This window comes from Candidatus Dadabacteria bacterium (genome assembly GCA_026706695.1).
In the GTDB taxonomy this organism is placed as follows: domain Bacteria; phylum Desulfobacterota_D; class UBA1144; order Nemesobacterales; family Nemesobacteraceae; genus Nemesobacter.
Genome location: JAPOYE010000089.1, coordinates 1 through 47,500 on the forward strand (window position 1 = coordinate 1; position 47,500 = coordinate 47,500).

Annotated in this window: 40 protein-coding genes, 4 tRNA genes, 2 rRNA genes and 1 other RNA gene (1 of these 47 cut by a window edge); 24 read left to right on the top strand and 23 right to left on the bottom strand. The window is 50.6% G+C overall.

Annotation, left to right across the window (positions count from 1 at the left end):
• Nucleotides 1-38: 38 nt before the first annotated feature.
• Nucleotides 39-1,070, bottom strand: coding sequence for an aspartate-semialdehyde dehydrogenase (locus OXG10_06680; protein ID MCY3827048.1), 1,032 nt, complete (start codon nucleotides 1,068-1,070; stop codon nucleotides 39-41).
• Nucleotides 1,071-1,077: 7 nt separating this feature from the next.
• A complete protein-coding gene (locus tag OXG10_06685) occupies nucleotides 1,078-1,530 on the bottom strand; it encodes an RpiB/LacA/LacB family sugar-phosphate isomerase (protein MCY3827049.1) in 453 nt (150 codons plus the stop codon).
• Nucleotides 1,531-1,811: 281 nt separating this feature from the next.
• Here OXG10_06685 and OXG10_06690 point away from each other — a divergent pair, with 281 nt between their 5' ends.
• The 3 genes from OXG10_06690 to OXG10_06700 all read left to right on the top strand — a co-directional run bounded on the left by OXG10_06690 (nucleotide 1,812) and on the right by OXG10_06700 (nucleotide 5,825).
• Nucleotides 1,812-3,716: an ABC transporter substrate-binding protein gene (locus OXG10_06690; GenBank protein ID MCY3827050.1), complete on the top strand. Its 1,905-nt coding sequence runs from the start codon at nucleotides 1,812-1,814 to the stop codon at nucleotides 3,714-3,716.
• A gap of 227 nt (nucleotides 3,717-3,943) precedes the next feature.
• Complete coding sequence (locus OXG10_06695) at nucleotides 3,944-4,786, top strand: electron transfer flavoprotein subunit beta/FixA family protein (GenBank protein MCY3827051.1); 843 nt, start codon at nucleotides 3,944-3,946, stop codon at nucleotides 4,784-4,786.
• Between the two features lie 55 nt (nucleotides 4,787-4,841).
• Entirely contained in the window at nucleotides 4,842-5,825 is a 984-nt protein-coding gene (locus OXG10_06700; GenBank protein ID MCY3827052.1) for an electron transfer flavoprotein subunit alpha/FixB family protein, read from the top strand.
• 9 nt (nucleotides 5,826-5,834) lie between these two features.
• Here the strand turns inward: OXG10_06700 and murI are convergent, their stop codons facing one another.
• The 5 genes from murI to OXG10_06725 all read right to left on the bottom strand — a co-directional run bounded on the left by murI (nucleotide 5,835) and on the right by OXG10_06725 (nucleotide 11,677).
• Nucleotides 5,835-6,647 (bottom strand): glutamate racemase, encoded by an 813-nt coding sequence (murI, locus tag OXG10_06705; protein ID MCY3827053.1) that lies wholly within the window; start codon nucleotides 6,645-6,647, stop codon nucleotides 5,835-5,837.
• A gap of 74 nt (nucleotides 6,648-6,721) precedes the next feature.
• Complete coding sequence (locus OXG10_06710) at nucleotides 6,722-7,714, bottom strand: acyl-CoA thioesterase (GenBank protein ID MCY3827054.1); 993 nt, start codon at nucleotides 7,712-7,714, stop codon at nucleotides 6,722-6,724.
• 76 nt (nucleotides 7,715-7,790) lie between these two features.
• Nucleotides 7,791-10,046 (bottom strand): ATP-dependent Clp protease ATP-binding subunit ClpA, encoded by a 2,256-nt coding sequence (gene clpA / locus OXG10_06715; protein MCY3827055.1) that lies wholly within the window; start codon nucleotides 10,044-10,046, stop codon nucleotides 7,791-7,793.
• A 1-nt stretch (nucleotide 10,047) separates the two neighbouring features.
• Nucleotides 10,048-10,383 carry an ATP-dependent Clp protease adaptor ClpS gene (locus tag OXG10_06720; GenBank protein MCY3827056.1) on the bottom strand — a complete coding sequence of 112 codons (336 nt, stop codon included), beginning with the start codon at nucleotides 10,381-10,383 and terminating at the stop codon, nucleotides 10,048-10,050.
• 10 nt (nucleotides 10,384-10,393) lie between these two features.
• Nucleotides 10,394-11,677, bottom strand: a complete 1,284-nt coding sequence (locus OXG10_06725) for a GNAT family N-acetyltransferase (GenBank protein MCY3827057.1) — start codon at nucleotides 11,675-11,677, stop codon at nucleotides 10,394-10,396.
• Here OXG10_06725 and OXG10_06730 point away from each other — a divergent pair.
• Nucleotides 11,667-13,544: an ABC-F family ATP-binding cassette domain-containing protein gene (locus OXG10_06730; GenBank protein ID MCY3827058.1), complete on the top strand. Its 1,878-nt coding sequence runs from the start codon at nucleotides 11,667-11,669 to the stop codon at nucleotides 13,542-13,544. The genes OXG10_06725 and OXG10_06730 overlap by 11 nt on opposite strands.
• Before the next feature lie 78 nt (nucleotides 13,545-13,622).
• Entirely contained in the window at nucleotides 13,623-15,278 is a 1,656-nt protein-coding gene (locus tag OXG10_06735) for a carbon starvation protein A (GenBank protein MCY3827059.1), read from the top strand.
• A gap of 9 nt (nucleotides 15,279-15,287) precedes the next feature.
• On the opposite strand, the gene recR is transcribed toward OXG10_06735, so the two are convergent.
• The 4 genes from recR to ffs all read right to left on the bottom strand — a co-directional run bounded on the left by recR (nucleotide 15,288) and on the right by ffs (nucleotide 18,029).
• Nucleotides 15,288-15,893 (bottom strand): recombination mediator RecR, encoded by a 606-nt coding sequence (gene recR / locus OXG10_06740; GenBank protein ID MCY3827060.1) that lies wholly within the window; start codon nucleotides 15,891-15,893, stop codon nucleotides 15,288-15,290.
• 1 nt (nucleotide 15,894) lies between these two features.
• Nucleotides 15,895-16,218 carry a YbaB/EbfC family nucleoid-associated protein gene (locus OXG10_06745; GenBank protein MCY3827061.1) on the bottom strand — a complete coding sequence of 108 codons (324 nt, stop codon included), beginning with the start codon at nucleotides 16,216-16,218 and terminating at the stop codon, nucleotides 15,895-15,897.
• Between the two features lie 4 nt (nucleotides 16,219-16,222).
• A complete protein-coding gene (gene dnaX, locus OXG10_06750) occupies nucleotides 16,223-17,920 on the bottom strand; it encodes a DNA polymerase III subunit gamma/tau (protein MCY3827062.1) in 1,698 nt (565 codons plus the stop codon).
• Nucleotides 17,921-17,931: 11 nt separating this feature from the next.
• An RNA gene (gene ffs / locus OXG10_06755) (signal recognition particle sRNA small type) lies at nucleotides 17,932-18,029 on the bottom strand.
• Nucleotides 18,030-18,324: 295 nt separating this feature from the next.
• Between ffs and OXG10_06760 the strand changes: the two genes are divergently transcribed.
• Together OXG10_06760 and OXG10_06765 are read left to right on the top strand one after the other, a co-directional pair.
• Nucleotides 18,325-18,678: a cupin domain-containing protein gene (locus tag OXG10_06760; GenBank protein MCY3827063.1), complete on the top strand. Its 354-nt coding sequence runs from the start codon at nucleotides 18,325-18,327 to the stop codon at nucleotides 18,676-18,678.
• Nucleotides 18,679-18,795: 117 nt separating this feature from the next.
• Nucleotides 18,796-19,149 (top strand): cupin domain-containing protein, encoded by a 354-nt coding sequence (locus tag OXG10_06765; protein MCY3827064.1) that lies wholly within the window; start codon nucleotides 18,796-18,798, stop codon nucleotides 19,147-19,149.
• Between the two features lie 100 nt (nucleotides 19,150-19,249).
• Here OXG10_06765 and OXG10_06770 read toward each other — a convergent pair whose 3' ends face one another.
• Together OXG10_06770 and OXG10_06775 are read right to left on the bottom strand one after the other, a co-directional pair.
• Nucleotides 19,250-19,996 (bottom strand): methyltransferase domain-containing protein, encoded by a 747-nt coding sequence (locus OXG10_06770; protein MCY3827065.1) that lies wholly within the window; start codon nucleotides 19,994-19,996, stop codon nucleotides 19,250-19,252.
• Nucleotides 19,997-20,098: 102 nt separating this feature from the next.
• Nucleotides 20,099-20,190 (bottom strand) — tRNA-Ser (locus OXG10_06775).
• A gap of 129 nt (nucleotides 20,191-20,319) precedes the next feature.
• Here OXG10_06775 and OXG10_06780 point away from each other — a divergent pair.
• Nucleotides 20,320-20,856, top strand: coding sequence for an NUDIX hydrolase (locus OXG10_06780; GenBank protein ID MCY3827066.1), 537 nt, complete (start codon nucleotides 20,320-20,322; stop codon nucleotides 20,854-20,856).
• 49 nt (nucleotides 20,857-20,905) lie between these two features.
• Nucleotides 20,906-20,989: transfer RNA gene (locus tag OXG10_06785), tRNA-Leu, on the top strand.
• Between the two features lie 40 nt (nucleotides 20,990-21,029).
• Here OXG10_06785 and moeB read toward each other — a convergent pair.
• The 3 genes from moeB to OXG10_06800 all read right to left on the bottom strand — a co-directional run bounded on the left by moeB (nucleotide 21,030) and on the right by OXG10_06800 (nucleotide 22,910).
• Nucleotides 21,030-22,178, bottom strand: a complete 1,149-nt coding sequence (gene moeB, locus OXG10_06790) for a molybdopterin-synthase adenylyltransferase MoeB (GenBank protein MCY3827067.1) — start codon at nucleotides 22,176-22,178, stop codon at nucleotides 21,030-21,032.
• 147 nt (nucleotides 22,179-22,325) lie between these two features.
• Nucleotides 22,326-22,532 carry a cold-shock protein gene (locus OXG10_06795; protein MCY3827068.1) on the bottom strand — a complete coding sequence of 69 codons (207 nt, stop codon included), beginning with the start codon at nucleotides 22,530-22,532 and terminating at the stop codon, nucleotides 22,326-22,328.
• A gap of 174 nt (nucleotides 22,533-22,706) precedes the next feature.
• Complete coding sequence (locus tag OXG10_06800; protein MCY3827069.1) at nucleotides 22,707-22,910, bottom strand: cold-shock protein; 204 nt, start codon at nucleotides 22,908-22,910, stop codon at nucleotides 22,707-22,709.
• 196 nt (nucleotides 22,911-23,106) lie between these two features.
• Between OXG10_06800 and OXG10_06805 the strand changes: the two genes are divergently transcribed.
• Genes OXG10_06805 through OXG10_06815 form a run of 3 tightly spaced genes read left to right on the top strand, consistent with a single transcriptional unit; the run spans nucleotide 23,107 to nucleotide 25,489 of the window.
• On the top strand, nucleotides 23,107-23,661 hold the full coding sequence (locus tag OXG10_06805) for a hypothetical protein (protein ID MCY3827070.1): 555 nt from the start codon (nucleotides 23,107-23,109) through the stop codon (nucleotides 23,659-23,661).
• A 9-nt stretch (nucleotides 23,662-23,670) separates the two neighbouring features.
• A complete protein-coding gene (locus tag OXG10_06810) occupies nucleotides 23,671-24,534 on the top strand; it encodes a hypothetical protein (protein MCY3827071.1) in 864 nt (287 codons plus the stop codon).
• Entirely contained in the window at nucleotides 24,527-25,489 is a 963-nt protein-coding gene (locus OXG10_06815) for a rhodanese-related sulfurtransferase (protein ID MCY3827072.1), read from the top strand. The genes OXG10_06810 and OXG10_06815 overlap by 8 nt, the downstream gene beginning before the upstream one ends.
• Here OXG10_06815 and cimA read toward each other — a convergent pair.
• From cimA to OXG10_06840, 5 genes are read right to left on the bottom strand one after another with little or no spacing between them, the layout of a single operon-like run.
• Nucleotides 25,486-27,078 carry a citramalate synthase gene (gene cimA, locus OXG10_06820; protein ID MCY3827073.1) on the bottom strand — a complete coding sequence of 531 codons (1,593 nt, stop codon included), beginning with the start codon at nucleotides 27,076-27,078 and terminating at the stop codon, nucleotides 25,486-25,488. The genes OXG10_06815 and cimA overlap by 4 nt on opposite strands.
• Nucleotides 27,071-28,309, bottom strand: coding sequence for an aspartate kinase (locus tag OXG10_06825; protein MCY3827074.1), 1,239 nt, complete (start codon nucleotides 28,307-28,309; stop codon nucleotides 27,071-27,073). Before OXG10_06825 ends, cimA begins: the two co-directional genes overlap by 8 nt.
• A complete protein-coding gene (gene tsaE, locus OXG10_06830; protein ID MCY3827075.1) occupies nucleotides 28,252-28,746 on the bottom strand; it encodes a tRNA (adenosine(37)-N6)-threonylcarbamoyltransferase complex ATPase subunit type 1 TsaE in 495 nt (164 codons plus the stop codon). Before tsaE ends, OXG10_06825 begins: the two co-directional genes overlap by 58 nt.
• Before the next feature lie 5 nt (nucleotides 28,747-28,751).
• A complete protein-coding gene (locus OXG10_06835; protein ID MCY3827076.1) occupies nucleotides 28,752-30,308 on the bottom strand; it encodes an NAD(P)H-hydrate dehydratase in 1,557 nt (518 codons plus the stop codon).
• 30 nt (nucleotides 30,309-30,338) lie between these two features.
• Nucleotides 30,339-30,620, bottom strand: a complete 282-nt coding sequence (locus OXG10_06840) for a hypothetical protein (protein MCY3827077.1) — start codon at nucleotides 30,618-30,620, stop codon at nucleotides 30,339-30,341.
• 101 nt (nucleotides 30,621-30,721) lie between these two features.
• Here OXG10_06840 and OXG10_06845 point away from each other — a divergent pair, with 101 nt between their 5' ends.
• The 8 genes from OXG10_06845 (at nucleotide 30,722) to OXG10_06880 (ending at nucleotide 41,688) form a co-directional block, all read left to right on the top strand.
• Nucleotides 30,722-31,690: a radical SAM protein gene (locus OXG10_06845; protein ID MCY3827078.1), complete on the top strand. Its 969-nt coding sequence runs from the start codon at nucleotides 30,722-30,724 to the stop codon at nucleotides 31,688-31,690.
• 156 nt (nucleotides 31,691-31,846) lie between these two features.
• Nucleotides 31,847-32,866, top strand: coding sequence for a hypothetical protein (locus OXG10_06850; protein ID MCY3827079.1), 1,020 nt, complete (start codon nucleotides 31,847-31,849; stop codon nucleotides 32,864-32,866).
• 414 nt (nucleotides 32,867-33,280) lie between these two features.
• Complete coding sequence (locus tag OXG10_06855) at nucleotides 33,281-34,747, top strand: DEAD/DEAH box helicase (GenBank protein MCY3827080.1); 1,467 nt, start codon at nucleotides 33,281-33,283, stop codon at nucleotides 34,745-34,747.
• Nucleotides 34,748-34,771: 24 nt separating this feature from the next.
• Nucleotides 34,772-35,773 carry a hypothetical protein gene (locus tag OXG10_06860; protein MCY3827081.1) on the top strand — a complete coding sequence of 334 codons (1,002 nt, stop codon included), beginning with the start codon at nucleotides 34,772-34,774 and terminating at the stop codon, nucleotides 35,771-35,773.
• Complete coding sequence (locus OXG10_06865; protein ID MCY3827082.1) at nucleotides 35,774-37,438, top strand: radical SAM protein; 1,665 nt, start codon at nucleotides 35,774-35,776, stop codon at nucleotides 37,436-37,438. It begins immediately after the preceding gene.
• 4 nt (nucleotides 37,439-37,442) lie between these two features.
• On the top strand, nucleotides 37,443-38,954 hold the full coding sequence (locus tag OXG10_06870) for an ATP-binding protein (protein ID MCY3827083.1): 1,512 nt from the start codon (nucleotides 37,443-37,445) through the stop codon (nucleotides 38,952-38,954).
• Between the two features lie 78 nt (nucleotides 38,955-39,032).
• Nucleotides 39,033-41,345, top strand: a complete 2,313-nt coding sequence (locus tag OXG10_06875) for a DGQHR domain-containing protein (protein ID MCY3827084.1) — start codon at nucleotides 39,033-39,035, stop codon at nucleotides 41,343-41,345.
• Nucleotides 41,346-41,541: 196 nt separating this feature from the next.
• Nucleotides 41,542-41,688: a hypothetical protein gene (locus OXG10_06880; protein ID MCY3827085.1), complete on the top strand. Its 147-nt coding sequence runs from the start codon at nucleotides 41,542-41,544 to the stop codon at nucleotides 41,686-41,688.
• A gap of 240 nt (nucleotides 41,689-41,928) precedes the next feature.
• Here OXG10_06880 and OXG10_06885 read toward each other — a convergent pair whose 3' ends face one another.
• Together OXG10_06885 and cysS are read right to left on the bottom strand one after the other, a co-directional pair.
• A complete protein-coding gene (locus tag OXG10_06885; GenBank protein MCY3827086.1) occupies nucleotides 41,929-42,714 on the bottom strand; it encodes an ADP-ribosylglycohydrolase family protein in 786 nt (261 codons plus the stop codon).
• Nucleotides 42,715-42,814: 100 nt separating this feature from the next.
• On the bottom strand, nucleotides 42,815-44,260 hold the full coding sequence (gene cysS / locus OXG10_06890; protein MCY3827087.1) for a cysteine--tRNA ligase: 1,446 nt from the start codon (nucleotides 44,258-44,260) through the stop codon (nucleotides 42,815-42,817).
• Nucleotides 44,261-44,662: 402 nt separating this feature from the next.
• Here cysS and OXG10_06895 point away from each other — a divergent pair.
• The 4 genes from OXG10_06895 to OXG10_06910 form a co-directional block, all read left to right on the top strand.
• Nucleotides 44,663-46,201 (top strand): 16S ribosomal RNA (locus tag OXG10_06895).
• A 79-nt stretch (nucleotides 46,202-46,280) separates the two neighbouring features.
• A tRNA-Ile gene (locus OXG10_06900) sits at nucleotides 46,281-46,357 on the top strand.
• 3 nt (nucleotides 46,358-46,360) lie between these two features.
• A tRNA-Ala gene (locus tag OXG10_06905) sits at nucleotides 46,361-46,433 on the top strand.
• 106 nt (nucleotides 46,434-46,539) lie between these two features.
• A 23S ribosomal RNA gene (locus OXG10_06910) occupies nucleotides 46,540-47,500 on the top strand; its annotated part runs 1,025 nt beyond the window's last position; the annotation flags it as partial.

Consider the following 47,500-nt stretch of genomic DNA (forward strand, 5'->3'; position numbering starts at 1 on the left):
AAATTCCTGAACCCCTTTGTTTTAAGGGGCTTTAGGACTTAGTGGGAATTGCTGACCAGAAGCTCAGCTATCTGCACTGCGTTAAGAGCCGCGCCCTTCCTTAACTGGTCTCCGCTTACCCAGAGAGAAAGACCGTTCTTGACCGTGTAGTCCTCCCTGATTCTTCCGACAAAGCAGTCATCTTTCCCGGAACTTTCAACCGGCATCGGGTAGTCGGAATTCTCCGGGTCGTCAACGAGCGAGACCCCAGGGAAATTCCTGATCGCCTCCCTTGCCTCCTCGACAGTCACTTTTCTTTCCGTTTCCAGATTAAGTGAAACCGAGTGGGACCGGAAAACCGGGACCCTCACGGTCGTCGCCGTGAGGACTATGGAATCATCCCCCAGTATCTTGCGCGTTTCGTTATGAAGCTTCATTTCTTCCTTCGTGTAGCCGCTCTCCGTAAAGGAGTCTATGTGCGGGATCACGTTAAAGGCTATCTGGTGGGGAAACGTGTTTGTTTCGCGCGGGGGCTCTTCGCTCTCAGACCAGTTTCGCACCTGGCTTTCAAGCTCCGCTATTCCACCGGCTCCCGCTCCCGAGACCGCCTGAAAGCTCGTTGCGACCACCCTTTTTATTCTTGATACGTCATGGATGGGCTTAAGCGCCATAATGGCTACCGCAGTTGTGCAGTTGGGATTGGCAACTATCCCTTTTTTTTCGTGAAGCGCGGCCGCCTGGGCGTTTATCTCGGGTACTACCAAGGGAATTTCGGGGTCCATGCGAAACGCCGAACTGTTGTCGATAACCACCGCTCCGCTTGCAACGGCGCAGTCCGCGTATTTTCTGCTTCTTTCGGAGCCGGCGGAGAAAATAGCTATGTCTATGCCACGAAAGGAGTCCTCACCCAGCACCGAGACGGTTATCTCCCTTCCGCAGAAACTGTATTTTCTCCCTCGGGAGCGCTCGGAAGCGAGAAGGCGCAGTTCTCCCACGGGAAAATTTCTTTCCTCGAGTATCTGCATCATCTCCTGTCCCACGGCGCCCGTGGCTCCCGCTATCGCCACGTTGTATTTTTCTTTTCTTTCCATTTTTCGATCAGTCCGTACGGCTGCGATGCTTTGATTCGATTCCGGCTACTTTCTCTATGTTTTCCTTCTCAGAGGGGTCCGGTTCACTCTGGAACCAAGCGTCAAGGATTTCCTTCGCTACGTCAGGGGATACTAGACGCAGGCTCATGGCAAGTATGTTCGCGTCGTTCCACATACGCGCCCCCGCGGCCGTCTTTGAGTCCGTGCACAGGGCGGCCCGTATTCCAGGAACCTTGTTCGCGGCAATGCTTACCCCCGTTCCCGTCGAGCAGAACAGTATTCCCTGATCGCACTCTTTCTGAGAAACCTTCTCGGCCACCTGCTCTGCGACTTCGGCCCATTCCACGTTTTCATCCGCAAGAGGTCCGAAGAGCTCAACGTCCAGGTCTCTTTTACGAAGCTCCTCTATTACCTCGTCGGTAAGAGCGTTTTTTTCATCACTTCCAACAGCGATCTTCATCTTCGGGATCTCCTTTCTCAGATCGAAAAACATACCGATTCATTTTTATATAAGTCTATACCATAATATGGCGGCTACATCACGGGTAAAACAACCTGCCGGGGTTATCGTCTTAAAGAAGTGTTTTCCGTCTGCAGAATGTTTGATAGGATTAATATAACGCTTAGTTTCTGGTTGGTACCGACAGTGAAGCTCAATTTCGAAATACTCTAAAACTTGTGATATTGTAAAATGATCTGTCCTTAGGACAAGATAAGCAACTTGAACATGGAGTGAAAGATATGTCTCAACAACGAAAGTTAAAAACTTACATTTTTCCCGGCAGTTCTTGGCGTAGCAAGCTTGCTGGAGGCCGTGTACTCCACAGAGGAAGACGATTACTGCGGTCATGCGCTCAGACCGGTGTTCTTTTTGCCGCTTTAGCCGTTTTCGCAACGCTGGCCTTGCTTGCCTGCTTGCACGACAGCGACCGCCCAGGCAGCATTGCCGATCAGCTAAGAAAGAATGCCGAGGGGTTTGAGTACACGATTGGCAAGACCGGCGGGGTGCTGACGGTCGCGACCACCTCCAAGCCACTTACCCTGAACTTGGCTATTGCGAACGATACCGGGTCGACAGGAGTTCTGGGGTATCTCTTCGAGGGCCTGACCGAGACCTCGTGGCTCACTGACGAAGTCAAACCGTTGCTGGCCGAGTCTTGGACCCATTCGGATGACGGCCTGACCTGGACTTTTTCCCTGCGCAAGGACGTGACTTGGCACGACGGAACGCCTTTTACGGCGCATGACGTGGAGTTCACCTTCAACCGCATCGTATACAACGAGGACATAAAATCCAGCGCCGGGGCAACGTTCAACTTCCGGTTTCTGGACGAGGCTACAGGAACTTGGACGCAGGAGAGGATGACCGTCACGGCGCTTGACGACTATACGGTACGGTGCGTCTTGCCGGTGCCGTTTGCACCGTTCCTGCGCTCCATGGGTACCGCTATCTATCCCAAGCATATTCTGGAGCCGTACGTGGACGACGGCACTTTCAACGAGGTATGGGGCATAGACACGGAGCCGGCCGAAGTCATCGGCACCGGTCCCTTTACCATTGAGCGTTATGTCCCCGACGATCGCGTGGTCTTCAGTCGCAACCCGAATTACTGGCTCAAGGATGAAACGGGCAACAGTCTGCCGTACTTGGACAAAATCGTTCACCTTATCGTCCCGTCCCTAGAGACCGAACTCGCCATGTTCAAGGAAGGGGACTCAGACATTCATGGTGTGCTCGGCGAGGAATTCGCGGAACTCGAACCGCTGCAGGCGGAGGGGAATTTCACTATCCACAGGAGAGGTCCCAACTTCGGGTCGACATTTCTGGCTTTTAACATGAACCCCGACCAAAACCCGGATACAATGGAACCCTATGTAGCGGCCACCAAGCTTAAGTGGTTCCGGAATACGCAGTTCCGCCAGGCTGTCGCACACATCGTTGACAAAGACGCGATCATACGCGACGTACAGCATGGACTCGGCTACCCGCAGTGGTCCTCCATCAGTCCGGCCGCAGGTGACTTTCACAATCCCGACGTGCGGCGGTACGAGTACGACATCGCCGAAGCCAACCGCATCCTAGATAATCTCGGCTGGGTCGATACCGACGGGGACGGGATTCGTGAAGACGAAGCAGGCAATACGATTGCGTTCTCTCTGGTAACCCAAACCCAGGCCAACGTACGTGAAAGAATTGGAAAGATCATCCAACAGGATCTCGAGGAGATCGGCATCAAGGCGGATTTCAGGCTGGTCGAGTTCGGCGAACTCGTCTCCCAGCTGACACGCTCTTATGACTGGGAAGCTATAGTCATTGGCTTAAGCGGGGGGCCAGACCCTCATGGCGGCATTAATGTCTGGCATAGCAGTGAGAATCTGCACCTTTGGTATCCGAATCAGACGCAGCCGGCAACGGACTGGGAAGCCGAAATAGATAGTCTTTACATAAGGGCGAGCCAGGAACTGAATCGTGGCCAACGCATAGCGCTATACCACCGCGCCCAGGAAATCGTTGCCGAGAACGTGCCGCTCATCTACACAACGCATTCGGAACGGCTGACCGCAGTCCGAAACGTCTTCGGCAACACGACGCCCACGTTGTACGGGCTTTGGGATATCCGCTACCTCTATCGAACTGATCTATAGCAGTGCTCCTGAGCCTCGGAACAACGATCGACGATTCCGTGCGCACGCAGTGCAGGTGGAAATCGGGTTTTTCTCCGAGGATAACTCTCTGCAGGGGGCTTTCTGTTCTTGACAGCAATTCCCTAGTATTTATAATGATACGCTTAGCAAGGAGTGAGCTTTTCCGCTCCTTTTTTTTTGAATTTTCATCTCTAGATTAAATCAGTCCAGCATGGAGGTAGTATCAGGTGAAGATAGTGGTTTTTATAACACAGACGCAGGACACCGAAGCGAGGATAAAGGTCGATTCCTCCGGCGATTCCATAGATACAGAAGGCATGAAATGGATCATGAATCCTTACGATGAATTCGCCGTTGAGGAGGCCATCAGGACCAAGGAAGCATACGGGGGCGAAGTTGTTCTGATCACAGCGGGCCCGCAGCGCGCTTCACAGGCGTTGCTTCAGGGGCTTGCAATGGGCGCCGATTCCGCAGTGCATATCTCGGATGAAGCTCTCGGGGAGACCGTTGATTCCCTTGTCATTTCAAAACTAGTCGCGTCGGAACTCGGAAATATCGAGGGGGTGGACCTGATTTTCACGGGGATGAAGATCATTGACGAGGAATCCGTTCAGGTGGGCATACAGATAGCCGAAGAACTTGGAATTGCACACCTTGCGCTTGTAAGCAAAGTGATTGACGTAAAACCGGATGAGAAAAAGCTTGTCTGCCAGAAAGAGATCGATGGCGGAAGCGTTTCCGTCGAGGTTTCTCTCCCGGCCCTTATAACCTGTCCCGACGCTATGAACGAGCCCCGCTACGCGTCCGTTCCCAACATAATGAAAGCAAAGAGAAAACCGATGAAAACAGTCTCCCTAGACGATGTGGATTTCGGTTCTCTCGGTATTGACAGGGATGCCGTGGGCAAGTCTGGGGCGAAGATAAAAACAGTGAGTCTTGAAGTTCCCGAGGTGGAGAGAAAACTGAGAATTATAAAAGGAAGCGACGAGACCACGGTCAAGGGAGATGAGATTGCCGAGTCCGCAAGGGAACTCGTTAAGCTTTTGAGAGATGACGCGAAGGTCATATGATCCGGGACATCCGGAATTGCTTTATCAGAAAGTATCGCTAGGAGGCTTGAATTAAATGAGTAGTGAAATCTGGGTTGTTGCTGATATAAAGGCTGACGGACAGATAAGAAAGGTGACGTTTGAGGTTCTTTCCGAGGCCAGAAGAAAACTTGGAGGTTCCGTCTGCGCAGTGCTGCTCGGGAGCGGCGTTTCGGACAGGGTTTCTGAGCTTGCAAGCTACGGAGCGGAGAAAGTCTACGTGGTAGATAATCCCAACCTCAGGGATTTTAATCCTGACGGTTACGTGAAAGCCCTTTGCGAACTTATAAAGAAACACTCTCCGGCGGTTGTGCTCTCAGGCAACACGGCTTTCGCCGAGGATTATATGCCCAGAGTCGCTTCTGGCACGGGTTCGGGGCTTGCAATGGACTGCGTAGATATAGGCATGACCGACGACGGAAGGCTCAGGATAAAAAGGTATTCACACTCAAGCAGAGCAATCTCCACCCAGGAGTTTAACGGCGACGGAAGCGCGATGATCGCCACCGTGAGGCCCAATTCCTTTAAGGAGGAAGAGTCGGCCGGCGCGGGGCAGGTAGTGAGCGAAGATGCAGGGATTACGGATGCCGACATAAAGATCAAGGTCATTGAAATGAAAACCAAGGAATCCGACCGACCCGAGCTTACCGAGGCCGAGAGGGTGGTTTCCGGCGGCAGGGGTCTTGGAAGCGAGGAGAATTTCAATCACATATACGATCTTGCGGATCTGCTTGGCGCGGCCGCTGGGGCGACAAGAGCCGCGGTCGACGCGGGATACTGTCCATATGACATGCAGGTCGGCCAGACCGGAAAGGCGGTATCTCCAGTGCTTTACGTCGCGGTTGCCATATCCGGTTCGGTACAGCATTTCTCCGGCATGGGTTCATCAAAGGTCATAGTTTCCATAAACAAGGATCCGGAAGCCCCGATTTTCGCGAAATCCGATTATGGAATCTGCGGAGACCTTTTCCAGGTTCTTCCCCCGCTTACGGAAGAGCTCAAAAAAGCCTTGTCCGAGTAACGGAACCCGTCACACTATATCGACGACTTCCGTTTTTTCCATGGGTTTTCCGAGGAATCTGGACGCGATTGAAGTAAAGGTTTCCGAATCATCGGTAAGGTAAAACGACATCTCCCGCGCCTTGCCGTCTTCTCTTAGCAACCCTTGGGACCTTAGTATGTTTTCGGTCTGCTTTGCGGTTTCTTCAGCTGAATCGACGAGACTTATCCCTTTGCCCATAACCCCGGCGATCGTGTTTTTAAGAATAGGGTAGTGCGTGCAGCCTAGTATCAGCACGTCTATTCCGGATTCCTTGAGATCTCCAAGATATTTCTCGGCTATAAGGACGGCGGTTTCATCATTTTCCCATCCTTCTTCTGCAAGCGGAACGAAAAGCGGGCAGGGTTTTGAGTGTATCTCTATTGAAGAGGAGCAGATTTCCCGCAGTTTTTTCTCGTAGGAGCCGCTTTTTATGGTCGCCTGGGTGCCTATCACCCCTATCTTCCCGTTAACAGTGAGTTCCGAGGCTCTTTTCGCTCCCGGCTCCACTACTCCCACAACGGGAATTTCGAGATTTTCTTTCAGCATCTCTATAGCGTACGCAGACGCGGTGTTACACGCCACGACCAGGAGTTTTATGTTTTTTGATAAAAGGAAATTAGTGGTGCTCTCAACGTATTTTCTTACGGTTCTTTGGGATTTCGTTCCATAAGGGACTCTGGCCGTGTCGCCGAGATATACGATATTCTCCTCGCAAAGAAGGTTCATTATCTCCTTTGAGACCGTAAGTCCTCCTATTCCCGAGTCAAAAATCCCTATTGGCCGGTTTTTTCTCTCTTCCATAATTCTGCCGTCGTGGCTGCGTGCTTACTCCGGGGATGGGAAAAACGGATTTCAAATTCCGCCGGAGAAGGCGATCAACTCTCTTTTCTTGATCGTGAGCTTACTTTTTTGTATTCGTTCAGGTAATCATCGGCAAGACTCTTGGCTCTCTCCACCCTCGCTCTTCTCTTTGCCTTTCTTTTTTCCGCTTCTTTCCAGAGCCGGATTTCGTAGGGAGTTTCAGGGGTGAACTCGGGGACCGGGACGGGGTTTCCGGCTTCGTCGACTTTCACGTAGGTGAGAAACGCCGTGCACGCGTGGGATGACTCTCCGGTCTGTGTATCATACGAATCGACCTTGATAGCCAGTTCAAGAGACCTTGTTCCCACATGGGTGATGCCCGCCTTGAATTCGATCAGATTCCCGACATTAAGCGGCGAGTAGAAGAAAAGGTCGTCAAGGGATCCCGTAACCAGAACACCTTTGGTAAACCTTTTCGCCAAAATGGCGGCGCTCTCATCAATGTACTTCATAAGCTTCCCTACGGACATAAATTTCCCGTAGAAGGCGTCTTCCGGGAGCACCATCTTGGTGGTATTGAAAATGAGCCTTGAACTTTCCGTCTCATCCGCTACGTTGGAGACGTTTCTTTGCCTTCTTTTTATCTCTGGAAGTCTTTGAGCCTTCCTTTCCTCTGCCCGGGCTATAAGCTCCCGTTCAACCGTGCTGGACGCGCTTAGTTTTGCTTCTATTTTTCTCGCTCCTACATTTTCGTCCACGGCGACGAAGGCCATATAGGAGAGGGTTATAAGCTTTTTTTCATCGGTCTCCCCGTCTTCTGAGTGCACGCGTACCGCGACTTCAATGGATGAAGTTCCCACATACTCAACCCAGCTTTCAAGAACTACTATTTCCCCGATCTTTACGGGGTTAAGAAAATCTATGCTGTCTGTAGCCCCCAGGACCGCTGGCCCGTTTGCGAACTTAAAGGACGTGATGCTGCCGGTGAGCATAATCCAGTCCATGAGTATTCCGCCGTGCAGGGTCCCGTGGTTGTTCGAGTGTTCGGGAAGCACGTACTGGACCATTTTGTTAGCAGTTTCGCGTATGGAGATCATGAGTTTTCTGGCCGCTCTCCGCCGCGGCGTGCGCTCCGGGAGAAGTTCAGTCAGTTTCCGCCCGAAGAACTATCTGTTCATCTTCAAGGGAGAGAATCGCCTTGCCGCCGCCTGAGAGTTCGCCGAAGAGGATTTCCTTTGAAAGCTTCTCCGCCACCTCGGAGTTTATTACTCTTTGCACGGGTCTTGCGCCGAGCTGGGGATCGTAGCCCTTGCGGGCGAGAAAAAGCCTTGCTTCCGGCGTAAGACTGATCGTTACTTTTTTCGGGACGAGCCTCTGCTGAAGCTCTCCGATCATCTTGTCGACTATTCTCTCCACTATCTTTATATCAAGAGGGTTAAACCTGATGATTTCATTCAGCCTGTTTCTAAATTCCGGAGAGAAGTACCTGTCTATGGCTTCCGGGCTTTTGTCCTCAAACTCTTTTTTCGCGAACCCGACGTTCCTGTTCATGCTTTCCCTTGAGCCGGTGTTCGTCGTCAGAATCAGAATTACCTGTCGGAAGTCCACCTTCCTTCCGTTTGAATCCGTGAGCGTCGCGTGGTCCATCACCTGGAGCAGTATGTTGTATATGTCCTCGTGCGCTTTCTCGATCTCATCAAGCAGAAGTACGCAGTGAGGAGATTTGTATATGGCTTCGGTAAGCTGTCCTCCCTGGTCATAGCCGACGTATCCGGGCGGCGAGCCTATGAGGCGGGAGACGGTGTGTTTTTCCATGTATTCGCTCATGTCGAAACGTATGAATTCAACCCCAAGGATCTCTGCGAGCTTTTTCGCAAGCTCCGTTTTGCCGACCCCCGTAGGTCCTGAGAACATGAAGGAGCCCACGGGCTTTTCCGGCTCGCTTATGCCGGCTCGCGACATCTGTATGGCGTTTACGAGCTTGTCTATGGCCTCGTCCTGGGCGTAAATGAATTCTTTTAGGTTGTCCCCGAGGTCGTGGAGGAGGTTTCGGTCCTCTGCTTTTACCGATTTGGTCGGTATTTTCGCGATCTTCGCGACCAGCTTCTCCATGTCGGACACTTTTACCTGTCTCGTTATCTCGGGATCAGGGTTGCGGAGCTTCACTGCGGCCCCAGCCTCGTCCATGATGTCGATCGCCTTGTCCGGAAGCTTTCTGTCCATTATGTACCTGTCGGAGAGTTCTATGCACGCTCTTATCGCTCCCCGGGAGTATTTCACGTTGTGGTACTTTTCGTAATGGCGCTTAAGTCCGAACAGGATTTTTCCGCAGTCCTCAACCGACGGCTCATCCACGGTTACTCTCTGGAATCTTCTAGAAAGCGCGTGGTCTTTCTCGAAGATGATCCTGTATTCCTTAAGCGTCGTCGTTCCTATGCACTTTATGTCTCCTCCGGCAAGGGCGGGCTTTAGCATGTTAGACGCGTCGAGGCTTCCTCCGGAAACCGCTCCGGCTCCTATGACCGTGTGGATTTCGTCTATGAAAAGCACGTTGTCCGGATCCCTCTTGGTTTCGTCTATGACGGCGTTTAGCCTTTCCTCGAAGTCTCCCCTGTATTTCGTTCCGGCCGTAAGGGTCCCTATGTTTAGAAGATGTATCTTGAGGTTTTTCATCGCTTCGGGGACTTCCCCGGAAACCACGCGGTGAGCCACCCCTTCAACGATCGCCGTTTTCCCTACCCCCGCGTCCCCGACAAGCACGGGGTTGTTTTTCTTTCTCTTGCCGAGAATGTGGATTATCCTCTGAACCTCTTTCTCTCTTCCTATGAGGGGGTCGATGCTCCCGTTCCGGGCCTTTTCGATCAGGTCCGTGCAGTAAAGCTCAAGGGGGTTCTTGGTCTCGGCCTTTTTTGTTTCCTTCTGCTGTTCCTTGGTGGTTGCGGGTTTTTCCTGATGTTCCTCGGTCCTCTCGTCTTTTCCGTGGGATATCTGCTTTATAACGGCAAACCGGGTAAGCCCCTGGCGATTCAGGAAGTACACGGCGTGCGATTCGGGAACCCTGAACATGGCGACCAGTATGTTAGCCCCGGTTATTTCTTTTTTTTCCGCGCTTTCGGCGTGCATTGAAGCCACTCTGAAGATGTACTTGCTTCCTTCGGAGTAGGTCGGTTCGGGAAGATGGGGGGAGTCGATCGAGGATACGTTTTTAGTGAGGTGTTCCTCAAGATCGTTTGCGAGAAGCCCGGTGTCGACATCGCATTCTATCAGCACTTCCACGGCGACTTTGTCCCTTGTGAGTTCAAGGAGTATATGCTCCGGGGTGATGAACTCGTGCTTGCGGTCTTTTGCCTGCTGGTAGGCTCGGTAGAGGGTTTTCTCGAGTTCTTCTGATGCTACCATGTCAGCTCTCCGCCTTTTGGACTTCAAGTATGCATTTCAGCGGATGCTCGTATTTTTCCGCCAAGTCTTTTACCTGTCTTATCTTCGTGGTAGCTATGTCGTAGGTATAGCAGTCGACGACGCTTTTTCCCTTGGTGTGAGCTTCGAGCATTATATTTCTGCTGTCGTTTTCATTTTTGAAGAACACCTTCATGAGAACCCAGACTACGAAGTCCCTCGGGGTGTAGTCGTCGTTTAGCAGGACTATCATATACATATCCGGCCTTTTTACCCGGATATCCTCCCTGACGACCTGCTGGGGGTCCCTAGTATGAGTCGGATTCTCGCGCTCAGGCATGCGCAATATTTTATACGATTTTTTCCGGTTTGCCACCGCGGGCCCGCTTAAGCGGGGAGTGTCTGTTGTACTCTGAGATAAGCGAGCGCATGTAGGGTCTTTCTTCCCGAAGGAAGTTATCTATGGATCTCTGCGCCCCGGGGTTGAAAAACAGGTGGGAACTGTAAACCGGTACCGCTTCAAAACCGCGGAGGAACTTGTGTTCGCCCTGAGCGCCGGCCTCGAAGACATTTATTCCGTTATCTATGGCAAACTCTATCGGTCTGTAGTAACAGCACTCAAAATGAAGGTACGGAATCTCTATATTGCATCCCCAGTACCTGCCGTAGAGCTTGTCGCCTTTTCTGAAATTTATGGTGCCACCGACCGGATGGCCATCTATCTGCGCGATCACAAGCACGGTTTTTTCCCTGTACGTCTCGAACACCGAGTCGAAAAACTCCCTGTTAAGATAGGCGCTTCCCCATTTCCTCGAGTTGGTGCTCACATAGAATTCCCAGATGGAGTCTATGTGCTCGCGTCGTATCTGCTCTTTCTCGAGTACCGAGATCTCAACACCCAGATCGCCGAGGCGGCGTTTTTCCTTCTTTATCTGTTTTCTTCTTCCAGAGCGAAGGTCTCCGAGAAAGTCATCGAAACAGAGATAACCCGAGTTATGCCAGTGGTACTGGTGGGTGAGTCTTGAGAGAAACCCGCAGTCAGAGAGCAGTTCCTGCTCCTCTTCTGTTACGAACAGAAAATGTATTGAAGAGAGGCTCTTAAGAGAACATACTTCAACCAGTTTCTTTATGAGTGCCCGCGCACACGTTTCATAGTCGTAGTCTTTGCGAACGATTATTCTCGGTCCGGTTGTCGGGGTAAACGGCACTCCTGCGACCGCCTTTGGGTAGTATCTTAACCCCGCGTCCTGATAGGCCCGCGCCCATTGCCAGTCGAATATGTACTCGCCGTAGGAATCGGTTTTCAGGTAGAACGTAACCGCCCCGACAAGCTTTTTTCCCTCGCGCAGCAGAAGGTGGCGCGGCTCCCATCCGGTGCCCGGACCCACGCATCCGGATTTCTCGAGAGCGAAGAGAAAATCAAACTCGAAAAAGGGGTTGTTATCGGGCTGGATGGAGTCGTATTTTCTTTTTTCGACTTCCGTTATCGAATGGCATATCTGGAATGCGGTTGATTTTTTGGATAGCTTTTTTCGTACCTTCATTATCCGCAACCGGCGAGCAAAGAGGGTATCGCCGAGAAATAGTATCAGGTTTCTTTTTGTTTTTGTCGAGATGATAAGCTTGTCAGGCATATGTCACTCCTTCGCTGGTAAGGAACTTTTCCGAAACCTTGAGTGGAGCATAAAAAAGGGAAGAAAATACGGTCTTGTAGGTCCGAACGGCTCGGGTAAAACCACGCTGCTTGAGATCGTAATGGGACTCATGGAGCCGGAAAAAGGGCAAGCCTCCGTCCCCTCCGCACTGACCGTGGGTTATCTGCCGCAGATAATGGATCTGGGAACGGGTGATCTTACGGTGCTCTCGGCGGCCCGCGCGAGCGATCGCGACGAAGGCGAGGATGGTTCCGAAAAACCCGTACACGAAGCCGAGAAAATCCTGTTCGGACTGGGCTTTTCGGGGGAACAGCTCTCCCAGAAGGTCTCTTCTCTTTCGGGCGGCTGGAAAATGCGGGTTGAGCTTGCGAGAATACTTCTTCTGGAACCTCAGGTTCTTCTTCTCGATGAACCGACTAATCATCTTGACATAAAAAGCATAGAGTGGCTAGAAGGGTACCTTGGAAGCTACCGTGGAACCGTGGTCCTGGTATCTCACGACAAGTACCTCCTTGACCGCATGGTTGACACGATAGCGGAGCTTGAAGGCGGAGGGATAAGGGAGTTTCGGGGCGATCACTCTTCTTACCTTGAGAGAAAAGAGCAGATTGCCGCGGTCGCCGAGGCGACTGCTAAGAACCAGGAGAGAAAACTCCGGGCGCAGCGCCGTTTCATAGAGCGGTTCAGGTACAAGGCTTCAAAGGCAAGACAGGTGCAGAGCAGGATAAAAATGCTTGAGAAGATGGAACCCGAAGCCCCGTCCCCGGAGACCCGCAGAACCCTTGAGTTTGATTTTCCCGCCCCCGAGCGCGCGGGACGCGTGGTTTACGAGATAAGCGATTTCTCAAAGGAGTATGAGGTTCCCGGCGGTACAAGGAATGTAGTTTTTCGAAACTGCCCCGCGCTTCGCGTGGAAAGAGGAGACAGGGTAGCCGTTACCGGGAAAAACGGCGAAGGGAAAACCACTCTCTGCAAGATGATTGCCGGCGTGGAGGGTTTCTCCGGCCAAAGCCGCCTCGGCCACAACGTAACCTTGGGTTACTACGCGCAGAACCAGGACGAGATGCTTAATCCGCGGAACACGGTTTACGAAGAGTTCATCGGAGCTTATCCTCTTTTTTCCCAGACCGAGGCAAGAACGCTTCTGGGCTCGTTTCTTTTCGGCGCTTCCGATATAACCAAGAAAGTATCGGTTCTCTCGGGCGGCGAGAAAAGCCGTCTCTCACTTCTAAAGATTCTGGTTTCCCGTTCCAATTTTCTGATCCTCGACGAGCCCACGAACCACCTTGACATGGCCTCGAGGGAGGTGCTTCGTCGTGCCCTCGAGGAGTATTCCGGCACCTTTTTGCTGATAAGCCATGACAGGTATTTCATTGACAGCCTAGTAAACAGGGTGTGGTACGTGGAAGGAGGGAAGGTCGAGACCTCTATAGGCAATTACTCTGAGTTTCTCGAGAAAAAATCCCGCGACTCCGATGATGAACAGATGCCCGCCGAGATGGAAAACGACGAACCCAGGAAAAAAACCACAAAAGCCCTCGAGGCCGAGCGGCGCAACCGGCTTTACAGGGAACTTCGCGAAAAAGGCATAGAGAACATGGAGAACTGGACACTTTTTTCGAAAAAACAGATGGAAAACGCCCTTTCGGATCTTGAGAGCAGGATATCAGAATGCGAAACTGAAAAAGAGGAGATGGAAAGGTTCCTTGCGAATCCCGAGACTTCCCCCCAAGGTACTAACTGGGAAGAAAAAACAAGGCAGCTTGGTGAACTCGAGGCGAAGCTCTCTGCCCTTTACGGCAGGTGGGACGAGGTGAGTGAGCACATGCGAAAGAATTTTAATTAAATGCAGTTAAGTTTCAGTCCTGCGGGTTTTTCTTTATAATGATGGAACCCGCGATTTTCTGATTTAAGGGAACTTTGGATGAACGCAGCCGTAATAGCGATAGTCGTAATAGCTCTTTACCTGATCGGGTACAGGTATTACTCAAAGTTCATTTCCGAGAAAGTTTACGGAGTAAGAGAAGGGGAGCCTACTCCTGCCCACCAGCTGCGGGACGGCGTGGACTACGTGCCCGCCGGCAGACACATTCTTTTCGGGCATCATTTCGCATCCATAGCGGGCGCCGCGCCTATAATAGGGCCGGCCATAGCCGTGTTCTGGGGGTGGGTTCCGGCAATTATCTGGGTTGTGTTCGGAACTATCTTCATCGGTGCCGTTCATGATTTCGGCGCTCTGGTTATCTCGGCGAGGAACAGGGGAAGATCCGTCGGGGATCTTGCCGGCATATTCATAAGCCCGAGAGGGAGAACCCTTTTTCTTCTAATAGTCTGTTTCCTGGTCTTTTTCGTGATAGCAGTTTTCGCCTACGCGATCGCGGTTCTTTTCGTAAGCTTTCCCGCGAGCGTGCTTCCCGTGAACTTCCAGATACTGGTGGCACTTGTTATAGGGTTTCTCTTCTACAAAAGAGGGGTTCCCATCTTGTGGCCATCGATAATCGCGCTTGCGCTTCTTTACTTTATGATCTGGGCGGGAACCAAGGTTCCCCTGACCATTCCCGAGGTGATGGGAAGCCAGGTGGTGACGTGGGTAATCATTCTAATGGTCTACTCCTTTGTGGCCTCGGTTCTCCCCGTGTGGATGCTTCTTCAGCCCAGGGACTACATAAACGGAATCCATCTTTTCGTAGGTCTCGCGATACTTATAACGGGGATAATGGTTGCGCATCCCGAGATGCAGGCCCCGGCCATTAACTTTGCTGCCGATGGGCTTCCCGTACTTCCGTTCCTTTTCATAACCGTTGCGTGCGGAGCGGTAAGCGGATTCCACGGTCTTGTCGCGAGCGGAACCACCTCGAAGCAGCTTGACAGGATGCGGGATTCAAGATTCGTGGGTTACGGGGGTATGCTGGGGGAGGGCACCCTTGCCATGATAGCTACTCTAGCGGTCGCGGCGGGAATAGAGCGTAGTGAATGGCTTAAGCACTATCATTCGTGGGAATCGGCATCAAGCGGCGGCATAGCGAATTTCGTCATGGGAACTTCGAGCTTTCTTACCTCAATCCATATTCCCGAGGTACTGGGAACCACCCTTATAAGCGTGATAGTGATAAGTTTCGCGGCGACTTCCCTTGATACCGGGGCCAGGATACAGAGGATCGTTATAGGGGAACTCGGGGAAGCCTACGGAATCAAGGCTCTTAAAAACAGGTATATCGGGGCATTCTTCGCCATTGTGCCTCCGCTCGCTCTCGCGCTTTTCGCGCAGGTTCCCGGCAAGGGGCCAGGCTCGGGCGGGTTTTTGCTCTGGCCTCTTTTCGGCGCTACAAACCAGCTGATAGCCGGAATCACGCTGCTTCTGATTACTCTTTACCTAAAAAGATCGAAAAAACCGTTTATCTACACGCTCGTGCCTATGATTTTCCTGGTGGCCATGACTACTGCCTCCATATTTTTCAACCTTAAGTATTTTCTGGATAACGCGCTTCTTTTCGGTCTCTCGGCGATAATGTTCGTTCTTGCCGTCTGGCTGATTTTTGAGGCTGCAGTCGTGTCGAGGAAAACCCCGGGCGACGGCTGAGACTCTGCGTTACATTTCCTTTCTGTCCCGAAGCGCCTTGCCAAGCGTGAGTTCGTCTATGAACTCTATGTCTCCGCCGACGGGTATTCCGTAGGCTATTCTCGAGGTTTTGATCCCGAGGGGCTTTATTGTTCTTGAGAGGTAAACCGCGGTGGCTTCGCCTTCGACGTTTGTGCCGGTCGCGACTATTATCTCTCTTATATCCTCACGCTCCGCTCTCGCTAGAAGTTCTTTTATCCGGAGGTCTTCTGGGCCTACGCCTTCAAGAGGAGAGATTACCCCGTGGAGGACGTGGTATTTTCCCCGGAACTCCCCGCTTCTCTCAATTGCCAGCAGGTCAAGTGGTTCTTCAACGACGCAGAGGACCTGCGGGTCTCTTGAAGGATCCGAGCAGATCGCGCACGGGTCCTTTTCCGTGAAGTTAAAGCACGTGCCGCATGTGCTTACGTCGGATTTGGTTCTGATTATTGCGCTTGAGAGGCTGCGCGCGTAGGCTTCCGATGATCGGAATATGTGAAATGCAAGGCGTGTCGCGTTTTTTTCGCCGATTCCCGGAAGTTTGGAAAGTTCTTCTATTAGTCTTGAGATCGGCTCGGGAAGGCCGGTTCTTGGCATCTTAGATAAGCCCCGGCGGAAGCCCCATGCCGGCGGTGAAGCGCGAGACTTCGTCTTTCATAAGCTCCTGTCCCTTGTAAAGGGCCTCGTTTACAGCAGCTGTCACTAGGTCCTGTAGCATCTCAATGTCGGTTTCGCTTATTATTTCGGGCTCTACGACTATTGATACTATCTCCCCCTTTGCCTTTGCGGTAACCGTGACCATTCCTCCTCCGGAAGAAGCCTCCACGGTCTTTTCCCCGGCCTCGTTCTGAAGGCGCTCCATCTGCTCCTTCATTTTCCCCATCTGCTTCATGATGTTTTTCATGTTTCCGCCCAGTTTCATTTTTTCACCCCTGGCTTAAATTTTTTCTTTTTATCACGCTGGCGTCAAACTGCCGGATTGCGTAGTTAACTATCTCGTCCTCTGCGGGATCAGGCTTTCTTGAGGGGCCGCCGGTTCCGTTAATCCCCTCATCGTTTATGGTATCCACCTCGATCTTTACTTTCCCAACGCCTAGCATCTCCTTTAGTATCTCTCTTAATTTTCCTGATTTTTTAAGCTCTTTTTCATGATTTATGCCGTTTTTAAGAAATTTTATGCTTACCCGGTTCCCACTTACTTCAAGCAGGTGGGCCTGGGCAAGCTTTCTTGCTAAAAACTTGTCTTTGCCGTGCACAAAGTTGACGATCTCCTGTTTTGCGGGACCGTCGCCCGAGGTCTGCTCCCCGGCCGCAGACGCAGGTGTTTGCTTTGCCAGTTTTTCGTTTTCGCCCGCGTCTTTTTCTTCAACGTGCTTGCTCTCTTTCTCCGCGGGTTTGTCTTCCCGTTTCTCGGGACGGCGCTCTGCGGTTTTAGTCTGTCCTCCAGGGGAGCCCGGTGTTTTTCCCGTGCCGGAAGCCTGCGGAGACAGTCTCTCAAGCCTTTTCAGGATGTCGTCTATCTTCTCTACTTTTCCGACGGTGCTCATCTTTACAAGCGCGAGCTCAAGCACGATTTCCGGGTAAAAGGAGCCGCGTATTCTCTCTCCCCCGTCGATTATTATGTTAAAGAGAAGCTCTACGGTTTCCGTGGATTCGTCTTTTACCAGTTCTGAAAGCTCGTCCTTTTCATCCGGGGACAGGTCGGAAGTAAAATCCTTGCCGCAGATTTTAAGGTAGAGCAGGTTCCTGAACATGTAAATGATGTCTTGGGCCATCCTCCTAGGGCTTATCCCCTTTGACGCTGCGTTTCGCACGAGCTCCACGCATTTTGCCGGTTCCTTGGCGAAAACGGCTCTCAGGATGCTTTTGAGCGACTCGTTATCCGGTATGCCGAGCAGGCCTATCACGTCCTTGTGGGTTATTTTGTCTTCGAAGGACACGGTCAGCTGGTCAAGCAGGCTCAGTGAATCCCTCATGCTGCCCTCAGATTCCCTTGCGATCAGGTAGAGGGTTTCCGTATCGATTTTTATCCCCTCCGCCTTTGTTATTTTCTCGAGAGACTCCTTTATTTTCTCGACAGGTATTTTCTTGAAGTCGTATCTCTGGCAGCGGGACATAATGGTCGGGGGAACCTTGTGGGCCTCCGTGGTCGCCAGTATGAAGATCGCGTGCTCCGGGGGCTCTTCCATTATCTTAAGGAGGGCGTTAAAGGCCGACTGGGAGAGCATGTGCACTTCGTCGATTATGTAGACTTTTTTTCTTGCGGAAGCCGGGGAGTATTTAACGCTCTCTATGATCTCGCGAACGTCGGCCACGCCCGTGTGCGACGCGGCGTCGATCTCCTGCACGTCAAGCGATTTTCCCTCCGATATCCCCTCGCAGCTTGGGCACTGGTCCGTTGAGCAGGGGTATCTCTCCCCGTCTTTTCTCTCGCAGTTTATGGCCTTGGCGACGATTCTCGCCGTGGATGTCTTTCCCGTGCCTCTCGGGCCGGCGAAAAGCAGTGCGTGGGCTATCTTCCCGGATTCGATTGAGTTTCTGAGGGTGACGGCGGGGAATTCCTGACCTATCAGGTCTTCGAAAGTCTGGGGGCGCCACTTGCGGGCGAGTACTCTATATGCCATTTTATTAAAACCAGCGACCAGGTATCCGTAACGCACGGAGGTTTTTGCTACCGTTGCTCCCTTCCGGGCCTGGCGGGGTTCGCAAGCCCCAGTCGTACGGGCCCGGCCACTGGATTGCATTCTCCAAACATATGAACCGTCGCGACTCGGTAGGTAATCAATCTACACAAAAACGGCTTTTTTAGAAATGCGCGGTCGGGAATTTCGTTTTATATCAGGGGAAAACGGCACAATGTTACGGTTGGCGGATCTTCCTCGCAATGCCTTTTTGCTTGGATTGTTTATTTCTCTGCGAGGCTTCACTTGTATTGAACAAAAGATAAATAAGATTTTAATAAACTATCTGTATATAAAATCGTGGGATACTATAAGTAAAAGTCGGAATCAGTTGGAGGTAAAAGCGCATGCACGTAAAAAACATTGACGATATAGAGAGCGAGGTTCTGGAGTCTGCCAATGGCGTTTCAAGGCAGATGCTAATAGGCCCTGAGGAGGGTCCTAATTTCTCTATGAGAAAGCTTGTCATCGAACCTGGGGGCGGCATTCCCGCTCATACAAGTGGCGCCGAGCATGAGCAGTATGTTCTAGGCGGTACGGCCAGAGTCGGAATCGGGGATCAGGTTTATAAAGTAGCGAAGGGCGACATTGTGTTTATCCCCGCCGGAGAGCCGCACTGGTATGAAGCTTACGGAGAGGAGCCTTTTGAGCTTCTGTCGGTTTTGCCGAATAGAGACAACGAGATGGTTTTCGCAAAATAGCCGCTCCGGAAAAGACAGGAAAGGCTGATGCCCGCTCGTTAAGGTCAGCCGGGACTGCATATGATTCCCCTAAATGTCTATGGAATAATCCGTCTTTTCTGTGCTATAATGAAAATTATGTATGTAAAGAAAGTTAAAGAAGTAGAGAGTACGATTATCGGAGCAGGGCAGGGTACTTCAAGGCAGGTTCTCATCAGTCCGGAGGAAGGTCCGAACTTCGCGATGAGAAAATTTGTTATGCAGCCCGGGGGTGATATCCCCGCTCATACCAACGCAGTTGAGCATGAGCAGTACGTGCTTGGTGGCAGGGCTCGGATTGGAATTGGAGACGAGGTGTATAACGTCGAGAAGGATGACGTAGTCTTTATTCCTGCCGGGGTGCCGCACTGGTATGAAGTTGATGGCGATGAGCCTTTTGAGTTTCTGTGTCTTGTGCCGAATCTTGAAGATAAGATAGAGCTTATAAAATGATCGTACCTGGGCTTATCTGAGTCTTGCGGTGTGTTTGAACCATACGGGAAACAGCAATTGCCGTAAATTACGCTGTGATTGCCTGTTTACCTTGGTCACTTCAGGACTTGCGGGCAATGTAAAAGCCATAGCTGTAATAGTTCCGGTATTTTTCATAGAGCGTGATTTCGTTTGTTTCCGCATCAATGACCTCCTTTGCTTCCTCGGTATCGTGCTTGGCCAGAAATGCATCAAAGCCGCTTCGTAGCGGATCGTAGTAGTTATCAATCCAGCAAGATACAGGCAAAGGGAAATAGCCCTTCAGAATAAATCCTTGTTCCTCAAGCACCTTGATTTTATCCGCGGCGGTGGCAATTTCCGGATATTCATTGTCCCAGTAGGATCTGATTTCATCCGGGCGGCTCTGCGTCAGCCACGTGATTTCAGATGCGGCTAGTATGCCGCTAGGTTTTAAGAAGCGTTTGAAATAGGCAACGCTTTTTTTGAAGCCCATGTTGTAAACTGCGCCCTCGGCCCATATGGCATCAAGGCTTCCTTCTTCAAACGGCAGGTCGTCCATGGAACAGGCCAGTGTTCTGATCTTGTCGGCCAGTCCTTGTTTCTCAGCATTGGTCGTCAGCACACTCAGAAATTCGGGGAACAGATCAACGGCTGTGATGTTGGCATTCAGATTTTCCGCCAGCACCAACGTTGAGGCTCCGGTTCCGCACCCTATATCGGCAACCTGCAGTATCTCGGAAGCACAGGATAAACCCGACAGGGTTATCGCCATTTTCGTTTGCTCTTCGCTTCCCGGACCCTGCCGGTCGTTGCTCTTGTGCAAGTCAATCAATAATTCCCAGTTCATCTCTAATTCCGCATTCTGATTTCTCTTGCAATTGAGGTTAGTACCAATCTCTGGCTTTTGAAATTATACCGTCAGGGGCGTAAGAAATTCGTTTCAAGTCAATGGCGGAGAGAGTGGGATTCGAACCCACGAGGGAGCGTAAACCCCCTACACGCTTTCCAGGCGTGCACCTTCGGCCACTCGGTCATCTCTCCGTGCAGTTTTCTGTTCTAATGACACTACGGAACTGTCGTTTTTTCGGGAGTTTCATAAACAATTTTCCGCAGTTTGTGAAAAACCCTCTCTAGTTTAACAAGAGAATCGGGGTTTGTTAAACTATCAAAATGCCAGAGAAATGGAAGCTTCAAAAGAGCACTCCACTCAACGACTACAGAATTTTTTCGACGAAAAAGAAAAGCACCGTCTCGCCCAAAGACGGTACCGTCCACGACTTCTACGTAATGGACGCTCCCGACTGGGTTAACATTATCGCCGTTACGCCCGCCGGTGAAATCGTTTTAATAAAGCAGTTTCGCCACGGCACCGGAGAGATCACGCTTGAGATCCCGGGCGGAATGATTGATCCGGGGGAAAGTCCTGCTGAGTGCGCGCGCAGAGAGCTCCTTGAGGAAACGGGATTCACCTCCACTAGGTGGGAGCAGATAGGGTGCGTCAGGCCGAACCCGGCTTTTATGTCAAACTCCTGCTATACCTTCCTTGCATCTGGCTGTGAGCGGACGTCGGAACCGTCTTTTGACACTACAGAAGACATAGAAACCCTGCTTGTCTCTCCGCAGGAAATAAAACGATACATAAGGGAAGGCACCATAGATCACTGCATAGTGATAGCGGCGTTCGGGTTTTACTTTCTCAGGGAGTGATCCTGTTGATTTCTCCGGGTTTAGCGAGAATAATAGTCCCCTATCTTAAGGGCGGGTGGCGGAATAGGTAGACGCGACGGCCTCAAAAGCCGTTGGGCTTTAGCCCGTGAGGGTTCGATTCCCTCTCCGCCCAGAAAAAAGCTTCCGCTTCCCTCTCTCTAAGCCCCGTATCCTCAGTACCTGGCCATTTCCGAGTCGTACTTCTCAGCCCACTCGTCTATGCCGCCCTTGAGGTTCTTAACCTTGCTGAAACCCTGCTCGGCAAGGAAAGTCGCGGCCTTCATGCTTCTCCCACCGTGGTGGCAGTGAACGACTATGTCGTCCTTGGGGTCAAGCTCGTCCGTTCTGTCCTTGAGTTCGCCGAGGGGAATAAGCCTTGAGCCCTCGATGTTGCATATCTCGTACTCATGGGGCTCTCTCACGTCGATCAGAACGAAGTTGGCCTCGTTTTCCTTGATAGAGCTGAACTCCTCAACGGTTATCTCCTCGACCTTGGGTTTTTCCTCTTCAACCTCTTCGCCTCGGCCGATACCGCAGAACTCCTGGTAGTCTATGAGTTCGGTCACGGTCGCGTTCTCGCCGCAGACGGGGCAGTCAGGATCTTTTCGGAGCTTCAGTATCCTCGGCTCCATGTTGAGGACGTCAATAAAGAGAAGCCTTCCTATAAGGGGCGTCCCCTCGCCGATTATAAGCTTTACGACCTCTGATGCCTGAATGGTTCCCACAACTCCGGGCAGTATTCCCAGCACTCCTCCTTCGGCGCAGCTCGGCACCAGTCCCGGGGGAGGGGGCTCTGGATAGAGACACCTGTAGCAGGGGCCTCTTTTCGCGTCGAACACGCTTACCTGACCCTCGAACCTGAAGATGCTTCCGTAGACGTTCGGAATTCCGAGGAAAACACAGGCATCGTTTGTGAGATACCTCGTGGCGAAATTGTCCGTCCCGTCGACGACCACGTCATAGTCTTTCATTATGTCCATGGCGTTGTCCGAATTCAGCATCTCGTTATAGGTAACGATATTGGTATCGGAGTTAAGTTCCAGGAGACGGTCTCTTGCGGATTCCACCTTGGGAGTGCCAACGGTCTTCTCGCTGTGGATCACCTGCCTTTGCAGGTTGCTGAAATCGACAACGTCGAAGTCCAGTATTCCCAGTGTGCCGACCCCCGCGGCCGTGAGGTATAGAGCAAGCGGAGACCCGAGCCCTCCGGCGCCGATACAGAGGACCTTTGAGTTTTTGAGTTTTTTCTGTCCCTCAATGCCGACTTCGGGCATTATAAGGTGCCTGCTGTACCTAGTTATCTCCTGGTTGCTCAAGTCCATTTTGAATACCTTCCTTGCGATCTAAAATATTCAGACACTAAAGTTAGTACATGATTTGCATATTTTCAAACCGCAAACGCAACTTTCCCGTCAGTTAAGAAACGGGATTTTTCCCCAGGAAACAAAATAACCGGATTCTTAGTTCCCTTAGGAAGTCTTTATTACGTTTGTTGCGGTGGGTCCTTTTTTACCTTGAACGATCTCAAAGGTTACTTCGTCACCCTCATTGAGAGTCTTGTAACCCTCGCCCTCAATAGCGGTGTAGTGAACAAAAACATCATCCTGCACTTCGTTGGATGTTATAAATCCATAGCCTTTGGAGCTATTAAACCATTTTACAGTTCCCTGCATTATAATACCTACCTCTAAATTAATATTTGCGGGATTATTCCACACCTCTATTGCTTTGTCAAACTGTACCTCCTCCGTTTCCAGAGAAAATCCTGGGTACGGAGGAGTCCATACAGTAGTTCTCAAAGTGTTTCGCTGTATACCTGCGTGGACCTAAAATCCGCGCGAAGCGAACTCTTAAGCAGGCACAACGTTTGTTGCGGTGGGTCCTTTTTTACCTTGAGTGATCTCAAAGGTTACTTCGTCGCCTTCATTGAGAGTCTTGTAACCCTCGCCCTCAATAGCGGTGTAATGAACAAAAACATCATCCTGTACTTCGCTGGATGTTATAAATCCATAGCCTTTGGAGCTATTAAACCATTTTACAGTTCCCTGCATTATAATACCTACCTCTAGAAATTTAATATCCGCGGGATTATTCCAGACCTCTATCGCTTTGTCAAATAGAATTTTTCCTTCTCTAGGAAGAATTCTAGGTTAGTGAGGAAACTATATAGTGGCTCTCAGAACTTTTCGCAGTATAATTACGTGCATCTCAAATCCGCACAAAGCGGATTCTTAAGCAGGTATAAAATCAATGGAAGACAGGAAGAAAAAAAGAATCTACATTTTCTGCGTAGCGCTGTTTCTGCTCGGAGGGGGGCTTTTCTTTTATAACGTAGTGAAAAGTTTCACGGGGCTCGGCGCGACGCTTAACGAATACACTTTTCCGGGAAGCCACTCAATCAGGCTTGAGGAGGAGGGGGTTTATTCAATCTACCACCAGTACAAGAGCGCTTTCGATGAAGGAGAGACAGGCGGGGACTCCGGCGATGAGAGCTCGATAGTCGTTTACCTGAGAAAAGCTTCCGACGCGGAAAACGTGGAACTCAAGGTGCCCGATTCTAAGAAAAGGTACAGTTACATGGGAAAGAGGGGAGTGAAGATATTCGAGTTCGAAAACCCCGGGGCGACAGATTACGTGATCCAGTCTTTTACAAGTGTAGCTTCGCAACCACCCCTGTACACATTGGTTGTTGAGCGCGGCTTCGAGATAACAAGGCTCAAGGGGATACTTATCTCCCAGGCGTTTTTGCTTGTACCGACCCTTTTCGCGATAATACTTTTCATGCGCACCTACATAAGGAGCTGACCAAGGCGCATGTTCAGAGACGTAAAATCCCGGGTTCTAGCTTTTGACATAGAGTGGGTTCCCGACCCCGAGTCGGGAAAGGCCGCGTACGGACTTCCGGGGGATATGTCCGATCGCGAGGTGACCGAGTTCATGTGGCAGCAGGGCGGGGCGACCGAGGAAGAGCCGATGCCGTTTCTCAAGACGGTCCTCTCGAAAATAGTTTCCATCTCGATGGTCTTCCGGGAAGCGGAGAGAGACGGAACGGCTTCAAGGCTCAAGCTTCACTCGATTCCGTCGATTCCGACTTCTGAAGAGGATTGCTCGGAGAGAAGAATCATAGAAGACTTTTTCAGGATTCTCGACAAGCACCACCCGCAGCTCGTGGGATATAACTCCTCGGGTTCCGACATACCGATTCTTGCCCAAAGAATGATCAAGCACGGACTCCAAGGTGGTTTTTTCACGCAGAGACCTAACAGGCCTTGGGAAGGGGCCGATTTTTTTGCCCGCGGAAGCGACTGGAACGTCGATTTGATGCGTTGCGTAAGCGCCTGGGGGAAAGGCACCCCGTCTCTTCACGAAATATCGGTCGTGAGCGGAATCCCGGGTAAGATGGAGGGGGTGGATGGAAAGCAGGTTGCTCCGATGTGGCTTGAGGGAAGACTTGACGAGATAGTCGCCTATAACGAGTGCGACGCTCTTACTACCTATCTTCTTTGGCTCAGGATGGCCCACTCGATCGGACACTTCGATTCAGAGCAGTACGCGGAGGAGCAGCGGCTGCTTCGCGAAATGATAAGGCAAGAGGCCGAGAGCCCCGAAAGGCGACGGCACCTTCTGGCTTACCTCTCAAAGTGGGAGAGCCTGAGCAGGGCAGGGGCGGATGAGTAAGCAGCCCGACAGCCGTGGCATTGCCGTCTTTTCCTTCTACAAGTTCGTTGATCTTGACGGCCTTTTCGAAATAAAGAACTCCCTGCTCTCGCTTTGCGGGGAAAACGGCATAAACGGCACCTTCATTCTCGCTTCTGAGGGAATAAACGCCACCGTGGCGGGTCCCCGGGAGGGCATAGACGGGCTTATTGCCCATCTTGAGAGCGACACCAGGCTCTCGGGTGCGCAGTACAAGCTTAGTTACAACAAGAAAAGCCCATTTCACCGGCTTAAGGTGAAATTCAAGAAGGAGTTGGTCTCCATGGGCGTAAGCGCCATAAAGCCGCAGCGTCTCTCGGGGCAGCGCATACCGCCCGAGCAGTGGAATGAGCTTATAAGCCGCTCCGACGTGCTTCTTATAGACACAAGAAACGATTACGAAAACCGCGTCGGAACCTTCAGGGGCGCCGTGAATCCCGAGACGGAGCACTTCAGGGAGTTTCCCGAGTACGTGAGGAAAAACCTCGACCCCGCGGAGCACAAGGAGGTTGCGATGTTCTGCACGGGCGGGATAAGGTGCGAGAAAGCGACATCCTATCTTCTCGAGCGGGGATTTCAGCGGGTGTATCAACTTGAAGGAGGGGTGCTTTCCTACCTCGAGCGGGTTCCGCGCGAGCAGAGCCTCTGGGAAGGGGAGTGTTTCGTGTTTGACGACCGCACCTCGGTCAGCCACGACCTTTCTAGGGGAATCTGGAGCACATGCAGAAACTGCAGGGCCCCCGTATCTCCGGAGGACAGGGAATCCGAGGAGTTCCGTGAGGGAATATCGTGCCCCCGCTGCCACGCAAAGCTTACTCCAGAGAGGATTTCATCGCTTGAGGAAAGACAGAAGCAGATGAGGCTTGCCAGAGAGAGAAACCGCAAACATCTCGGGGCCGTAATAAAAAGAGGGAGCGCGAAACGGGCGCAGGGTTAATCTCGGGCTTCGAGTTCGTCCTTTAAGATCTTGTAGTCTATGCTGTCGACAAGAGCTTTCCAGCTCGCTTCCACTATGTTGTCGGAAACCCCCACCGTGCTCCATCTCTTCTCCCCGTCTCCCGATTCCACAAGCACCCTTACCACGGAGTCGGTACCGCCCGACCTCGACACTACCCTTACCCTGTAATCGAACAGCCTCAGGGTCTTAAGACTCGGGAAGAATTTCTCAAGCGATTTCCGAAGCGCCCTGTCTATCGCACTTACGGGGCCGGTTCCCCTTGCCACTGTATATTCCGTGACGCCGTTTACTCGGACTTCCGCGGTGGCCTCCGAGAGCGGCTCCTCGTCACCTTCCCGTTTTTCGACCAGTGTCCGGGTGTTTTTCAGGTGAAACCGCTTTTTGTATGTTCCGAGGGTTTTTCTCACCAGCAGTTCAAAGGACGCGTCCGCCCCCTCGAACTCGTAACCCTGGTTTTCCAGAACCTTAAGTTCGTTCAGTATCTCGAGGATTCTTTCGTCCTTGGGGTCTATTTCCACTCCCAGTTCCTGCGCCTTATAAGCTATGTTGGCCCGTCCGGAGAGGTCAGAGACCAGCACCCGCCTCCTGTTGCCGACGCTCTGGGGCTCTACGTGCTCGTAGGTGTCTGAATTCTTCATTACGGCGCTTACGTGTATTCCCCCTTTGTGAGCGAAGGCGCTCTCACCGACAAATGCCTGTTTCTTAAGAGGTGCAAGATTGGTGAGCTCATGAATGAAGTGGGACACGGAATAGAGTTTTTTCAGGTCCTCTGCGGAGATGGAATCCATCCCGAGCTTCAGGGCGATATTCGGTATTATGGCGCAGAGATTGGCGTTTCCGCACCGCTCCCCGTAGCCGTTCATGGTTCCCTGGACCTGGGATGCTCCCTCCCTTACGGCGTAAAGGGTGTTAGCGACCCCGACTTCGCTGTCGTTATGGGTGTGTATTCCTAGGCTCGGGTTATCGAACATGCCGTTAACTTCCCTTATGGCGCCCTCGACGTCCCAAGGCATGGAGCCGCCGTTTGTGTCACATAAAACGACCGTGTCGACTCCCGCCCCGTAGGCGGTCTCAAGAACCTTCGCTGAGTACTCGGAGTTTCTCTTCCAGCCGTCAAAAAAATGCTCGGCGTCAAAAAACACCTTGTCCACGTGGCGTTTCAGGTACTCGATCGAGTCGTGTACGAGCTCGAGGTTCTCTTCAAGCTCTATTTTGAGAGCTTCTGTGACCTGGAAGTCCCAGCTTTTCCCGACGATCGTCACGACCGGGGTTTCGGCCTCCAGAAGCGCCTGTATGCTAGCGTCTTCCTCGCAGCTTTTCCTTGCGCGTCTTGTGCTTCCGAAAGCCGCGACGCTCGCGTTTTTAAGCCCCAGTTTCTTCGCTTCCTCAAAATACCCCTTGTCCCTCTCGTTAGAGCCGGGCCATCCGCCCTCGATGTAATGCACCCCGAGGTCATCCAGTCTTTGCGTTATCCGGATCTTGTCGTGTATGGAAAAGGATATGTTTTCCCCCTGGGTTCCGTCACGCAGGGTCACGTCGTATATCTCAACGGTTCTCGAATTACTCATCGGTTTTTCCAAGATTAAAGGCGTTGTGAAGAGTTCTTACTGCGGTCTCCGTGTCTTTTTCCTCAAGCACGCAGGAGATTTTTATTTCCGAAGTGCTTATCATCATAATGTTAATTCCCTCGTTTGCAAGGGTCTTGAACATGCGCGAAGCCACTCCGGAGTGGGTCTTCATCCCCAATCCCACCAGGGAGACCTTGGAGATAAGGTTGTCGGAGAGCACCTGCTTTCCCCCTAGCTCCCGGGCCATCTTCTCAGAGAGTTCTATTGATTTCTTGAAATCCGACTTGGGCACGGTGAACGTGAGGTCGGTAAACCCTTCCGTGCTCACGTTCTGAACGATCATGTCGACCACGATGTTATTGTCCGCTAGCGACGAGAAGAGCTTGGCCGCTATGCCGGGCTGATCGGGCACTTGGGTCACGGTGATCTTAGCCTGATCCCTGTCGTAAGAAACTCCCGATACCAGAACTTCTTCCATGGATTTCATAACTTTTTCCTCATCCAAGACCCACGTTCCTTCGTCCTCGGGCCTCGGAGTTGACTTAACATGTATAGGCACTTTAAATTTTTTTGCAAATTCCACCGCGCGGGCCTGAAGCACCTTGGAGCCCAAGGACGCCATCTCGAGCATCTCGTCATAGGAGATACAGTTGAGTTTTCTTGCGTCGGGACAGATCCCGGGATCCGTGGTGTATACCCCGTCCACGTCATCCTTGTAGAGTTCGCACGCGTCGGCTCCCATCACGGCCGCGAGCGCCACCGCGGTCAGGTCGGAGCCTCCCCGCCCGAGCGTGGTAAGATTCCCGTTCTCGTCGACTCCCTGGAATCCCGCTACTACGACCGCTTTTTTTTCACTCAGGGCGACACGGATGTTTCTGTCGTCAATCGATTTTATCTTCGCCTTGGAGTAAATGTTGTCGGTGGTGATCCTTATCTGGTGTCCCTGGAAAGATATCGCGTCCTGCCCGAGCGATTTTATAGTCATCGCCACAAGGCCGGAGGATACCTGCTCCCCGCTTGAGGTTATAACGTCAAACTCCCTTTCATCGGGAGGATCCATTATCTCTTTTGCGAGGCCGACCAGCCTGTCGGTTTCCCCAGCCATGGCGGAAACCACCGCTATCACGTCGTTTTTCTTCTTTTTCGTTGCTACTATATGCTCGGCTACGCGCCTTATTTTCTCGATGCTAGCAACGCTTGTTCCGCCGTATTTCTGAACGACAAGAGCCATTTTCCCTTACCTGCAACCTTTATTGTTCTCGATTCCTCATCCCCTCGGGGCGGGAATTGGATATCAATTATAACAGCGTTTCCCGGTAATACATCCCGTACCTTGTCCGCCCATTCCACGACGGAAACTCCGTCTCCGTAGAAAAATTCCTCATAACCCGTATCCTCGAACTCCGCCCCGCCAGACAGCCTGTAGACATCGAAGTGAAAAAGAGGCACGCTGCCTTCGTAGCAGTTCATTATGACGAATGTGGGGCTGTTGGGTTCATCCTCTATTCCCAGGCCGCGGGCAAGACCCTTGGCGAAAACCGTTTTTCCCGCCCCGAGATCTCCCGTGAGTCCCACTACGGAGCCCCGGGGTATGAGTTTCCCCAGTATCTCGCCGCAAAGCATAGTCTGCTCGGGTTTGCTCACTTCTAGTAGGAATGCGGGGTCCATGGGAACTATCTTACCGTGGCGAAATGCCTTTCTTTCGTGGATGAGATGACGGAATTTCTTGAAGCGGGGATTTTACGCGATATTTCAGAGGCGGTAAAGCCCGCGGTGCCCGTTTCATCTAAAAGAAGGTCGGCCGCGTGGCCGTGGAGGAAGACGCCGAGCAGGCAGGACTGAAGGGGGTCGTATCCCTGGGCCGCGAGTCCCCCGATTATTCCCGTAAGCACGTCTCCGGTTCCGGCCGTGGCCATGGCGGAATTTCCGGTCGGGTTTATGAACACCTCCCCGCCGGGAGTGGAGACGACCGTTCTCGCTCCCTTAAGAACGACGTAGCAGCCGTATTTTTCGGAAAAACGGGTCGAGATCCCGACGCGGTCATCCTGCACCTGTTTTGTTCTTACGCCGCAGAGTCTTGCCATTTCCCCTGGGTGCGGAGTTATTACCGCGGGAATTTCCGTTTTCCTTAGAATCTCGGGGTTCTTTGAAACTATGTTAAGGGCGTCGGCATCGAGCGTGACCGGCACTTCGCACTGGGTTATCACCTTCTCAAGAAACTTCCCTGCGCTTTTGGAAGTCGATATCCCGGGGCCGACGGCAAGAGCCGTCTTTTTGCCTTCAAGTTCCCGGAGCACCTCTTCGTAGGCGTCGGGATGGAAGGTTCCGTCCTTTGAGTCCTTAAGCGAAACGGACATTACCTCGGTTGTCTTTTCCTCAACAGCCGAGGATATGCTTTTTGGAACCCCCAGGGTTACGAGTCCGCTTCCGGCGCGAAGGGCTGCCTCGGCGGAGAGGACCGCAGCCCCGCTTTTTCCCGGAGAGCCTGCGAGCACGAGAAGGTGTCCGTAGGTTCCTTTGTGTGAATCGGCGGCCCTTTTTTTAATGAGGCCCCGGCATTTTTGAAACGTGAGAAGTTCAAGGGGAAGGTTCTCCCAAAGCGTTTTGGGAATTGTTATGTCCGTTACGCAGAGTTTTCCCGAGTAATCCACTCCCGGGTGAATGCACATCCCGAGTTTCGCCGGGGCGAAGGTGACGGTAACGTCGGCCTGCACGGCTGCCCCGAGAGGTTGCCCCGTATCGGCGTCAAGTCCCGAGGGTATGTCGACGGAAATGCGCCGGGCGCTCTGGCGGTTTATGAATTTTATGAGCTTCTCGTAAAACCCTTCCACCTTCCTGTCGAGCCCGGTACCGAAGATGGCGTCGACTATGACTTCCGTATCCTTTATCCTGGGAAGCTTTCCGCCGAGCTCCCTTACGTCGGCTTCGATCTCGAGAAGCGAGTCGAGGTTCGTTTTCGCGTCACCCCTGTAGCGTTCCTTTTTCTCTGCGATGTGGACGCTTACCTCTTTTCCCGAGGAAATAAGATGGCGCGCGATTACGAAACCGTCCCCTGCGTTGTTTCCGGCGCCGCAGATGACCGCCATCTTCTTTGCGGAAGGACACTCGGCGAGGATGACCGACGCCACGGCTCTTCCGGCGTTCTCCATAAGCACGACGCCCGGAACTCCGAATTCCTCAATCGTCCTTCGGTCTATTTCCCTTGAGATCTGCTTGGTTGAAAGTTTCATGGTTCTCTGGGGCTGGTCCCCCGGATTTGCCTATTTCCCCATACCGCCTGCTCCGGTGGGTCTTGTATCTCCGAGGTTTTCTATATGCGCGCTGATGAATTCCTCGGCGTGATCAAAGCAGAAATAGTAGGAAAGAAGAGTGCTGCCGCTTCGGTTAACCGTGATCAGCTGGTAGTGGCGACTGCAGATATCCATTCCGCACCTGACGCACTGCTTGATCTGGTTTCTTTCTCCCGAAAGTTCGCATTGCTCCCCTCCGGGACTTACGTGATCACACTGGTAGATTTCAACTTCTATTGTTTTTACCGACAAGTGCTTTACCTCCCCTTGGTTTCTTCATTAATTATACAGTTTTGCGTAAGTGTTTGGTAAATCACGCGGATAATTTATAATAGACGGGAAGGATAGAGTTGATGATACATCCAAGACAGGCCCTAAACGGCACATTAAAGTATTTCTACATAAAGGCCACCGGAAGGCCGAAACTCCTCAATCTTGAGATAACAAAGCTTTGCAACGCCCGCTGCGATTTCTGCGACTACTGGCAGACAAAACACGAAGAGCGTCTTTCTGACTACACTCCCGTAATAAAGAAAATAAACCCCCTCGTCACGGTTATCACGGGCGGGGAGCCTATGATCAGAAAGGATCTTCCCGATATCGTGAGACAGATAAAGGGATGCTCCATATTCATTTTCACTTCCATGGTCACCAAGGGAGATTTCCTTACCGAGGACAAAACTGAAGAGCTTTTCGACGCGGGGATGGATCAGATCGCCGTTTCCCTTGATTTTCCGGGCGAAAAGCACGACACATACAGAGGCATTCCGGGTCTCTGGAAAAAGCTGTCGGAAACCCTGCCCGAACTGGCGGAGCGGTTTCCCGACAAAAGCCTCGTGCTTAACACCATAATAATGGAAGACAATCTCGACGAGGTGGTCGAGATAGCGAAGAAGGCCAGGGAGTGGGGAATAGCCATATCCTTCAGCTCCTACTCGGTCATGAAAACCAACAACGAAGACCACTTCGTGAAAAGGGAAGCTCTCTCGAAGGTAAGTGACCTTGTAGAGGAACTGATCGCGCTTCGAAAGAAGTGGAAGGGGACGATACTCTCAACCGAGTACTACCTGAGGGAAATCCCGGGCTATTTTGAGAGGGGAAGCGTTCCCGACTGCCTGGCCGGCATCAATCAGATACACGTTACCCCGAGCGGACACTTAAAACGCTGCTCCGAGATGCCCGTGGCTGCCCACTACAGCGAATACAGACCGGATCTTTACGAAAAAACCAAGTGCACTTCCTGCTGGTACAGCTGCAGGGGTGAGACCCAGAGCCCGGCGAACGTCAAAAGGGCCATGGAATACATGGGAATCTATATCTAAGACGTAGCCGAACTGGTCTGCTGTTCGAAATATCTGACTACGGAAGAATGGAAGAAGTTGTCTTCACTTGTGGAGAAAATTCTTGAGACCATTGTTGCATTTATAATATAGTCCATAAAAAAACAAACGCTTTAAAAGAATTAGGAGAGAAATGGAATGAAAGAAAGTTACGATACTCTCAATGTCGAGGAAATAGACTTTGACATTGACAACCCTAGGATAAAAATGGCCTTAGAAAAATACGGGGACCGATTGAATGCGGAACGTATTTATTTTGCTTTGCGGACCGCGACGGATGGGGAGCAAAAAACTTCTTCTTTTTCCAGCCTGAAGGATTCAATTCACGCTAACAAAGGAATAACGCAACCGATCACGGTTGTATTGGTAGGAGATAAAAAAATTTGCATTGATGGAAATTCCCGCCTTGCAATATATAAGGATTTCCTCAAGCAAGAAATCCCCGGTGATTGGTCTCGAATTAAAGCTCTGGTTATCGAAGGCGCGAGCCAGCGAGATATAGAGACAATCCGTGTATCGGCCCATCTCGTCGGTGTCAGAGAATGGCCTGCCTATGAAAAGGCTAGATATCTTGATTATCTTCGCAACCAAGAGTTCATGGAATACGAAGAGATAATAGCTCTTTGCGGAGGTGACAGAAACAAAATAGAACGTCAAATTGATGCTTACCGAGACATGAACGAATATTATCGAGATATCGTTGACGATACGGCATTTCGTATTGACAGATTTAGCGGTTTTGTAGAACTTCAGAAGCAAAATGTAAAGGATGCCATATTCCAGGCTGGATTTGAGCTAACGGATTTCGGGGAATGGATTCGGGATGGCAAGATACACCGCTTGGCTGATGTACGTCACTTGCCCAAAGTCCTTCATGATGACGAGGCTAGGGAAACTTTCCTTAATGGGGGTCTACGTTCCATAGAAGATGCGATAAAGTTGCTTGACAGAAAGAATCCCAAGTTTGCTACGGCAACTTTGGAGAATGCTACTATATATCAGATAGCGGATATTCTCGCACGGCGTATTAATGACCTACCTTATTCTGAAGTCCGCTCTCTAAGAGAAAAAGAGCACGAAGATGTCATTGAAAATATAAACTCTCTGGAAGATTTATCCATTCGTTTAGAGAACCTTCTTGAAGATGTCTCAGAGTGAAGCACACAAAGCCTTGGTAAAAGGGGTAGTGGTTGCTTTGAGGTCTCGATTTACAAACATCTCAATACGGATAGACCTACAGCAAAATCCAGGAGACGAAGTGCCGCCGAAGATTGACCGCTTTAGACCTGATGTATACGCCACGCAGAAGCGAGGATATCCCGTTGTCATTGCGGAAGCCAAGACAGATGGGGATATAGACAATCGACATACGCATGACCAAGTTGTAGCCTTTATTAGATATCTGGACCGAAACGAAACGAATCTCTTCATTATGGCCGTGACCGGTTACAGAGCTGACCGTGCAAAGACCTTTCTACGCTTCATCAGGAAGGAATTACAGGTTGTTAGCACGGAAATTGAAATTTTTGACGGTTGTGATTTTTGGCGATTAGATTCGAGTGAGGGTATAAATTGGCGTTTGTACTGAGAAAACCGCCTAAATTGAGCGCTAAACATGAGGGTTACCCTTATCAACTAGATGCCGTAAGAGAGATAAAGTCTCTTCCGTACGCAGCGATTTTTCATGAGCAGGGTCTAGGCAAGACGAAAATAGCAATTGACCTCATGTTGCTTTGGCTGAGTGAAGATGTGGTTGATACGGTATTCGTGGTCACAAAAAAAACACTAGTTCAAAACTGGTGCGATGAATTGGCTTCTCACTGCCATGTAACTCCAAGGATTTTATCCGGTAATCGCCGTGACAACAGTATCTCTCTTAACTCTCCGATACTGGTCTATGTCATGAACTACGAGGTCATATCCTCAAACTTCGACTTGATACGAGATTTCCTCCGTACTTGCAGGGTTGGAGCCGTTCTGGATGAAAGCCAAAAGATCAAGAATCCGGACGCACGACTTTCAACATGTTTCCATTCACTTGCAGAAGAATTTACCCGCCGCGTAATTATGACGGGAACCCCTGTAGCTAACCGTCCTTACGATGTGTGGTCGCAGATCAAGTTTCTAGATGGTGGCGAAGCGCTAGGTGACTCGTTTGACGATTTCAAGAAGTTTGCTGACCTTCCGTCGACTCTAGGCAAAACGAAAGAATATGGTTTTCAGCTGGCAGGAATAATGGATAAACTGAAAGGGTTTTCCGTGAGAGAAACAAAGAGCTCAGCGGGGCTGAACTTGCCGAGCAAAACCATCCTGACTCATCTCGTTGCACTGGAGTCTCGCCAAGCAGCAATATATTCCTCATACAGAGACGATATGTCTTATGAACTACAGAGTGTCGATGGCTTTGTTACCGATAATGCGGAAGATATTCTGAAACGCCTTCTAAGGCTTGTTCAGTGTGCTTCGAATCCATCCCTTGTAGATGATACGTACGAAGAACTTCCTGCGAAATACCTTAAACTGGTCGAACTGCTTGACGACATCAACATTTGGTCGAACAAGGTAATTGTGTGGACCGGGTTCATTGACAACGTTGAATGGCTATGTGGCAAGCTGGAGGAATTTGTGCCACAAAAGGTGCATGGTTCTATGTCCGTTTCAGACCGAAACCAATCTATCAGAAGGTTCAAATCGAATAAAGATTGCAGGGTCTTGCTGGCCACGCCGGGTGCCGCCAAAGAAGGACTAACCTTAACAGTGGCTAACCATGCGATATTCTATGACCGAAGTTTCAGTCTTGATGACTATATTCAGGCACAGGACCGAATCCACAGGATTTCTCAGACCGAAGAGTGTTTCGTACACAACATACTCGCTAAAAACACCATTGATGAATGGGTGGATGATCTGCTGAATGCTAAGTATCAGGCAGCCCGGCTTGTACAAGGAGATATATCAAAAGACAGTTTTGACACTGAGTTTAATTTTGACCTGTCGGATGCTTTAGCACAGATACTTTTGTCCGACAAGGATAAATAGTATGAATCTGGAGGATGTTAAGATATGAGAGAAAATGAGATAAAGATATTGCGAGAAACCGTACAAGTAAGCAACGATTATCACAATATATATGAGCTAAGATTTCTGAAAGACAACCCCAGAGTTTATTCTTGTATATACGAGGAACCGGATTTCGAAGACCTTCCTGAGGCTGTGCAGCAGGAAAAAATTTTTGAAAAACTTCAGGCAGAACCAAGCGTAAAGAACCTTGTACGAGAAATAGAAAGGCATGGTGGCTTGATGGAACGAATCTTAGTCCGACTCGACACAATGCAAGTTATTGAGGGCAACTCCCGATTAGCTGTATATCGAATACTGTACGAGAAAACAAAGAAAGAAGACTGGGAGCTTATCCCTTGCGATATTGTTCAAACGCTCTCTGATGAACAACAAATAGCTTATCTAAATCAAATTCATGTCAAAGGCAAAACAGAGTGGTCCGCTTACGAAAAGGCCAACTTTGCATACGCACGCAAGACACAGGGATTCCCCCTGCCTAAGATTGCCAAACTATTCGGTGAGTCTGAAGGGACGATCCGTACCAGAATTAAGGTTGTTGAAACGATGCGGAACAACAACGATAGAGACAGGTCTCATTTTAGTCATTACGATGTTTTGGTTAGGAACCACTCAAGCGATATGAACCAACGCCCGGACTTGAAAAGTGCGTTGTTAGAACGTATTCGCAATCTGGGAGATAATGAAGAGGAAGATTTGGATTTTACGGCCCAAGAGCTTAGGAAGAAATTGCCGGCCATTATAAAAAAGCCCAAGGTTCTCAACAAATACATTGAAGGAACTATTGGCTTGGACAATGCGTATCAAAGGGCCAAGATCAGTAATGTGCAGGAAAGAATACGCGAGGCGAAAGCAATTCTGGAAGGTATAGAGAAAAAGAATGTCAAGAAGTTGGATAAGAACGACCTTAATGCATTTAGGCAAGATGTGCGCAAGCTGGAAAGAGAAGTTGGAAGGATAGTTAGAATGACGAATGAGGCAAACTAAATGCTTGGAAAGAGTATTCTGCTGCTTGAACCTGGGTACAAGAATAAATACCCTCCCTTGGGGTTAATGAAGCTGGCGGCATATCACCGAAATCGAGGTGATAAGTTGCGGTTTGCTAAGGGAGAGGATTTTTCAGTGTTGAGCGAAGCATGGGACCGTGTATATGTGACCACGCTTTTCAGCTTTGAGTGGGACCGCACTTCAAAAGCCATCGATTTTGCCATAAGAGCCGCAGGTAACCAACCGGAACGCGTGTTCGTGGGAGGTATAGCGGCTTCTCTTATGCACGATGAATTTATCAAAGAACCTAAATGGGCTGGAGTCCGGTTTATTGCTGGCCTGCTTGACAGAGCCCCTGCGCGCGCGTTGCGACTATCTGCTGACGAAGGTGATTTCGGTGCTGACGATGTTACTGGTACACCAATTGAGGAACATGTCCCGGATTACGATATCCTTGATGATATAGATTACACCTATCCCGTTAACGATGCCTATTTTGGTTATGCGTCTAGAGGGTGTATCCGTAAATGCCATTTCTGTGGCGTTCCAAAACTTGAGGGAATGCAGAAAGAAATGCCCCCTTTATCCCAACTAGTTGAAGGTATTGAAGCGAAGTACGGTCCAAAAAAAGATCTCATACTGATGGATAACAACATCACCGCTTCTTCTCGTTACAAGGAAATCATTGCGGAAATCCGTGACCTCGGATTTACCTCGGGAAGCCGCTTGGAGCGCGATGGAAGACGCCTCAAACGGCGTGTGGACTTCAACCAAGGTGTCGATGCTAGAATACTGGTGAAATCGCCGATGTACCTGAGGGAAATGGCGACTATTTGTATCAGTCCCCTACGGATTGCGTTTGATCATATCGGTATTCGAAAAGTATACAGTACGGCGGTTCGCATGGCTGCTGACAACGGCATCACGTCACTCTCCAATTATATGCTATATAATTTCATGGACACTCCGGAAGACCTGTACAATCGAATGAAGCTGAACATTAAGCTGAACGCGGAACTTGGAATTCGCATCTGGTCCTTCCCCATGCGGTATCAACCCGTCACGCTCAAGGACCGTTCTCACATAGGGAAACATTGGAATCGATATTACCTTCGCTCCTTTCAGGTTATGTTGCAGGCAACTCACGGCGTTGTAAGTGGCAGTGAAACTTTCTTCAATCATGCCTACGGAAGCAATCAAGAGGAATTTAAGCGCCTGCTGAGTCTTCCGCATGGGTTCATTTTTCATCGCGAACATTACGAAAAAGGTGCTGGACGTTCAGTGCGGGAGGAGTATGAAATACTTCGGAACCGCATGTCTTCGAATCAAGAAGACGAATTGCTAGGCTATCTTGCCTCTTGCTTTGGTGGGGAGAAAGCCAGAGGAAGACAGTACGCCAGAATCGCTGGAACAAGCAGGGTTGACTCGCTGGTTCGTCAAGCCATATTGTTTCACACCCTGGGAACAAAGAATGAGTCAATGGTAACTAGCTCCGAACGAGTCTCTTCAATGTTTCCTCCAGTCAATCAAGGTTTCTTGCTACCGAGTGAGGAAGAAATCGTAGAAGATTCTGGCCTTTACGAACGGGACGATGCAATCGAAAAGAAAGAGACTTCTAAGGAGCCGGAACCACCTTCCATAAGTGAGACCATATGCGGCACTTAGGAATATGAATAAAAAAAACGAAACGACAGACAAGCTCCCTGAATTGCCGATACACATAGGTGGGGATATCCTCAGCCTTATAACGTCTGCAATGTATACTTCGCCTTTGTCTGTCTATCGCGAATATATTCAGAATGCTGCCGATTCGATTGCCGCTTTTGGCAAGCCGGAAGATTGCAAAATAGACATTAAAATTGACCTCGCTTCAATGTATTTATCAATACGAGATAATGGCTTAGGGTTATCTCATGCTCAGGCAATTGAAGAGCTTATTCCTATTGCGAACAGCAATAAGCACCGGCAAACTGACAGAGGCTTCAGAGGTATCGGTCGACTGTGTGGGCTTGCTTTTGGTGAATCGGTTTCATTTCTTACGCGTACCAAGGATACGGATCCTGTAACTCGTGTTGTGTGGAACAGAACCCATCTAAGAAGAAGTATCGACAGCAATCTGCCAATAGAAAAAATCATCTCTAATTGCGTTACGGTTGATGTTATAAAAGAGGACACTTATCCGACACGGTTCTTTGAAGTTCAAATTAGCGGTATATCTAGATACGCGGCATCTTTCATCCTAAACCGTGACTTGGTTAGCGAGTATATAGGGGAAATCTGCCCAGTTCCTTTCTCAGAAGATTTTCCGTATGCGACGCAAGTATTAAACCTGTTTGAAGAAGACCAAAAACCTTTGATGTTGGAAATTGTAATTGATAACCAGAAAATCCCGGTTACAAGGTTGCACGGAAGCGGCACTTGTATTTCTGGGAACCATCTGGACGCATTTGTTGACTTTGAAAAAATTACCATCCCCTCATTAGAAGGTGATAGAAATGCAGCTACTGGATGGATTGCGCATTCATCTTACCTAGGTGCGCTTCTGCAAAAACCAAGCATAAGATGTATGCGTGTTAGAATAGGCAACATTCAAGTTGGAGACGAAACAGTTTTTGACCACCTCTTTTCGGAAACTCGTTTCAATCGGTGGTGTGTATCGGAAATTCATATACTGGACTCTCGCATAGTTCCCAACGCAAGGCGAGACTACTTTGAACCGGGTCCCCACCTTAGAAACCTTGAGAACCAACTAAAGATAGTCTGTCGCAACTTGGAGAGAAAATGCAGAATTGCCTCAAAGGAACGCAATGAGCAGCGACAATTTCAGTCTCTTCTCGATAATGTTAATGCGACTTATGAACTTGCAGCATCCAAATATCTAACTGCAAAAGCGGCAAGAGAACTGATCACTGAAACCTTGGCGGAAATTGCACGTTTGCGGGACAAACATAAAGAACCGGAATGGCAAAATGGCAAGATGGATAAGTTAAATGAGTTGGAGAGGAGGCTCTCCAGTTTCCGAGCAAGCCGAGGTCAAGTATATTTCCCAGGCATTGCTGCGTCAGAAGTATCCATATACCGAAACATTTTTCAGATTCTTACCGAAATATCTCCATCGCCGCAAGCAGCAAAAGACACAATTGATACTATTTTATCTAAGGTAAAAAGAGAAAAATTTTAGCAGCTATTATTTTAGCAGCTATTAATTGTTCAATTAACCCGAACATCTTGCGTTTATAGAGATGGAGCGACCTGTGTCATGACCGACCAATACCTAGGCCCCCTAGTGTCCGGCGATGAGCTTACATCCGAGCTCAGGAAACGGAAAAAGAAAGATGTGTACAAGACTGTCTCGGGTTCGTCGAAGAAGCTCATTGCTGAAAAGGTGAAGCTGGAAGAAGTTGACGGTTGGCGGATGTTCAGAAAGAACGCGAAGTCAACGCGGATGGCCAAGGCCAAGCCCGTTGACGAGCAGATTGAAGATGAAGTCTGGTGCATCCTAGCCCAGATGGGCTTCAAGGAGATGAGCAAAGGGCGTCAGTTCACGATTGCCGTCGAAAGTGACCTGCCACCACGTCAGGTCGATGTGTTTGCCAAGGACGATGAAGCCGTCATCATCGTCGAGTGCGCACAGCGCGATACGCCGGGCAAGGAGAAGATGGACCAACTGGTCGAGGAGATCAGGACAACTCGCGAGAACCTGCTCAAATCGGTCCGCGGGACCTACGGCCAAGAGAGCAAGCTCAAAGTCAAACATGTCATCGCTACAAGAAACATCTCATGGAGAGACGAAGACCTTGCCGAGTGCGAGCAAGCGCAGATTGCGGTGGTCACCGACGGCGAACTCGACTACTATACGTCGCTCGTGCAGCATCTCAAGCACGCGGCACGCTACCAGTTTTTGGGGCATATGTTTGGCGGTCAGAAGATTGAAGGCCTAGCCAAGAAAGTCGTAGCTACCCGAAGCAAGATGGGGGGTGAGACGTTCTACACTTTCCTCATCCGCCCAGATGAGCTTTTGAAGGTCGCCTACGTCGGCCACAAGGCAAGCCGCGACATCGAGAATCTGGAAACATACCAGCGTATGCTCCAGTCGCGCCGACTGAAAAAGATTGCAGAGTACATCAATGGTGGCGGCAAGTTTCCGACGAATATAGTTGTCAACCTGAAGACCGGCAGGAAGAAATTGCGATTTGATGCGAAGGAAAAATACGGTGAAGAGGAGTGGGGCGTACTTTATCTGCCGCCGAGCTATGCCTCGGCTTGGATCATCGATGGTCAGCATAGGCTCTACGGATACGCTTACGCACGTGCGACAGAGGGCTTCAATCAGGATTCGACGGTCTTGCCCGTGCTTGCTTATGAGAATCTTCCTGCCGAGAAGGAGATGAACCTCTTCATCGATATCAACAGCAAACAGACCAAAGTGAGCACGGGCCTGTTGGTTGAGCTTTACTCGGACCTTCATTGGGGTTCTTCCGACCCTGAAGAAGCGTTCCAAGCCCTGCTCTCGCGCATCGCCTCGCGTCTTAACGGCGAGAAGACCTCGCCGCTTCATGACCGCATGGTTGTCACCGGAAAGAAGAAGACTCGGTATCGCTGCCTGACGCAGACCTCGATCCGGGACGGTCTTGACGTTGCCAAGCTATTAGGAACGTTCAGCAAGGGTGCAATTGTGCCGGGTCCACTGTCGACGGGCAGGTCCGATGACTATGCTGCGAACCTCAAGAAAGGCCTATCGGTGCTTTCGGATTGCCTCGGCATGTTCTCGACCCAGCTAACGAACCACTGGGAGCTCGGCGATGGTACCGGAGGATATCTATGTACGAATAATGGCATTCGGGCTCTGTTTCACGTTATCAAAGACATTGCTGACCATATCCGGGACACAGACGGAACAGACCTTTGCCTTTTCAATGCCGATGAGACTTTCGCGGAAATCAAACCGTATTTTCAGGTCTTGGTCGACTATTTCAACGACGCATCCGGGCAAGAAATCCAATCCTTTAGACGCACCGGCTCTTCACTGACAGCCGTTCGGGACCAGGCCTATGGAATGGAAGCGCATATCAACAAGAAGTTTCACGACTTCAACCCCGCAGGACTGCAAAAGTACTTGGAGTCCCGTGATGAAGTGGGTACAGAAGAAGCGACCAACAATGTGAATAAGATAAACCGGAAACTCTTTGACTACGTCATCGGAACGTTGAAGAAACATTACGGTACGGAAGAAAAAGTGTGGTGGACGAAGGGTATTCCTGTTGAAATCCGCAAGGATTGCACGAGCAGATGGGAGGAAAAAAATCGTGAAGGCGAGGAAGAATCTCAGCTTTATCTGATCAACTATATCGATATCTGTCACAAGAATTGGGACTTATTCAAAGACGTGGTTTCGCTGGATTCCCGTGACAAGAACAACTGGAAAGCAAGCACGAGATGGATCAAGGACCTCAACGAGATACGCAAGATCACGGCGCATCCTGAGCGCGGCGTTCTGACCACGGACCAAGTCGCCTCCGTAAACGAGCTTTTTGACAAGGTCAAAGAGCATTTTCCTGAGGATATCTCGTAAACTCATGAGGAGAGTTTTATGGCCTTGGTTTCGAAATTTCTTTCAGTATTGCCTGGCGTACACGCTCACGCCACGGGCGGGTAACACCTGCTTACGTCTTCGGTCTGAATAAACCGAACTTACTCTTTACCTTTACATTCTTAACACAGCGTTTCCCGGTCGGCATGTATTTTAACGGGTGTTTTCCTGCTCCGAGATGCCCGTAGCCGCCCACTACAGCGACTACAAACCGGATCTTTACGAAAAAACCAAGTGCACTTCCTGCTGGTACAGCTGCAGGGGGGAGACCCAGAGCCCGGCGAACGTCAAAAGGGCCATGGAATACATGGGAATTTATATTTAGCCCGGACGTTTAGGGTCCTTTTCGATACTCTCTGTGTGTTTAATCTGATTACGCCTTTGTCGGACTTGGTTGAATTCTAGGCGAAGGATACGTGATCAATAACCTCTCTACGGTGTTTTTGCCCCTTGCAGCTTCTGGGCGGCTTTATCAAAAGTGTAGGGACCGAAAAATAAACCGCCCTGTGTTTTGTCGCAAGTCCGGAAATGATTTTCTAGCACCCCTTCGTACTTAGACCTGCGTTCAAGTTCGGACTGCCGTCTTGTACATTCGTTCCATCACCTTGACAATATCCGGGGCCCCGGAAAGGGACTGATCCACAGCCTGCGCCACAAGGTGATCAGGAATGCCATGCATAGCTTCGGCAATCGGCCCGGCTATCGCCGCCAGTGTGTCGGAGTCGCCTCCTAGAGAGATAGCGTTTCGAACGGCGTCTTCAAAACTTGTTGATTCAAGTGCGCACGTGATGGCTTCGGGAACGGTTTGTTGGCAGGTGTTGCTGTAGGAATATCCGGATCGGATATCATCAACTGCCTTGGAGAGATCGTATTCGTATTCGCGCTCGATGGTCTTGCGTATGTCCTTCGGTTCGTATTTCTGAAAGGCAAGCCAGATGGCGTGCGTCGCTGCCCTCGCTCCCTTCATGCCCTCGGGGTGGTTGTGAGTGATCCTGGTTACCCGGTCGGTGGCCGCAAGCGCCTCTTCGAGCGGATGGCTCCGGTTAAGGAAGGCAGCCGGCGACACCCGCATTACCGCTCCGTTTCCATAGCTGTGATACGGCTGGGGATCAGGGCTCGCGATCCAGTTTCTGAACATGGTGCCGTAGCCACGATTCGGATGGTTCCGGCCCCATCGCTGCAGGGTGGGTGCGGCGGGCAGGTTGTCAAGGAGTATCTCCGCGACCGCTGCGGTACACACCGAGTCGTCGGTGTAAAAACAGTTGTTTTGTAAGAGCTCAACCTCCTCTGTCTCGAAGGGTACGAATAAATAGACCGAACCCGCGATATCTCCAATTATGGCTCCCCACATAGTGTTGCCTCCTGTCCGTGCTCTTTCCCGCTTTGCCCGACTACGCGCCACCAGTTTTCACGAAGCAGGAAAAAAGGCAGCGTTTCTTCAGGGACTGGTATCAGGTTCTCTGTGCTTTCCAGTCGGTGCCGCCCGGGCGGTCTTCAAGCACGATTCCCTTGGAACTTAGGTAGTCCCTTATTTCATCGGCCTTTTTCCAGTTCTTTTCCTCTCTGGCCGAGTTTCTCTCCTCTATAAGTTTTTCTATCTCAAAGGGATCTATGTCTGAGAGGTTGGCGGTGGACTTTCTTTTCTCCATGTACTCGGCCGGTTCCTCTGAGAGGACTCCGAGCACTCCGCATATCTCCTTTATCTTCTCAAGCGCTAGGGTTGCGCTTTGAGTCTTTCCCACGGAGTCAAGCGATCTGTTAATCGAGCGTATCAGGTCAAAAAGACTCCCCACCACATCGGCAGTATTGAAGTTGTCGCTCATCGAAGAGTGAAAATCCTCTTCGAATTTCCTGATCGAACCCTCAAGTGCGGGGTCGGAGCCCTTGGCTTCCCGCGCCTCTGCGGCTCTCAGCAGGGCCTGGTATATTCTCTCAAGCGCCGCCTCGCTGTCATGCATGCTTTTCTCCGAGAAATCTGCCGGGTTCTGGTAGTGGTGCGAGAGGAAGAAAAGCCTTATGGCCTCCGGGGACCATCTTTTAGTTGCCTCGGAAAGCGTGAAGAAGTTCCCCAGGGACTTTGACATCTTCTCCTTGTTTATTCTTATCAGGCCGTTATGAAGCCAGTACTTTGCAAACGGCTCTCCGGAGGCAGCCTCCGACTGGGCTATCTCGTTTTCGTGGTGCGGGAAGATGAGGTCCTTTCCCCCTCCATGTATCTCGAAATTCGTTCCCAAATACTCCATGCTCATAACGGAGCACTCTATGTGCCATCCGGGCCTTCCGTCTCCCCACGGGCTTTTCCAAGCCGGCTCGCCGGGTTTTGACTCCTTCCAGAGCGCGAAATCAAGAGGGTCTTCCTTTTCCTCGTTTACGTCTATTCTCACTCCTTCAAGCATGTGATCAAGCGACCTGCAGGAGAGCTTTCCGTAGTCCGGGAATTTTCTCACGGAGAAAAAGACGTTGTTGCCCGAGCGGTAGGCGAAGCCTTTCTCTATTATCTTTTCTATGAGCGCTATTATCTGCTCCAGATGCTCGGTTACCCGGGGCTCGACGTCTGGAGTCTCAACCCCTATCGAGGCCATGTCCTCTCTGTATTCCTTTATGTACTTCTCGGATATCTCATCGCAGCTTACCCCTTCCTGATTGGAGCGGGTTATTATCTTGTCGTCTATGTCGGTGTAGTTTCTCGCGAACAGAACGTCGTAGCCGGCGTATCTGAGGAATCTCTGTATAATGTCAAAAGACACCGCGGAGCGGGCGTGCCCCAGATGGGCTGAGTCATATACCGTGGGACCGCAGACATACATCCGGACCTTGTCTCCCTCAAAGGGAATGAGATCTTCTTTTTTCTGCGAGAGAGAATTGTAGATTTTTATTTTGGGAAGTTCTTTCGGCATGTTTCAAGGGAGGTCACTGCGAGACCTCCTTATCCCGTGGTATTTTTCGAAGGGAAAATTCTACGTATTCGTTCCCTAAATTCAAGGGTTAGGGCGCACGTGCGCAAGGCGACCGGGGCTCTTTTCTCAAAATCTGAGCAAAGAAGGCGGATTTTTGCCCCTTTCCAGCAGTTTTTTCTTCAAAGTGAAAAAAAAGCTTGCCAAAGCAAAACCGTCCGTTAGTATGATGGTTCACTTTCATTTTTTTGTTTGAAGTTGTTTTGTTTTCCTTGTTCTTTTTAAATTGACAATTTCCGGTGGGTGAGTACTATATTCTACCCATTTTGATAGCTTGATCTTTGAAAATTTAATAGCAGATGATAGCGGGCGAACTAGAGCAGTATCCGTAAATTCTTTTAAATTCTTATGAAGAGTTTGATCCTGGCTCAGAGCGAACGCTGGCGGCACGCCTAACACATGCAAGTCGAGCGAGAAAGTGACTTCGGTCGCGAGTAAAGCGGCGAACGGGTGAGTACAACGTGGATAATCTACCCTAGGGTCTGGGACAACCCCGAGAAATCGGGGCTAATACCGGATAAGACCACAGTATCCAAGGATACAGCGGTAAAAGATTTATCGCCTTTGGATGAGTCCACGCCCCATCAGGTAGTTGGTAAGGTAAAGGCTTACCAAGCCTAAGACGGGTAGCCGGCCTTAGCGGGTGAACGGCCACATGGGGACTGAGACACGGCCCTGACTCCTACGGGAGGCAGCAGTGGGGAATATTGGGCAATGGGCGAAAGCCTGACCCAGCGATGCCGCGTGAGGGATGAAGGCCTTCGGGTTGTAAACCTCTGTCAGGAGGGACGATGGGACACTTGTGTCTTGACGGTACCTCCAGAGGAAGCCCCGGCTAACTCCGTGCCAGCAGCCGCGGTAATACGGAGGGGGCAAGCGTTGCTCGGAATTACTGGGCGTAAAGGGTCCGCAGGCTGTCAGGCAAGTTGGTTGTGAAATCCCAAGGCTTAACCTTGGAATTGCATCCAAAACTGCCTGACTAGAGTCCAAGAGAGGTTGGCGGAATTCCCGGTGTAGCGGTGAAATGCATAGATATCGGGAGGAACACCAGAGGCGAAGGCGGCCAACTGGCTTGGTACTGACGCTCAGGGACGAAAGCGTGGGTAGCAAACCGGATTAGATACCCGGGTAGTCCACGCCCTAAACGATGGATGCTAGGTAGGGGGAATTTAATTCTCCCTGCCGTAGTTAACGCATTAAGCATCCCGCCTGGGGAGTACGGTCGCAAGGCTGAAACTCAAAGGAATTGGCGGGGGCCCGCACAAGCGGTGGAGCACGTGGTTTAATTCGATGCTAAGCGAAAAACCTTACCAAGACTTGACATGTTAACTTAAGCCTATACGAAAGTATGTGGTGGTTCCGGGCTTGCCCGGAACAGTTATCACAGGTGCTGCATGGCTGTCGTCAGCTCGTGCCGTGAGGTGTCCGGTTAAGTCCGGTAACGAGCGCAACCCCTATCTTTAGTTGCCATCACTTCGGGTGGGCACTCTGAAGAGACTGCCAGCGACAAGCCGGAGGAAGGTGGGGACGACGTCAAGTCATCATGGCCCTTACGTCTTGGGCTACACACGTGCTACAATGGCTAGTACAATGGGTCGCAAACTCGCGAGGGTGAGCCAATCCCATCAAAGCTAGTCTCAGTTCAGATTGCAGGCTGCAACTCGCCTGCATGAAGTTGGAATCGCTAGTAATCGTGGATCAGCATTGCCACGGTGAATACGTTCCCGGGCCTTGTACACACCGCCCGTCACACCACGAAAGTCGGTTCTGCCCGAAGTAGCTGTGCTAACCTTCGGGAGGCAAGTTCCTAAGGTAGGGCTGGTAATTGGGGTGAAGTCGTAACAAGGTAGCCGTAGGGGAACCTGCGGCTGGATCACCTCCTTTTTCACGGAGATATCTGTCTCTTTTTCGCTCGTCATCTGCTTTTTACGAAAAAGTATTTCCTGCGCTTATAAAGCAACAGGGGCCTATAGCTCAGCTGGTTAGAGCGCACCCCTGATAAGGGTGAGGTCGTTGGTTCAAATCCAACTAGGCCCACCAGTAGGGGGTGTAGCTCAGTTGGGAGAGCGCCTGCTTTGCAAGCAGGAGGTCGACGGTTCGAGCCCGTTCACCTCCACATAAAAAGAATTTCGAATGCTTTTTTGATCTTTGACAATTGAATATAACGCTGAGAAACAGAATTGATCGTGTTGTTAGTATTATCGAGGATTTTCACGCCTCGCAGATAAGATATGTAGAGCAGAAGGTGGATGCCTTGGCAACGGACGGCGATGAAGGACGTAGTAAGTTGCGATAAGCCTCGGGGAGTCGCTTAACAGGCTTTGATCCGGGGATTTCCGAATGGGAAAACCTGACCGAGCAAACCTTGGTCATGCCATTGTGAATATATAGCTATGGCAGGCTAACGGGGGGAAGTGAAACATCTCAGTACCCCGAGGAAAAGAAATCAACCGAGATTCCCTTAGTAGCGGCGAGCGAACGGGGAAGAGCCCAAACCGAGAGGATTTTCCTTTCGGGGTTGTGGGACCTCAGTATGGGACTTTGATAAGTAGCAGAATAGTCTGGAAAGTCTTGCCACAGAAGGTGATAGCCCTGTAAGCGAAACTTTGATGAGCCCTAGAGGGATCCCGAGTACTCCGGCACACGTGGAATGTTGGAGGAATCTGGGTGGACCACCATCCAAGGCTAAATACGTGCCGTTGACCGATAGTGAACCAGTACCGTGAGGGAAAGGTGAAAAGAACCCCGGTGAGGGGAGTGAAATAGAATCTGAAACCATCTGCTTGTAACCAGTGGAAGGGCTATGTCCATTCGTGGAAATGCCTGACCGCGTGCCTTTTGCCTAATGAGCCTGCGAGTTATCCTCAGTGGCCTGATTAAGCCGAATAGGTGTAGTCGTAGCGAAAGCGAGTCTGAATAGGGCGCCAGTCACTGGGGATAGACCCGAAGCGAATCGATCTATCCATGGCCAGGGTGAAGCAGAGAGAAAACCTTTGTGGAGGCCCGAACCGGTCAGGGGTGAAAACCTGTCGGATGAGCTGTGGATCGGAGTGAAAGGCTAATCAAGATTCGTGATAGCTGGTTCTCCCCGAAATATATTTAGGTATAGCCTTGTGTGATGACTAGCGGAGGTAGAGCACTGATTGGACTAGGGGGTCGAAAGATCTACCAAACCCAGACAAA

What these genes read in the sequence shown, in the direction of transcription:
- OXG10_06845 (MCY3827078.1), top strand. Translation starts at nt 30,722, where the DNA reads ATGATACATCCAAGACAGGCCCTAAACGGCACATTAAAGTATTTCTAC.
- OXG10_06875 (MCY3827084.1), top strand. Translation starts at nt 39,033, where the DNA reads ATGACCGACCAATACCTAGGCCCCCTAGTGTCCGGCGATGAGCTTACA.
- OXG10_06735 (MCY3827059.1), top strand. Translation starts at nt 13,623, where the DNA reads ATGAACGCAGCCGTAATAGCGATAGTCGTAATAGCTCTTTACCTGATC.
- OXG10_06725 (MCY3827057.1), bottom strand. Translation starts at nt 11,677, where the DNA reads ATGCCTGACAAGCTTATCATCTCGACAAAAACAAAAAGAAACCTGATA.
- OXG10_06815 (MCY3827072.1), top strand. Translation starts at nt 24,527, where the DNA reads ATGAGTAAGCAGCCCGACAGCCGTGGCATTGCCGTCTTTTCCTTCTAC.
- OXG10_06885 (MCY3827086.1), bottom strand. Translation starts at nt 42,714, where the DNA reads ATGTGGGGAGCCATAATTGGAGATATCGCGGGTTCGGTCTATTTATTC.
- murI (MCY3827053.1), bottom strand. Translation starts at nt 6,647, where the DNA reads ATGGAAGAGAGAAAAAACCGGCCAATAGGGATTTTTGACTCGGGAATA.
- OXG10_06835 (MCY3827076.1), bottom strand. Translation starts at nt 30,308, where the DNA reads ATGAAACTTTCAACCAAGCAGATCTCAAGGGAAATAGACCGAAGGACG.
- OXG10_06685 (MCY3827049.1), bottom strand. Translation starts at nt 1,530, where the DNA reads ATGAAGATCGCTGTTGGAAGTGATGAAAAAAACGCTCTTACCGACGAG.
- OXG10_06810 (MCY3827071.1), top strand. Translation starts at nt 23,671, where the DNA reads ATGTTCAGAGACGTAAAATCCCGGGTTCTAGCTTTTGACATAGAGTGG.
- OXG10_06765 (MCY3827064.1), top strand. Translation starts at nt 18,796, where the DNA reads ATGTATGTAAAGAAAGTTAAAGAAGTAGAGAGTACGATTATCGGAGCA.
- cimA (MCY3827073.1), bottom strand. Translation starts at nt 27,078, where the DNA reads ATGAGTAATTCGAGAACCGTTGAGATATACGACGTGACCCTGCGTGAC.
- OXG10_06880 (MCY3827085.1), top strand. Translation starts at nt 41,542, where the DNA reads ATGCCCGTAGCCGCCCACTACAGCGACTACAAACCGGATCTTTACGAA.
- OXG10_06720 (MCY3827056.1), bottom strand. Translation starts at nt 10,383, where the DNA reads ATGCCTGAGCGCGAGAATCCGACTCATACTAGGGACCCCCAGCAGGTC.
- OXG10_06700 (MCY3827052.1), top strand. Translation starts at nt 4,842, where the DNA reads ATGAGTAGTGAAATCTGGGTTGTTGCTGATATAAAGGCTGACGGACAG.
- OXG10_06850 (MCY3827079.1), top strand. Translation starts at nt 31,847, where the DNA reads ATGAAAGAAAGTTACGATACTCTCAATGTCGAGGAAATAGACTTTGAC.
- cysS (MCY3827087.1), bottom strand. Translation starts at nt 44,260, where the DNA reads ATGCCGAAAGAACTTCCCAAAATAAAAATCTACAATTCTCTCTCGCAG.
- OXG10_06770 (MCY3827065.1), bottom strand. Translation starts at nt 19,996, where the DNA reads ATGAACTGGGAATTATTGATTGACTTGCACAAGAGCAACGACCGGCAG.
- OXG10_06690 (MCY3827050.1), top strand. Translation starts at nt 1,812, where the DNA reads ATGTCTCAACAACGAAAGTTAAAAACTTACATTTTTCCCGGCAGTTCT.
- dnaX (MCY3827062.1), bottom strand. Translation starts at nt 17,920, where the DNA reads ATGGCATATAGAGTACTCGCCCGCAAGTGGCGCCCCCAGACTTTCGAA.
- OXG10_06860 (MCY3827081.1), top strand. Translation starts at nt 34,772, where the DNA reads ATGAGAGAAAATGAGATAAAGATATTGCGAGAAACCGTACAAGTAAGC.
- OXG10_06825 (MCY3827074.1), bottom strand. Translation starts at nt 28,309, where the DNA reads ATGGCTCTTGTCGTTCAGAAATACGGCGGAACAAGCGTTGCTAGCATC.
- moeB (MCY3827067.1), bottom strand. Translation starts at nt 22,178, where the DNA reads ATGGACTTGAGCAACCAGGAGATAACTAGGTACAGCAGGCACCTTATA.
- OXG10_06680 (MCY3827048.1), bottom strand. Translation starts at nt 1,070, where the DNA reads ATGGAAAGAAAAGAAAAATACAACGTGGCGATAGCGGGAGCCACGGGC.
- tsaE (MCY3827075.1), bottom strand. Translation starts at nt 28,746, where the DNA reads ATGGACCCCGCATTCCTACTAGAAGTGAGCAAACCCGAGCAGACTATG.
- clpA (MCY3827055.1), bottom strand. Translation starts at nt 10,046, where the DNA reads ATGGTAGCATCAGAAGAACTCGAGAAAACCCTCTACCGAGCCTACCAG.
- OXG10_06870 (MCY3827083.1), top strand. Translation starts at nt 37,443, where the DNA reads ATGAATAAAAAAAACGAAACGACAGACAAGCTCCCTGAATTGCCGATA.
- OXG10_06760 (MCY3827063.1), top strand. Translation starts at nt 18,325, where the DNA reads ATGCACGTAAAAAACATTGACGATATAGAGAGCGAGGTTCTGGAGTCT.
- OXG10_06865 (MCY3827082.1), top strand. Translation starts at nt 35,774, where the DNA reads ATGCTTGGAAAGAGTATTCTGCTGCTTGAACCTGGGTACAAGAATAAA.
- OXG10_06745 (MCY3827061.1), bottom strand. Translation starts at nt 16,218, where the DNA reads ATGAAACTGGGCGGAAACATGAAAAACATCATGAAGCAGATGGGGAAA.
- OXG10_06805 (MCY3827070.1), top strand. Translation starts at nt 23,107, where the DNA reads ATGGAAGACAGGAAGAAAAAAAGAATCTACATTTTCTGCGTAGCGCTG.
- OXG10_06780 (MCY3827066.1), top strand. Translation starts at nt 20,320, where the DNA reads ATGCCAGAGAAATGGAAGCTTCAAAAGAGCACTCCACTCAACGACTAC.
- recR (MCY3827060.1), bottom strand. Translation starts at nt 15,893, where the DNA reads ATGCCAAGAACCGGCCTTCCCGAGCCGATCTCAAGACTAATAGAAGAA.
- OXG10_06710 (MCY3827054.1), bottom strand. Translation starts at nt 7,714, where the DNA reads ATGGTCCAGTACGTGCTTCCCGAACACTCGAACAACCACGGGACCCTG.